Origin of the sequence: Brachybacterium phenoliresistens (assembly GCF_039530785.1) — a bacterium.
Classification (GTDB): domain Bacteria; phylum Actinomycetota; class Actinomycetes; order Actinomycetales; family Dermabacteraceae; genus Brachybacterium; species Brachybacterium phenoliresistens.
Genome location: NZ_BAAAOW010000007.1, coordinates 168,943 through 224,676, shown reverse-complemented (window position 1 = coordinate 224,676; position 55,734 = coordinate 168,943). Strand labels below are relative to the sequence as shown.

Annotated in this window: 51 protein-coding genes (2 of these 51 cut by a window edge); 26 read left to right on the top strand and 25 right to left on the bottom strand. The window is 72.6% G+C overall.

The genetic code is table 11. The annotated features are described in order from the left end of the window. Positions 1-231 carry the beginning of an ABC transporter ATP-binding protein gene (locus ABD234_RS14980; protein WP_344357837.1) on the bottom strand. It extends 1,767 nt beyond the left edge of the window, so 231 of the gene's 1,998 nt are visible here — the first part of the coding sequence; it begins with the start codon at positions 229-231; its stop codon lies off the left edge, out of view. Continuing rightward, on the bottom strand, positions 228-1,988 hold the full coding sequence (locus ABD234_RS14975; protein ID WP_344357835.1) for an ABC transporter ATP-binding protein: 1,761 nt from the start codon (positions 1,986-1,988) through the stop codon (positions 228-230). The genes ABD234_RS14980 and ABD234_RS14975 overlap by 4 nt, the downstream gene beginning before the upstream one ends. Positions 1,989-2,316: 328 nt before the next feature. Between ABD234_RS14975 and ABD234_RS14970 the strand changes: the two genes are divergently transcribed. Further along, positions 2,317-4,326 carry a beta-galactosidase gene (locus tag ABD234_RS14970; RefSeq protein ID WP_038374642.1) on the top strand — a complete coding sequence of 670 codons (2,010 nt, stop codon included), beginning with the start codon at positions 2,317-2,319 and terminating at the stop codon, positions 4,324-4,326. Between the two features lie 30 nt (positions 4,327-4,356). Here ABD234_RS14970 and ABD234_RS14965 read toward each other — a convergent pair whose 3' ends face one another. From ABD234_RS14965 to ABD234_RS14955, 3 genes are read right to left on the bottom strand one after another with little or no spacing between them, the layout of a single operon-like run. Continuing rightward, positions 4,357-5,079 (bottom strand): hypothetical protein, encoded by a 723-nt coding sequence (locus ABD234_RS14965; protein WP_344357833.1) that lies wholly within the window; start codon positions 5,077-5,079, stop codon positions 4,357-4,359. Next, on the bottom strand, positions 5,076-5,573 hold the full coding sequence (locus ABD234_RS14960; RefSeq protein ID WP_038374645.1) for a hypothetical protein: 498 nt from the start codon (positions 5,571-5,573) through the stop codon (positions 5,076-5,078). The genes ABD234_RS14965 and ABD234_RS14960 overlap by 4 nt, the downstream gene beginning before the upstream one ends. A 48-nt stretch (positions 5,574-5,621) precedes the next feature. Continuing rightward, a complete protein-coding gene (locus ABD234_RS14955) occupies positions 5,622-6,470 on the bottom strand; it encodes a WXG100 family type VII secretion target (RefSeq protein ID WP_038374646.1) in 849 nt (282 codons plus the stop codon). Positions 6,471-6,590: 120 nt separating this feature from the next. On the opposite strand from ABD234_RS14955, the gene ABD234_RS14950 reads away from it, so the two are divergent. Next, positions 6,591-6,983, top strand: a complete 393-nt coding sequence (locus tag ABD234_RS14950; RefSeq protein WP_038374647.1) for a hypothetical protein — start codon at positions 6,591-6,593, stop codon at positions 6,981-6,983. Positions 6,984-7,053: 70 nt separating this feature from the next. Next, entirely contained in the window at positions 7,054-8,982 is a 1,929-nt protein-coding gene (locus ABD234_RS14945) for a glycoside hydrolase family 35 protein (protein WP_344357829.1), read from the top strand. Between the two features lie 81 nt (positions 8,983-9,063). Here ABD234_RS14945 and ABD234_RS14940 read toward each other — a convergent pair whose 3' ends face one another. From ABD234_RS14940 to ABD234_RS14925, 4 genes are all read right to left on the bottom strand, one after another. Continuing rightward, positions 9,064-11,160, bottom strand: a complete 2,097-nt coding sequence (locus ABD234_RS14940) for a S9 family peptidase (protein WP_344357826.1) — start codon at positions 11,158-11,160, stop codon at positions 9,064-9,066. Positions 11,161-11,280: 120 nt separating this feature from the next. Beyond that, positions 11,281-12,927 carry a type 2 periplasmic-binding domain-containing protein gene (locus ABD234_RS14935; RefSeq protein WP_344357823.1) on the bottom strand — a complete coding sequence of 549 codons (1,647 nt, stop codon included), beginning with the start codon at positions 12,925-12,927 and terminating at the stop codon, positions 11,281-11,283. 73 nt (positions 12,928-13,000) lie between these two features. Next, positions 13,001-13,861: a carbohydrate ABC transporter permease gene (locus tag ABD234_RS14930; protein ID WP_156954207.1), complete on the bottom strand. Its 861-nt coding sequence runs from the start codon at positions 13,859-13,861 to the stop codon at positions 13,001-13,003. 77 nt (positions 13,862-13,938) lie between these two features. Further along, a complete protein-coding gene (locus tag ABD234_RS14925; protein WP_425546795.1) occupies positions 13,939-15,045 on the bottom strand; it encodes an ABC transporter permease in 1,107 nt (368 codons plus the stop codon). A gap of 203 nt (positions 15,046-15,248) precedes the next feature. Here ABD234_RS14925 and ABD234_RS14920 point away from each other — a divergent pair, with 203 nt between their 5' ends. Continuing rightward, complete coding sequence (locus ABD234_RS14920) at positions 15,249-16,421, top strand: Gfo/Idh/MocA family protein (protein WP_344357820.1); 1,173 nt, start codon at positions 15,249-15,251, stop codon at positions 16,419-16,421. 64 nt (positions 16,422-16,485) lie between these two features. Here ABD234_RS14920 and ABD234_RS14915 read toward each other — a convergent pair whose 3' ends face one another. Genes ABD234_RS14915 through ABD234_RS14900 form a run of 4 tightly spaced genes read right to left on the bottom strand, consistent with a single transcriptional unit; the run spans position 16,486 to position 20,223 of the window. Next, positions 16,486-17,322, bottom strand: coding sequence for a class II fructose-bisphosphate aldolase (locus tag ABD234_RS14915; protein ID WP_344357818.1), 837 nt, complete (start codon positions 17,320-17,322; stop codon positions 16,486-16,488). Further along, positions 17,319-18,272 (bottom strand): 1-phosphofructokinase family hexose kinase, encoded by a 954-nt coding sequence (locus tag ABD234_RS14910; RefSeq protein ID WP_344357816.1) that lies wholly within the window; start codon positions 18,270-18,272, stop codon positions 17,319-17,321. Before ABD234_RS14910 ends, ABD234_RS14915 begins: the two co-directional genes overlap by 4 nt. Continuing rightward, positions 18,269-19,318, bottom strand: coding sequence for an ROK family protein (locus ABD234_RS14905; protein ID WP_344357813.1), 1,050 nt, complete (start codon positions 19,316-19,318; stop codon positions 18,269-18,271). Before ABD234_RS14905 ends, ABD234_RS14910 begins: the two co-directional genes overlap by 4 nt. Continuing rightward, complete coding sequence (locus ABD234_RS14900; protein ID WP_344357810.1) at positions 19,315-20,223, bottom strand: SIS domain-containing protein; 909 nt, start codon at positions 20,221-20,223, stop codon at positions 19,315-19,317. The genes ABD234_RS14905 and ABD234_RS14900 overlap by 4 nt, the downstream gene beginning before the upstream one ends. Positions 20,224-20,416: 193 nt before the next feature. On the opposite strand from ABD234_RS14900, the gene ABD234_RS14895 reads away from it, so the two are divergent. Both ABD234_RS14895 and ABD234_RS14890 read left to right on the top strand, forming a co-directional pair. Beyond that, entirely contained in the window at positions 20,417-21,316 is a 900-nt protein-coding gene (locus ABD234_RS14895; RefSeq protein ID WP_344357807.1) for a DeoR/GlpR family DNA-binding transcription regulator, read from the top strand. Beyond that, a complete protein-coding gene (locus ABD234_RS14890) occupies positions 21,313-22,515 on the top strand; it encodes a LacI family DNA-binding transcriptional regulator (RefSeq protein WP_344357804.1) in 1,203 nt (400 codons plus the stop codon). The genes ABD234_RS14895 and ABD234_RS14890 overlap by 4 nt, the downstream gene beginning before the upstream one ends. 49 nt (positions 22,516-22,564) lie before the next feature. Here the strand turns inward: ABD234_RS14890 and ABD234_RS14885 are convergent, their stop codons facing one another. From ABD234_RS14885 to rpmB, 7 genes are all read right to left on the bottom strand, one after another. Beyond that, positions 22,565-23,539, bottom strand: a complete 975-nt coding sequence (locus ABD234_RS14885; RefSeq protein WP_344357802.1) for a Gfo/Idh/MocA family protein — start codon at positions 23,537-23,539, stop codon at positions 22,565-22,567. After that, complete coding sequence (locus ABD234_RS14880; protein ID WP_344357799.1) at positions 23,533-24,522, bottom strand: Gfo/Idh/MocA family protein; 990 nt, start codon at positions 24,520-24,522, stop codon at positions 23,533-23,535. The genes ABD234_RS14885 and ABD234_RS14880 overlap by 7 nt, the downstream gene beginning before the upstream one ends. Before the next feature lie 309 nt (positions 24,523-24,831). Beyond that, positions 24,832-24,957: a type B 50S ribosomal protein L36 gene (gene ykgO, locus ABD234_RS14875; protein WP_344357796.1), complete on the bottom strand. Its 126-nt coding sequence runs from the start codon at positions 24,955-24,957 to the stop codon at positions 24,832-24,834. Then, a complete protein-coding gene (locus tag ABD234_RS14870) occupies positions 24,954-25,277 on the bottom strand; it encodes a type B 50S ribosomal protein L31 (RefSeq protein WP_038374544.1) in 324 nt (107 codons plus the stop codon). Before ABD234_RS14870 ends, ykgO begins: the two co-directional genes overlap by 4 nt. A gap of 9 nt (positions 25,278-25,286) precedes the next feature. After that, on the bottom strand, positions 25,287-25,592 hold the full coding sequence (gene rpsN, locus ABD234_RS14865) for a 30S ribosomal protein S14 (protein ID WP_344357793.1): 306 nt from the start codon (positions 25,590-25,592) through the stop codon (positions 25,287-25,289). Continuing rightward, positions 25,592-25,759, bottom strand: a complete 168-nt coding sequence (gene rpmG, locus ABD234_RS14860) for a 50S ribosomal protein L33 (RefSeq protein ID WP_038374542.1) — start codon at positions 25,757-25,759, stop codon at positions 25,592-25,594. Before rpmG ends, rpsN begins: the two co-directional genes overlap by 1 nt. Positions 25,760-25,781: 22 nt before the next feature. After that, complete coding sequence (gene rpmB, locus ABD234_RS14855) at positions 25,782-26,018, bottom strand: 50S ribosomal protein L28 (RefSeq protein ID WP_038374540.1); 237 nt, start codon at positions 26,016-26,018, stop codon at positions 25,782-25,784. 58 nt (positions 26,019-26,076) lie between these two features. Here rpmB and ABD234_RS14850 point away from each other — a divergent pair, with 58 nt between their 5' ends. The 3 genes from ABD234_RS14850 to ABD234_RS14840 all read left to right on the top strand — a co-directional run bounded on the left by ABD234_RS14850 (position 26,077) and on the right by ABD234_RS14840 (position 28,869). Next, positions 26,077-27,243, top strand: coding sequence for a GTP-binding protein (locus ABD234_RS14850; protein WP_344357780.1), 1,167 nt, complete (start codon positions 26,077-26,079; stop codon positions 27,241-27,243). A 231-nt stretch (positions 27,244-27,474) separates the two neighbouring features. After that, positions 27,475-28,143: a hypothetical protein gene (locus tag ABD234_RS14845; protein WP_344357777.1), complete on the top strand. Its 669-nt coding sequence runs from the start codon at positions 27,475-27,477 to the stop codon at positions 28,141-28,143. A 108-nt stretch (positions 28,144-28,251) separates the two neighbouring features. Further along, positions 28,252-28,869 (top strand): hypothetical protein, encoded by a 618-nt coding sequence (locus ABD234_RS14840; RefSeq protein WP_344357774.1) that lies wholly within the window; start codon positions 28,252-28,254, stop codon positions 28,867-28,869. Positions 28,870-28,938: 69 nt separating this feature from the next. Here ABD234_RS14840 and ABD234_RS14835 read toward each other — a convergent pair whose 3' ends face one another. Continuing rightward, on the bottom strand, positions 28,939-31,479 hold the full coding sequence (locus ABD234_RS14835; RefSeq protein ID WP_344357771.1) for a glycosyl hydrolase: 2,541 nt from the start codon (positions 31,477-31,479) through the stop codon (positions 28,939-28,941). Between the two features lie 220 nt (positions 31,480-31,699). Beyond that, on the bottom strand, positions 31,700-33,223 hold the full coding sequence (locus ABD234_RS14830) for an L-lactate MFS transporter (RefSeq protein ID WP_038374537.1): 1,524 nt from the start codon (positions 33,221-33,223) through the stop codon (positions 31,700-31,702). 239 nt (positions 33,224-33,462) lie between these two features. Here ABD234_RS14830 and ABD234_RS14825 point away from each other — a divergent pair, with 239 nt between their 5' ends. Further along, positions 33,463-34,632, top strand: coding sequence for a low temperature requirement protein A (locus ABD234_RS14825; RefSeq protein WP_344357766.1), 1,170 nt, complete (start codon positions 33,463-33,465; stop codon positions 34,630-34,632). 20 nt (positions 34,633-34,652) lie between these two features. Here the strand turns inward: ABD234_RS14825 and ABD234_RS14820 are convergent, their stop codons facing one another. Then, positions 34,653-35,321, bottom strand: a complete 669-nt coding sequence (locus ABD234_RS14820) for a GntR family transcriptional regulator (protein ID WP_344357763.1) — start codon at positions 35,319-35,321, stop codon at positions 34,653-34,655. A 76-nt stretch (positions 35,322-35,397) separates the two neighbouring features. Further along, positions 35,398-36,243: a hydroxypyruvate isomerase family protein gene (locus ABD234_RS14815; RefSeq protein ID WP_344357760.1), complete on the bottom strand. Its 846-nt coding sequence runs from the start codon at positions 36,241-36,243 to the stop codon at positions 35,398-35,400. Positions 36,244-36,311: 68 nt separating this feature from the next. Between ABD234_RS14815 and ABD234_RS14810 the strand changes: the two genes are divergently transcribed. The 11 genes from ABD234_RS14810 to ABD234_RS14760 all read left to right on the top strand — a co-directional run bounded on the left by ABD234_RS14810 (position 36,312) and on the right by ABD234_RS14760 (position 49,488). After that, positions 36,312-38,471, top strand: coding sequence for a family 10 glycosylhydrolase (locus ABD234_RS14810; protein WP_344357757.1), 2,160 nt, complete (start codon positions 36,312-36,314; stop codon positions 38,469-38,471). After that, positions 38,468-39,334, top strand: a complete 867-nt coding sequence (locus tag ABD234_RS14805) for an NAD(P)-dependent oxidoreductase (protein WP_344357754.1) — start codon at positions 38,468-38,470, stop codon at positions 39,332-39,334. Before ABD234_RS14810 ends, ABD234_RS14805 begins: the two co-directional genes overlap by 4 nt. Further along, positions 39,331-41,382: an alpha-amylase family protein gene (locus tag ABD234_RS14800; protein ID WP_344357751.1), complete on the top strand. Its 2,052-nt coding sequence runs from the start codon at positions 39,331-39,333 to the stop codon at positions 41,380-41,382. Before ABD234_RS14805 ends, ABD234_RS14800 begins: the two co-directional genes overlap by 4 nt. A gap of 125 nt (positions 41,383-41,507) precedes the next feature. Further along, complete coding sequence (locus tag ABD234_RS14795) at positions 41,508-42,782, top strand: ABC transporter substrate-binding protein (protein ID WP_344357748.1); 1,275 nt, start codon at positions 41,508-41,510, stop codon at positions 42,780-42,782. Between the two features lie 17 nt (positions 42,783-42,799). Beyond that, positions 42,800-43,729, top strand: a complete 930-nt coding sequence (locus ABD234_RS14790; RefSeq protein ID WP_344357860.1) for a carbohydrate ABC transporter permease — start codon at positions 42,800-42,802, stop codon at positions 43,727-43,729. A 1-nt stretch (position 43,730) separates the two neighbouring features. Then, positions 43,731-44,639 carry a carbohydrate ABC transporter permease gene (locus ABD234_RS14785; protein ID WP_344357745.1) on the top strand — a complete coding sequence of 303 codons (909 nt, stop codon included), beginning with the start codon at positions 43,731-43,733 and terminating at the stop codon, positions 44,637-44,639. A 35-nt stretch (positions 44,640-44,674) separates the two neighbouring features. Further along, on the top strand, positions 44,675-45,586 hold the full coding sequence (locus ABD234_RS14780; protein WP_344357742.1) for a D-2-hydroxyacid dehydrogenase: 912 nt from the start codon (positions 44,675-44,677) through the stop codon (positions 45,584-45,586). Between the two features lie 114 nt (positions 45,587-45,700). After that, the gene (locus tag ABD234_RS14775; RefSeq protein ID WP_344357739.1) at positions 45,701-47,365 is read left to right on the top strand and encodes a PTS transporter subunit EIIC; all 1,665 of its coding nucleotides are present in this window, start codon (positions 45,701-45,703) and stop codon (positions 47,363-47,365) included. A 20-nt stretch (positions 47,366-47,385) separates the two neighbouring features. Further along, positions 47,386-47,886, top strand: a complete 501-nt coding sequence (locus tag ABD234_RS14770) for a PTS sugar transporter subunit IIA (protein ID WP_344357736.1) — start codon at positions 47,386-47,388, stop codon at positions 47,884-47,886. Next, complete coding sequence (locus ABD234_RS14765) at positions 47,883-48,749, top strand: PRD domain-containing protein (protein ID WP_038374534.1); 867 nt, start codon at positions 47,883-47,885, stop codon at positions 48,747-48,749. The genes ABD234_RS14770 and ABD234_RS14765 overlap by 4 nt, the downstream gene beginning before the upstream one ends. 52 nt (positions 48,750-48,801) lie before the next feature. After that, positions 48,802-49,488: an N-acetylmannosamine-6-phosphate 2-epimerase gene (locus ABD234_RS14760; RefSeq protein ID WP_344357733.1), complete on the top strand. Its 687-nt coding sequence runs from the start codon at positions 48,802-48,804 to the stop codon at positions 49,486-49,488. A gap of 26 nt (positions 49,489-49,514) precedes the next feature. Here the strand turns inward: ABD234_RS14760 and ABD234_RS14755 are convergent, their stop codons facing one another. After that, positions 49,515-50,153 carry a DUF1345 domain-containing protein gene (locus ABD234_RS14755; protein ID WP_344357730.1) on the bottom strand — a complete coding sequence of 213 codons (639 nt, stop codon included), beginning with the start codon at positions 50,151-50,153 and terminating at the stop codon, positions 49,515-49,517. A 68-nt stretch (positions 50,154-50,221) separates the two neighbouring features. Here ABD234_RS14755 and ABD234_RS14750 point away from each other — a divergent pair, with 68 nt between their 5' ends. The 5 genes from ABD234_RS14750 to ABD234_RS14730 form a co-directional block, all read left to right on the top strand. Beyond that, the gene (locus ABD234_RS14750) at positions 50,222-51,316 is read left to right on the top strand and encodes a LacI family DNA-binding transcriptional regulator (protein WP_344357727.1); all 1,095 of its coding nucleotides are present in this window, start codon (positions 50,222-50,224) and stop codon (positions 51,314-51,316) included. A gap of 136 nt (positions 51,317-51,452) precedes the next feature. After that, positions 51,453-52,841 carry an extracellular solute-binding protein gene (locus tag ABD234_RS14745; RefSeq protein WP_344357724.1) on the top strand — a complete coding sequence of 463 codons (1,389 nt, stop codon included), beginning with the start codon at positions 51,453-51,455 and terminating at the stop codon, positions 52,839-52,841. Further along, positions 52,838-53,785, top strand: coding sequence for a carbohydrate ABC transporter permease (locus tag ABD234_RS14740; RefSeq protein ID WP_038374530.1), 948 nt, complete (start codon positions 52,838-52,840; stop codon positions 53,783-53,785). Before ABD234_RS14745 ends, ABD234_RS14740 begins: the two co-directional genes overlap by 4 nt. Positions 53,786-53,834: 49 nt before the next feature. Beyond that, positions 53,835-54,656, top strand: a complete 822-nt coding sequence (locus tag ABD234_RS14735; protein ID WP_344357721.1) for a carbohydrate ABC transporter permease — start codon at positions 53,835-53,837, stop codon at positions 54,654-54,656. 121 nt (positions 54,657-54,777) lie between these two features. After that, a protein-coding gene (locus tag ABD234_RS14730; RefSeq protein WP_344357719.1) for a glycoside hydrolase family 32 protein crosses the window boundary here: on the top strand, positions 54,778-55,734 show its 5' portion. It continues 420 nt past the right edge of the window; 957 of the gene's 1,377 nt are visible here — the first part of the coding sequence; the start codon lies at positions 54,778-54,780; its stop codon lies beyond the right edge, outside the window.

The following is a 55,734-nucleotide window of genomic DNA, read 5'->3' as shown; positions in this document are numbered from 1 at the left end:
CCACACGGTCAGCGCAGTGGAGATGATCCCGAAGGCGAGCACGACGCCCAGGCCCAGCTTGTGGTCGGCGAAGGTCCCGGCCAGGCGCATGGCCGAGGGCCAGAACGCCTTCGCCTTCCGCGGCGCGGACTCTCCCCATTCGCTGCTCATGGAGTCCTGCATCTGCAGGATCTCCTCCTCGCTGAGCTCCGCGGCGGCCGTGCTCGCCCCGTCCTTCTCGGTGGTGGTCATGCCGGGTCCTCCACGGTGATCTGGGAGTCGACGATCTCCCGGTAGGTCGGGCTGGTCGCCAGCAGCTCCTCGTGCGTGCCGCGGCCGACGATGCGGCCCTGCTCGAGCACGAGGATCTGATCGGCCGAGGTGATGGTCGAGATGCGCTGGGCGACGATGATCGTCGTGGCGCCCTGCGTGTGCTCGGCCAGGCCCGCGCGCACGGCGGCGTCGGTGGCGACGTCCAGGGCGGAGAACGAGTCGTCGAAGACGAACACCCGCGGCCGGGCGACGAGGGTGCGGGCGATGCACAGGCGCTGCCGCTGCCCGCCGGAGACGTTCGTGCCGCCCTGGGAGATCGCGGACTCCAGGCCGGTGCGGGCGGAGTCGCCCTCGCCGGTGGTGCGGCCCTCGACGAACTCGGTGGCCTGGGCGACGTCCAGCGCCTGTCGGAGCCGGTCGTCATCGGCCGTGGGATCGCCGAAGCGCAGGTTCTCGGCGATGGTGCCGGAGAACAGGTACGGCCGCTGCGGCACCAGCCCCACGGTCCGGGAGATCGTGGACCGGGCGAGCTCGGTGACGGGGACGCCGTCCAGCAGCACCTGGCCGGCGGTGGCGTCGTGCAGGCGCGGGATCAGGCTGATCAGGGAGGTCTTGCCGGATCCGGTGGAGCCGATGATCGCGGTGGTGCGGCCGGCCTCGGCGGTGAAGGAGACGCCGTCGAGCACCGGGGCCTCGGCGCCCGGGTAGGAGAAGGTGACGTCCCGGAACTCCACGGCGGCGCCGCCCGAGTCGGCGAGCGCGGCCGGTCGCGCGGGCTCGGCCAGGGTGGGCACGGTCCGCAGGACCTCGCCGATGCGCCGGGCGCTGATGATCGCGCGGGGGAACATCATGAACATGAAGGTGCCCATCATGACCGCCATGAGGATCTGCAGCAGGTACTGCATGAACGCGGTGAGGGAGCCGACCTCCACCAGGCCCTCGTCCACGCGGTGCCCGCCGAACCAGAGCACCGCCGCGGTGGCCAGGTGCAGGACGATCGTGATGGCGGGGCCCATGATCACGAACAGCCGGCCGATCCGCACCGAGGTGTCCGTGAGGACCGCGTTGGCGTCGGTGAAGCGCTGCTCCTCGTGACGCTCGCGCACGAAGGCCCGCACCACGCGGATGCCCATGATCTGCTCGCGCATCACCCCGTTGATCGCGTCGATGTTGTCCTGCATCCGCTGGAACAGCGGCATCAGCTCCCGGATCAGGACCCCGACGATGAGGACGAGCACCGGCACCGAGACCCACACCAGCCAGGACAGCCCCGGGTCCTCGCGGATCGCCATGACGATGCCGCCGATCGACATGATCGGCACCATGACCATGATGTTCAGGGCCATCAGCACGAGCATCTGGACCTGCTGGACGTCGTTGGTGGCGCGGGTGATGAGGGTGGGCGCGCCGAACCGGCCCAGCTCCTCGGTGGAGAAGCGGTCCACCCGGCTGTAGACGGAGCGGCGCACGTCGCGGCCGATGCCCATCGCGACGCGCGCGCCGAACCACACCGCGGCGATCGCGGTGATGACCTGCACGATCGCGACGACCAGCATGATGCCGCCCACCCGCCAGATGTATCCGGTGTCGCCGGTGGCCACGCCGCGGTCGATGATGTCGGCGTTGAGGCTGGGCAGGTACAGGGTCGCCAGCACGGTGGCGAGCTGCAGCACGAGCACGGCGGCCACGTGCGCGCGATACGGGCGCGCGTGGTCTCGGATGACGGTCCAGAGCATGAAGGTCCTCAGGCAGAGCGGATGCGGCGGCGGCAGGGGCGGTCGGACGACGCCCCCATGCTTCCTGCGCGGGCGGACAGCTCCTGTCCGCCGACCCCCGGAACCGATGGCCCGCGCCCGGCCATCCTCGCGCGTCCGCGGCGGCGCCGCATCGGCCATCGGTAGGGGATCCCGGCACGGGGACGCCGGCGGCCTCGCCGATCAGGGCCGGGCGGCAGGCACCGCAGGAGCGGTCCCCCCGCCGGGCGCGCAGCCCCGCCGCAGGCGCCACCCCCTAGACTTGAGCATGCGTTTTCCGCGTACCGCGCCACGATCCGATGGAGGAACGATGACTGCTTCCCGACCCTGGCCCGTCGGCGTGACGGGGCTCGCCTACGGCGGCGACTACAACCCCGAGCAGTGGCCGCAGGACGTCCGCGTCGAGGACGTCGAGCTCATGCGCGAGGCCGGGGTGAACCTGGTCAGCGTCGCGATCTTCGCCTGGGCCACGCTGGAGCCGCGCGAGGGCGAGTACGACTGGGGCTGGCTGGACGAGACCATGGATCGCCTGGCCGATGCCGGGATCAAGGTCGCCCTGGCCACCGCGACCGCCTCCCCGCCGCCGTGGCTGACCCGCTCCCACCCGGAGATCCTGCCGGTCACCGAGGACGGCACGGTGCTGGGCCAGGGCGGGCGGCAGTCCTACGCCGTCTCCTCGCCGGTGTTCCGGGAGTACGCGCTGCGGATGACCCGGGCGATCGCCGAGCGCTACGCCGAGCATCCCGCGCTCGCCCTGTGGCACGTGGACAACGAGCTGGGCTGCCACGTCCCGCACGACTTCTCCGACAACGCCGCAGAGGCCTTCCGCGCCTGGCTGCAGCGCCGCTACCGCAGCATCGAGACGCTGAACGAGGCGTGGGGCACCGCCTTCTGGTCCCAGCGCTACGACTCCTTCGAGGAGATCCTCCCGCCGCGCGCCGCCCCCACCTACGCCAACCCCACCCAGCAGCTGGACTTCGCGCGCTTCTCGAGCGACGAGCTGCTCACCCACTACCGGGCGCTGCGGGACGTGCTGCGCGAGGTCACCCCGCACATCCCCACCACCACCAACCTCATGTGCTCGAGCGCGACGAAGTGGATGGACTACTTCTCCTGGTCCGATGACCTCGACCTCGTCGCCAACGACCACTACCTCATCTCCGCCGATCCGCGCGGCCACATCGAGCTCGCCCTCGCCGCGGACCTCACCCGCGGCGTCGCCGGCGGGGACCCGTGGGTGCTCATGGAGCACTCGACATCGGCCGTGAACTGGCAGCCGCGCAACCGCGCCAAGGCGCCGGGGGAGATGCTGCGCAACTCCCTGTCCCACGTGGCGCGCGGCGCCGACGGCATCATGTTCTTCCAGTGGCGCCAGTCCCGCGCCGGGGCCGAGAAGTTCCATTCGGCGATGTACCCGCACGCCGGCCGCGACTCCGACGTGTGGCGCGGCACCGTCACCCTGGGCCGGGCGCTCGAGGCGCTCGCCCCGGTGCGCGGCAGCCGCGTGCTCTCCCGCGCGGCGATCGTCGTGGACTACCCCTCCTGGTGGGCCGCCGAGCTGGACTCCCACCCGACGAACGCCCTCAGCTACCCCGGGGAGCTGCTGCGCTGGTACACCGCCCTGTGGGACCTGGGCATCAGCGTGGACCTGGTGCCCGTCACCGCCGATCTGGCGGGCTACGACCTCGTGATCGCCCCGACGCTGTACGCCGTGCGCGATGCGGACGCCGCCCGCCTGGCCGCGGCGGCGGAGGGCGGGGCGCAGGTCGTGGTGACCTTCTTCTCCGGCATCGTCGACGAGAACGACCATGTGCGCCTGGGCGGGTACCCGGGCGCCTTCCGCGACCTGCTGGGCGTGCGCACCGAGGAGTTCCATCCGCTGCTCGAGGACGAGGTCCACCACCTCGACGACGGCGCGAGCGCGGACCTGTGGAGCGAGAAGACCCATCTCGAGGGCGCGCAGGCGGTGCGGACCTGGGCCGACGGCCCCCTGCACGGCTGGCCCGCGATCACCCGGCGCGCGACGGGGGAGGGCGCGGCCTGGTACGTCGCGGCGCGTCCCTCCGCGGCGGGCCTCGAGGCGCTGGTCGGGGAGATCGCGGCCGCGGCCGGCATCGAGCCGACGGTCAGCGGGCTGCACCGCGACGTCGAGGCGCTGCGCCGCTTCGCCGAGGACGGCACCACCTACCTGTTCGTGCTCAACCACTCCGACCGCGACCAGGTGGTGCAGGTCAGCGGCCGGGAGCTGCTGCGCGGCACCGAGGCCGACGGCGCCTTCACCGTCCACGCCGGCGCCGCGGCGGTGTTCCAGGAGAGCTGAGCCCCGGGGCCGGCGGCGGCCGGCACCGGGTCAGCGCGGTGGGGCGACCTCGCCCTGCTCGGGGAGCACGTGCATCATCGATTCCCAGGCCCGGAGAGACGTGACCGGCAGCAGGCGGGCCTCGCCCTCGGTCTCCTCGACGAGCAGGTGATCGTCGCCGCGGCGCAGGTGCACAGCGTGGTCGCGGGCCTGCTCTCCGGAGGGCGTCGTCCAGGCGGCATGCACCTCGACCACCTGCCAGGAATCATCGGCCGCCGGGGGGAGCGCCGCATCCAGCCGCGGGCGCACCGCGTCCCATGCGGTCCGGCGCGTGGCGCCGTCCGGGTCGGTCAGAGCCAGCAGGTCCGCGGCGGCGACGGGGATCGGCGCGGCATCGGCCGGGGGAGGCGTGCCGGGCCGGAACCGGACCAGCCGCGTGATGCCCCCGGGAAGGGAGACCAGCGGGAACGCGGCGAGCTCCGCCGTGCCCTCGCGCAGCGGGCTGATCCGGGCGCCCACGGCGTTGACGCCCAGGCTGAGGTGATGGTCGTGCCGCGCCCCGGGGCCGGAGACCGTGACCTCGACGGTGAACATCGGGGAGAGGAGGGCCGTGCGCAGAGGAGCCATCGCGGCATCCTCCCCGGTCTGCGGGACGTGCTCGGCGAGGATCTCCGCGATCGAGGCGCCGTCCTCCTGCGCGAGGGCGTCGCGGAGGCGGTGGATCGCCGTGTCCTCGCCGCGGAAGGCGGCGGTCGCCGGGTCGTAGGAGATCATCGGTCGGCTCCGTTCTGCGCGGTGATCCGGGCTGTGGAGAAGATGCGATCGGCCAGCTGCGAGGCCTCGCGGTCGCGGAAGGGCAGGGAGGTCAGCGCGATGGTCACCAGGACGTCCCCGTGCAGCGCGAAGACCTGGCGCACGATCACGCTGATCTCCTGCTCGGTGGACTGCACCAGGGCGCGCAGGTGCCCCTCGCGTCCGTCGAGGACCACCGGGCGGTCGTCGACGAGGTGGAGGTCCGGGACGGCGGCGTGCAGCTGCACCAGGGAGGAGGCGCGCACCGCCTCCAGATGGGCGGGGAGGCCCTCGGGCAGGCGCTCGATGCCCACCACCAGGGTGTCCGCGAAGGGGCCCGCTTCGGCGGGAGGCATCGCTGCGACGAAAGCGGCGGTCTCCTGGCCGGTGTGTCGGTCCCAGCTCTCGGGGACGTCGATCTCGAGGGTGATCCCCGGGACCGCGGGGGCCGTGATGATCTCGCGCGTGGTGCTCATGTCGTCTCCTCGGCGTCAGGGTCGGTGGTGCGGATGCGGTCCATGGCGCTATCCGAGGAAGAAGTCGGCGATCGCGTTGCCGGCGCTGGAGCCGGCCAGGCCGCCGATGATCCCGCCGACCGCTCCGCCGATCACGGTGCCCACGCCCGGACAGATCATCGTGCCGATGGCCGCGCCGCCGGCCGCACCTCCCCAGGCGCCGAGCCCGCCGCCGGCGGCGTTGGCACCGCCGTCGATGACGGCCCGGGTGACGCGCTCGCCCGTGCTGAGGCTGGGATCGGAGGCGTCCTGCTCCCAGCGGTCCCATCCGGCGAAGCCGCCGGTGACCACGGCGCCGACGGGCCCGAGCACGCGCGAGAGGCGGGAGGCGGAGCCAGCCGCGCCCCGGAACGCGTTCATGAGGTCGTCGCCGCCGGCGGTGAACAGGGTCGCCAGGGTCCTCGGGTTCATCACGTACTTCGTGAAGCCCGTGAGCGCCCCGCCCAGCCCATCCAGGATCCCGGACAGGCCCAGGCCCAGCCAGTCCTCCCCGTCGTTGGGGCCGGGCAGGAAGTCCCGCCAGGACAGGCCGTCGTCGTCGAAGCGGAAGATGTCCCGCAGCCGTTCCCCGAGGGCGTCCCAGCCATCGGCCGCAGAGGCGATGTCCTGGTCCTGCGCCTGATCGGCGATGTCGCGGGCGAGGTCCATCAGCCGCGAGATCGCCTGGTCGATCGGGCCGCTGCGCAGCGCCCGCCATTGCTCGAGGAAGGCGTCGTGGTCGGGGCCGACCCAGGCGGCGCCGATGCCCTCGACGCGCGTCGACAGGTCGTCCATGCTCGCGGCCAGCGTCTCCCGGCGCGAGGCGAGGAGGGATGCGAAGTCCTCGCCCTGCGCGGTGTCCATGCCGTAGAAGGTCATCGATGCTCTCCCTGTGTCGTCTCGCGCTCCAGTGTGTCGGGCATCGGACGATCGCGCGACGGGGAGAACTCCCCATGCTCCGGCCGGGGCCCTGCCCGGCGGATCTGCCAGGATGGAGGCATGTCCCAACGCGCCCTCCTCGCCGTGGTCTTCGCCCTCGTCGGCATCGTCCTCCTGGGCATCGCCCTGTGGCTGCGGTCCGGGTCCCCGGCGCCGCTGCGGTTCTGGATGAGCCCCTTCCACGAGGATTGGATGGCAGAGCGGCTCGTGCTGCTGGGCCTGCCGACCGCGGGCGGCCTGCTGCTGTGCTGCGCCGCGATCGCGGCGCCGCTGGAGACGCCTCTGCTGCGGCTGCTGGGCGTGGCGCTGCTGCTCGTCCTCGCGGTGCCGATGCTGTACTTCCTCGCCGCCTTCCTGCCGCTGCCGGCGTTCCTATACCCGCGATGGGCCCGCCAGGTGCAGGCGGGGCGCGCCCAGGCGATGCGCGCGTTCGGAGGGCAGCGCGGCCGATGACCGCTCCTGCTCGGGAGAGGTCCGATGAGCCCTCTGTCCTCGGCGCAGCCCGTGCTGGATAATGCTTTCCATGCCCTCAACGCTCATCCCCACGCCCGACGGCCTCCTCCGCGACGGCGCGCCGCATCTGATCGTCTCCGGTGCCGTGCACTACTTCCGGATCCACCCCGAGCAGTGGCGGGACCGGCTGCGGCGCCTGGTGGCGATGGGCTGCGACACCGTGGAGACCTACGTCGCCTGGAACCTCCACCAGCCGGCGCCGGGCACCACCACCTTCGAGGGCATCGCGGACCTGGGCCGCTTCCTGGACATCGCCGCGGAGGAGGGGCTGGACGCGATCGTGCGCCCCGGCCCGTACATCTGCGCCGAATGGGAGAACGGCGGCTTCCCCGGCTGGGTGACCGGTGCGCCCAGCGGCCGCGCCGCCGGGTCGCTGCGGCTGCGCACCCGCGACCCGGAGTATCTCGCCCACGTGGACGCCTGGTTCGATGCGCTGATCCCCGTGATCGCGCCGCGCCAGGCCACCCGCGGCGGCAACGTCGTCATGGTCCAGGTCGAGAACGAGTACGGCAGCTACGGCGACGACCTCGCCTATCTCGAGCACCTGCGCGACGGGCTGCGCGCCCGCGGCATCGAGGAGCTGCTGGTGACCTCCGACGGCCCCGCCCGCATGTGGCTGACCGGCGGCACCGTCGACGGGGCCCTGGCCACGGTGAACTTCGGCTCCCGCGCCGCCGAGGTCCTCGAGATGGCCGCCGAGGAGCTGCCCGAGCAGCCCCAGATGTGCATGGAGTTCTGGAACGGCTGGTTCGACCACTGGGGCGAGCAGCACCACACCCGCCCCGCAGCCGATGCCGCCGCCGAGCTCGCCACCATGCTCGAGGCCGGGATGAGCGTGAACTTCTACATGGCCCACGGCGGCACGAACTTCGGCCTCACCGCGGGCGCCAACCAGGACGGGCCCCTCGAACCGACCACCACCAGCTACGACTACGACGCCCCGATCGCGGAGGACGGCACCCTCACCGAGAAGTTCCATGCCTTCCGCGAGGTCATCGCCCGCTTCCGGGAGCTGCCGCCCCTTGCGGAGCAGCTGGAGCAGCTGGGCATCGCGGCGGAGCCGGCGCATCTCGCACCGGCCGAGGTACCGATCCGCTCCGTGGTCGCCGTGCGGGAGACCGAGCGCTTCACCCGGCCGGCGCCGGTGTGCATCGCGCCGCCGACCTTCGAGGAGATCGGCCTCGAGCGCGGGCTGCTGCGGCTGTCCCGCGAGATCGAGATGGTCCGCACCACCGGCGCGGACGGCGCCCCCGGCGTCGCCCCGCTGCGGCTGCACGGCCTGCACGACCGCGCCTGGGTGTTCGTCGACGGGATCCCGGCGGGCATCGCCGACGACCGCGTGGACCCCGCGGTCGTGGACCTCGTACCGCTCGCGGAACGGATCCTGCGCGGGGAGCCCTACCGCACGGTGCGCGTGGACGTCCTGGTGGAGAACCTGGGCCGCAGCAACTTCGGGCCCCACCTGGGCGATCGCAAGGGGATCGTGGGCGGCATCTGGCAGGGCGTGCGATTCCACGACGACTGGGAGGCCGATCCGTGGCCCCTCGAGGAGATGGGCGCCGAGCTCGCGGCGATCGCCGCCGGCGGCCCCGCCCTCTCGGCCGATGCGCTCGCGGCGGACGCGGCCGCGACCGCCACCGCCGATGCGGCCACGACAGCCACCGCGGACGCGCTGCCGGTGCTGGTCAGCGCGAGCTTCACGGCCGATGCCCCGGCGGACACCTTCCTGGACGTCTCCGCCGCCGGGCACGGCGTCGCCTATGTCAACGGCTTCTGCGTGGGCCGCTACTGGGGCATCGGCCCGCAGCAGGCGCTCTACGTGCCGGCGCCGCTGGTCCGCGAGGGCGAGAACGAGGTGCTGCTGCTCGAGCTCGAGCGCGTTCCCGCGCGCCTGGCCCTGTCCGAGACCCCGATCTGGTCCACCCCGGGCGCCGACTGACCCGGCCGAGCGCCGGGCCGTTGCGGGCCCGGCTTCGCGAGGACGGGCCGCCGCGGTGGCGCCGGCCCGTCCCGCGGCGGCTCAGCCCAGGGTCGCCGGGCGCTGCGGGGCGATGCCGCGCACGTGCTCGTCGAGGAAAGCGAGGAAGGTCGCGTACCAGACCTCGGCGTTGCCGCGTCCCTGGATCCAGTGGCCCTCGTCGGGGAAGTACAGGTAGCGGTGACGGGTGCGGCCGTGCTCGTCGCGGGGCGTGGCCGAGAAGGCCAGCAGGTCGTACCAGAGCGCATGGCCCTGCGCGATCGGCACCCGGTAGTCCTTGTCGCCGTGGATGACCAGCATCGGCACCACGATGTCCGCGACCGACGCCTTGGGGTTGAAGCGCGGGTTCTGCGGTCGCATGGGCCGGTCCCAGCCGGAGTTGTCGGTGGTGTGCCCCATCGTCTCGGTGTCCCACAGGGAGGCATGGGTGACGATGCAGCGGAAGCGGTCCCCGGTGTGCCCGGCCACCCAGTTGGCCATGTAGCCGCCGTAGCTGCCGCCGGCGAAGGCGGTGGCGGACTCGTCGATGTCCGGGCGGGCGATCGCCGCGTCGGTCAGCGCCATGATGTCGGTGAACGGCGCCCCGCCCAGCTCGTGCTGACCGCGCTCGATCATCGCCTGCCCGTACCCGGTGGAGATCGCCGGGTCCGGCAGCAGCACCGCGTAGCCCGCGTCGACGAACGGCCCCGGGTTCCACCGGTAGGTCCAGGCGTTCCAGGAGCCCCACGGGCCGCCGTGCGCGAAGACGACCAAGGGATGCGGACCCTCGCCGCCGGGCAGGTGCAGCCAGGCGCGCAGATCGGTGCCGTCCTCCGCGCGGGCGGACACCTCGGTGAGGTCGCCGGTCCGCAGGATCTCGTCGGCCGGGTTCGGCAGGGCCGTGAGGCTGCCGGAGGCCGGGTCCACGGCCACGGGGTGCGGGGCGACGGCCACGCCCGATGCCGCGGCGACCACTCGACCGGCGGCGACCTGCACGGCGGAGAAGGAGAGCTCCTGGCCGGGCCCGCCGGCGAGGCGCCGCGGCGCGGGGTCCTCGAGGCCGCCGATCCACAGCGCCCCGCGGCCCTCGTCGTCGCTCGAGGCCACGAGCGTGGCCTCGTCCAGCCAGACGGGATCGACCCATCGGTCCAGCTGCGGCCACAGCTCGGAGGCCTCGGCCTCCTGCAGCGGCGTGTTCCCGGCGAGGGCCCGGTCGAGGTCGAGCACGAAGGGGCGGCTGTCCGCGGCGGCGGACTCGGTCCACGTCTGCTCCCGGCCGATGATCACGCGCCCGCCGTCCGGGCTGAACGCCCCGGCGGACCAGCTCTCCTCGGCCGTCGCCTCGCGCAGCAGCCGGGGCGGCGTCTGCCCGGTGAGGTCGAGGAGGTAGAGCCGGGAGACGCCCAGCAGTTCGCCGACGCTGTCGCGCATGGTGACGAGGGCCCGGCGGCCGGCGCGATCCGCGCTCCAGTCGGTGAGCTCGCCCGGAGGCATCTCCAGGTGGCGGAAGCGCAGCACCTGCGGGGAGGTCTCCTCGTCCGGCTCATCGGCCCCGGTGCCCTCAGACCTCTCCTCATCGGCCGCCCCGGGGCGAGGGAGGGCCGGGGCGGAGAACAGGTCCTCCGGCAGCTCGGCGACGGCGAGCACCTCGCGCGCCGGCCCCAGGTCGTGGTCCCAGTACCGGGTGGGGAAGCCGTCGTGGAGGACGGCGGTCACCTTCGCGTCGCTGCGCTCGGCGGTGAGCTCCGCGTGCTCGGCCTCGTCGCGCGCCTGCGAGTGCACCGACAGCTGGGCGATCAGGACGCCGTCGCCGGCCTGCAGCCCGCCGAAGCCACCGGGGCGGGAGGCCAGCTCGCGGGCCTCGCCGCGCACGGGCAGCGCCCACAGCCGGGCGTCCTCGGCCTCGGAGCCGTCCTCGCCGGGGCGCTTCGCGGTGAACAGGGTGGTGCCGTCCTCGAGCGGGGCGACGGAGCCGACCGAGGCGCTGCCCCGGGTGAGGGTCACCCGCTCCTGGCCGATCAGCTCGACGAGCTCGGTGCGGTACGCCGTGCCCTTCGCATCGGGCCGGGAGACGCGGGCCAGGATCCGCCCTCCCGGGGTGGTGTGCAGGCCGGCGAGCCGCGCGGCATCCAGCAGGGTGGTGATGCTCTGTGAGGTCATGATGTCGATCCTGCCAGGTGGGAGGGGATTCCGGGGCGGGGGCTCGGGGGCGGCGGGCGCACGGCGGCCCCGGCCCTCCGGACGCGCAGGGCGTCGTCGCGAGGGCCGGGGCCGGGCCCGTCAGCGGTTCGGGGCGGTGGCGGGGACGTCCGCCGGCAGCACCGCGGCGTACTCCTCGAGGATCTGCTTGCCGCCGCGCTCCTCCCAGTCCTTGACCGCGGCGGTGAAGTCGTCGAGGGTCTTGCGGCCCTGGATGACGTCGTTGCGCACGTCGTTGACGCGGGTGTTCAGCTCGGTGCCCTTCGAGGAGGCGGTGTCGGAGTACAGGCCCGTGATGGGGCGCGGCTGCGAGCTGGCCAGCAGCTCCTTCTCCTTCTCGTAGATGTACTCCGAGTCGCCCGGGATCGAGTTGTAGATGACGCCCTCGCCCGCGGTCATGATCTCCAGCGCCCCGCGCAGGCCCGGGACGTCCCTCTGCCCGCTCTCGGTGAGGACGTAGTTGCCGTCGGTGACGGTGTAGTCCTCGCCCTCGGTGCCCCAGTTCTTGTGCATGAACTCGACGGTGCCGAAGGGGGCCGAGAGCCAGTTGACCAGGTCCAGCAGCTCGCGGATCCGGCCCTCGTCCTCGGTCTTGGTGAAGGGGGTGAAGCCGACGGTGCCGTAGCCCATGTTGTGGTGGGGCGTGCGGCCCTCGACCGCGGGGAAGGGGATGAGGATGTCCGAGAGCAGGTCCGGGTTGATGGTGCGCGCCTTGGTGGCGGCGCGCGGGCCCACCTCGACCATCGCGCCGATGGTGCCGTTGGCGAAGTACTGCGCGCCCTCGGCGAGGTTCAGGTCGGGGTAGAACACGCCCGCCTCGAAGACCTTCTGCGCGTATTCGAGGGTCTCGAGGTACTCCTCGGTCTGGAAGTTCGCGGTGAGGGTCCGGTCCTCGTTGATGCGGTACCCGTTGGGCACGCCGAACCACTGGCTGAACATGTGGAAGGCATTGGGCAGGAACGGCTCCAGCGCCCACCGCTTCCCGGGGATGAGCACCTCGATGCACTTGTCGAGGAACTCCTGGGCGCTGGCGGACTGGAATCCGCCCACGGCCTCCCACACGGTGGGGTTGCCGAGATAGACCTGGCCGAAGGGCGTCGAGGGGATCGGCGCTCCCCAGATCCGCCCGTTGACCACCGCGGTGCGCCACGATCCGGGGGTGAGGGCGGCGAGGTTCGGGTATTCGAGGACGGCGTCGCCGGAGAGGTACTCCGTGAGGTCCGTGAACTGCGATTCGAGCATCGGCCCGATGTTGGGGATGCCCTGGTTCGGCGGGACCCACATGAGGTCGGGGAGATCGCCGGAGGCCAGCAGCGTCGCGAACTTCTCGGGGTAGGCGTCGATGACGATGTCCAGCGCCAGGGTGCCGCCGAGGGCGGTGTTCAGGCGCTGCCAGAACCCGTTGTCGGCCATCGGCGGCGAGGGCGTGGCGAAGGTCTGGGTGAGCGCGGTGATCTCGCCGGAGGTGATCGGCGGCTTCTGCGTGGTCTGCAGCAGCTCGGCCGGGGCCTGCAGGTACACGTTGTGCAGGCCCTGCTCGTTGCCGGGGAGGTCGGGGGTCAGGCCCTCGATCGGCTGGTAGGTGGGCAGGGTCAGCTCGGCCGATGCCTCGGCGCCGCCCCCGCCGGAGCTGCCGCCGGAGCCGCCGCCGCAGGCGGTGGCGCCCAGGGCGAGGGCGGAGGCCATGCCGGCGCCGAGGACGTGGCGGCGGTTCGGGGTGAAGGTCATGGGGTGCCTTTCGACGAAGGGGGGAATGCGGGATGGGGGGAAAGACGATCAGCTGTGCTGGTTCGGCTGATCGTCAGCCTTTGATCGCCCCGGTGATGACGCCCTTGGAGAAGTACTTCTGGAGGAACGGGTAGACCAGGACGATGGGGGCCAGGGCCACCACGACGACGGCCATCTTGATGGACTGCGGCGGCGGGGCCTGGGAGACGCCGAGGGAATCGGCGGTCAGGGAGGTGCCCTGGATGACGTAGCTGCGCAGGATCAGCTGGATCGGCCACAGGGTCTGGTCGCTGATGTAGAGCATCGCGGTGAAGAACGAGTTCCAGAACCCGACCGCGTAGAACAGGCCGATCACCGCGATCACCGCCTTGGACAGCGGCAGCACGATCCGCACCAGGATGGAGATGTCGCCCGCTCCGTCGATGCGCGCCGATTCCAGCAGCTCGCGCGGGATGCCCATGAAGAACGAGCGCATGACGATGAAGTTGAACGCCGCGAACAGCCCCGGCAGGATCAGCGACCACACCGTGTTGAGCAGGTGCAGCTGCTTGATCATGAGGTACATGGGGATCAGGCCCGGGCTGAAGAACATCGTCACGATGATCGCCATGAGCATGAACCGCCCGCCGATCACGGGCCGGCTCAGCGCGTAGGCCATGCAGATCGTCACCGCGAGCGCCAGCACGGTCCCGACGACCGTGACGAAGACGCTCACCCCGAGCGCCCGGAAGACGAGGGGGCTGGCGAAGATGGTCCGGTACGCCTCGAGGGTCGGGTCGGTGGGGAACAGGACGTAGCCGCCGGCCTCGCGCAGCTGCTCCTCGGAAGCGAAGGAGGTGGACACGACGATCAGCATCGGCACGATGATCGAGATCGAGACCAGGCCGATCACCAGGATCTTCATGCCGGTCAGCGGCAGCGACGGGCGCTCCATCCAGGCGGCGCGCTCGGAGCGGCCGAAGGCCCAGCCCCACAGGCGCTCGTGGACGGAGGTCGCGGAGGTGCGCGGGCTCATGAGGGCCTCCCTCGGTAGATGCCGTCCTCGCCCAGGAGGTGGGCGATCTTGTTCGCGGCGAGGATGAGGACGGTGCCGACGACGCCCTTTGCCAGGCCCGCGGCGGCGCCCATCGACCAGGACCCGCCGATCACGCCGGTGTAATAGGCGTAGGTGTCCAGCACCTCGGCCGCATCGGCCCCGACCGCATCGCGCTGGAGGATGAACTGCTCGAAGCCGACGGTGAGGATCGAGCCGAGGTTGAGGATCAGCAGCAGCACGATCACGGGCCGCATGCCCGGCAGGGTGATGTGCCAGATCCGGCGGAACCTCCCGGCGCCGTCGGCCGCGGCCGATTCGTACAGCGCCGGGTCGATCGCGGCGAGCGCGGCGAGGAAGATGATCATTCCCCAGCCCGCGTCCTTCCAGGCGACCTCGAGCACCACCAGCAGCGGGAAGGTGTCGGGGTTGGTCATGAAGCCGATCGCCTCGCCGCCGGAGCGCACGATCATCTGGTTGATGAACCCGGCCCCGCCGAGGACCTGGTGGAACAGGGCGATCACGAGCACCCACGACAGGAAGTGGGGCAGGTAGACGATCGACTGGAACGCCCGGCGCAGCCGCGGGGTCATCATCGAGTCCACGATCAGCGCGAGCAGGATCGGCAGCGGGAAGAACAGCAGCAGCTGCAGTCCCGCGAGGACCAGGGTGTTGCGCAGCGCGAGGCCGAAGCGGTCGTCGTCCACGAGGTCCGTGAAGTTCTGCAGGCCCACGAAGGGCGCCTCCCAGACCGTGAGGTAGGGCTGATAGTCCTGGAAGGCGATGACGTTGCCGAGGATCGGCACGTAGAAGAACAGCAGCAGGCACAGCGCGCCGGGGACCATCAGCAGCAGCATCTGCCAGTCGCGGCGCAGACGGGTGCGCAGGCTCGCCCGGGGGCGGCGGGGCAGGGCGGCCGATGCTCCCGCCGCCCCGGTGCCGCCGGCGGCTCCGGTGCCGCGGGCGGCACCACGGCCGGGAGCCGCGGCGGCCTGGCGTGCCGCGGCGCCGCCGGCGGCCGGCGCGGGGCCGTCGGGGGCCGGGCCGGCCGGGCCGGGAGGCGCGGGATCGCGCTCGGTGGACATCGTCACGGGTGTCTTCCTCTCGATCCGGGCCCGTCCGCCTTGACAGGGTGAAGCCGAGAGTAAATGCTTTCACAGTGTCCGTGCAACGGCTCACACGCCGATGGACCCCTCGACGTTCCCCGGCCGGACCCGGCACAGTGGCCTGACCGGCAGGTTCGTCTCCTCCAACTGCTTCTCGACTCCTTCCAGATCGGTGGTTCCCCATGACAGACCTCAGGATCGGCGTGATCGGCTTCGGCGCCCGCGGCCCCGTGGCCCGGCACGCGCATCGGCCCGGGGAGGGCTCGCGCGTCACCGTCGTCGCCGAGCCCACCGAGCGGGGGCGGGCCGATGCCCGCCGGATCCTCGGCGAGGACGTGGCGCTGGTGACCTCGGTCCAGGAGCTCGTCGCGGAGCACGAGGTCGACGCCGTCATGATCCTCACCCCGGACTTCGCGCACGCCGAGGTCGCGCTGGTGACCCTCGGCGCCGGGATCGCGACCTTCTCCGAGAAGCCGATGGCGATCCGCATCGAGGACACCGACGCGATGCTGGCCCTGGCCATGGAGAAGCGGGCGCGGCTGTTCGTGGGCCACAACATGCGCCACATGCCCGTGATCCGGCAGATGAAGGAGATCGTGGACTCCGGGCGCATCGGGCGGGTCCGGGCGATCTGGTGCCGCCACTTCGTGGGCGCCGGCGGCGACTTCTACTTCAAGGACTGGCACGCGGACCGGTCCAAGGCGACCAGCCTGCTGCTGCAGAAGGGTGCCCACGACATCGACGTCATCCACTGGCTCGCCGGCGGCTACACCCGCCGCGTGTCCGGCATCGGGGACCTCGCCGTCTACGGCGACGTGACCGACCGCCGCGACAACTCCGACCGCCGCATGGGCGACTGGTACGACGAGGACGTCTTCCCGCCCACCGCCCAGAAGGAGCTGAACCCCGTCATCGACGTCGAGGACATCTCCATGCTGTCCATGACGCTGGACAACGGGGTGCTCGCCTCCTACGAGCAGTGCCACTTCACCCCCGACTACTGGCGCAACTACACCGTGATCGGCGACGCCGGCCGGATCGAGAACATGGGCGACGGCGGCGGCGACCAGATCCACATCTGGACCTCCCGCCGCTCCGGCCCCGGCCACCCCGACGCGGTGGAGGTCATCTCCCGCGGCGACGGCGGGCACGGCGGCGCGGACCCGAACCTCGTCGCGGAGTTCCTGCGCTTCGTGCGCGAGGGCGGGGCGACCGACGTCTCCGTCATCGCCGCGCGCGAGGCCGTCGCCACCGGCTGCGCGGGCGCCGAGTCGATCCGCAGCGGCGGGATCCCCGTCGACATCCCCGAGGTCCCCGCCGAGGTGCGCGCGTACTTCGACTCCGGCCAGGCCTGAGCCGCCCCCCGGGCCCCTGAGGAGGGGGACGGGAGCTCGAGCCTCCCGCCCCCCCCGGGGCCGGTCAGGCGGCGGCGAAGACGCGCTGGAGGCGCTGCGCCTCGACGCGGCCGGCCTCGCGCCCGGGACCGAACCAGCGGCGGGTGTCCACCGGCGCCCCGTCGGCCACGAGGATCTCCCGCACCGAGCGGGTGAGCACCTGGTTCAGGTGGGTGGAGACGTTGATCTTCGTCATCCCCGCGCGGATCGCCGCCTGGATGCCGGCGTCGCTCACCCCGGAGGAGCCGTGCAGCACCAGCGGCACCGGCACCGCGGCCGCGATCCGGGCGATGAGGTCCGTGTCCAGCTCGGCATCGCGCGTGGTCATCGCATGGGAGGAGCCGACGGCGACGGCGAGCAGGTCCACGCCGGTGTCCGCGGCGAAGCGGGACGCCTCGGCGGGGTCGGTGCGCACGTGCGGGGCGTGGACGCCGTCCTTCCCGCCGACCTCCCCGAGCTCCGCCTCGACGCTCGCGCCGCAGGCGTGCGCGGCGCGGACCACCGCCGCGGTGCGGGCGCGGTTCTCGGCATCGGGCAGGCGGGACCCGTCGTACATCACGGAGGTGAACCCCAGGCGCAGCGCCTCGTCGACGAGGTCGCGGTCATCGGCGTGATCGAGGTGCACGGCGACGTCGACCGCGCAGGTCCGCGCGATCTCGAGGGTGCCCAGGGCGATCGGCGCGAGGGAGCCGTGGTAGCGGGCCGCGTTCTGGCTGATCTGCATCACCACCGGGATGCCGGTCTCCTCGGCCGCGGCGGCGAAGGACTCCGCGTTCTCGAGGTGGATCACGTTGAAGGCGGCCAGTCCGCGGCCGGCGCGGCGGGCGGCCTGGGCGAGCGGGGCCAGCGGCGAGAGGGTCATCGGGTCTCCAGGGGTGCGGGGGTCGCGGGACGGACGGTGCCGGGGCGGGTCTCGGCGAGGATCCGCCGGCGCAGTTCGAGGTCGATGGCGCCGGCGACGGGACAGGGGAGGGTGGCGGCGCTGGTGGCGACCGCATCGGCGAGGGCCTCGGCGGTCAGGGGCCTGCCGCCGGCCAGATGGCGGGCCAGGGCCGCGACCGCCGCGTCGCCGGCACCGGTGGGGTTGCCCGGCAGGCGCCGCGGCGGGCGGGCCGTGAGCACGGCGCCCTCGGCCCGCACCGCGACCATGCCCTCGGGGCCCTGGGAGCAGGCCACCGCCCGGGCTCCGCGGGCGACCAGGCGATGGCAGGCGTCCGGGACGGATGCCGCGCCCGTGGCCTCGAGGGCCTCCGCGCGGTTGGGGGAGAGGAGGTCCGCTCCCGCGTCTGCGGCCGCCAGCAGCGCCGGGCCGGAGACGTCCACCAGCACGGGCACCTGCGCGGCGCGGGCGTCGGCCACGAGGTCCCCGACATCGGCCCCGGTCATGCCCGGCGGCAGCGATCCGCCGATGGTGAGGGCGCGGGCGCGGGGGAGCAGGGCGCGCACGGCCGCGCGCAGCCGCGCCGTCTCCGCGGCGGTGACGCGGGGGCCGGGCTCGTTCACGCCCGTCGCCCCGGAGGCGTCGAGGATCGTCACGGTGCGGCGGGTCTCGCCGCCGATGGCGGTGAACGCCTGGCGGATCCGCGGATGCTCGGCGCCCAGGCGGGCGGCGAGGTCCTGGCCGCTGCCCGCGCCGAGGGGGCCGAGCACGGTGACCTCCTCGTCGAGCTGGTCGAGCACCCGCGCGGTGTTCAGGCCCTTCCCGCCGGGCGTTAGGCGGGCGGCGAGGGCGCGGTGCTCGGCGCCGGGGCGGAGCGCGCCGACGGTGTGCGTGATGTCGAGGGCGGGGTTCGGGGTCAGGCAGAGGATCATGCGCCCGCCGCTCCCGCCCCGGTCCCGACCGGCCAGGCCGAGCCCCGGTCCGATGCCGATGCCGATGCCGATGCCGACGAGGATGAGGCCGCCGCCGCGGCGACGGGGTCGGGCCCGTCGCCGTGCTGGGCCAGCAGCCCGGCGCCGAGGCATCCGGCCCACATCCCCAGCCGCGCCGGCACCACGGGCGGGGCCGGGATGGCGCCGAGCCGCGGCGCGATGGCGCCGCGCAGCGGGGCCAGGACGGTCTCCCCGCCCTCGGCGAGGCCGCCGCCGATGACGATCGGCAGCGGGCCGATGCCCGAGACGATGGTCGCCAGCGCCTGGGCGAGGGTGTCCAGCGCCCCGGCCAGCACCTCCTCGGCGGTGCGCTCCCCGGCGCGGGCCCGGGCGACGACCTCCCGGGCGTCGGGCCCGGCCCCGGCCGCGATCCCGGCGGCCTCCGCGTAGCGGCGGCCGATGGCGGAGGCCGAGGCGACCTCCTCGAGGCGCATGTGCCGCCCGGTGACCGGTTCGAGCACCCGCAGCTGGCCGATCTCCCCGGCGTAGCGGTCGCCCAGGAGGTGGCCCTCGTGGACGACCGCCGCCGCGACGCCGGTGCCCAGGGGGACGAAGACGAGGTCCGCCGGGGCGCCGCCGGGGGACGCGGCGAGCGGGCGTCCCGCGCCCCAGCTCGCCTCGGCGAGGGCGCCCGCCCGCACGTCATGTCCGACGCGGACGGGGCCGGGCAGGGCTGCGCGCAGCAGCTCCCGGATCGGCACCTGCTCCCAGCCCAGGTTGATGGCGAGCTCGACCGTTCCGGCGGCCTCGTTGATCACGCCGGGGACGGCGACGCCCACCGGCGTCGTCGGCGCGAGGCCCGCCCGGGCGCCGAGGATCCCGGCGTGCTGCGCGATCCGGGCGACGACCTCGTCCGGGGTGGCCGGGGTCGGCAGCGAGAGGTGCGGTCCGAGCTCTCCGGTGGGGCCGACGACCCCGATCTTGATGCGGGTGCCGCCGACGTCGACGCCGAGGACGGTGCCTTCGGCGGGGGCCGCGGGGGTCATGGCGCCGGCTCGAGGTGCACGGCGCGGGTCAGGGAGCGGGGCCGGTCGGGATCCAGGCCCCGCGCCTCGGCGCGGCGCACGGCGGCCAGGTGCACCGCGGCGAGCTGGGCGAGGGGGTCGATGCCGGGGGCCAGGAAGGTCGCGCCGGTGGCCTCGGTCTGCTCCTGGAGCCCGGCCGGCGCGGTCCCGAAGCTCACCGTCAGCCGGCCGGGCTGGGCGATGGCGATCGGGCCGTGGCGGTACTCCATGGCGTAGTAGGACTCGGTCCAGGACTGCGAGGACTCCCGCAGCTTCAGCGCGGCCTCGTCGGCGAGGTGCTTGCTCCACCCGGTGCCCAGGAACGTCAGCTGCTCGGCCTCGATCCAGTGCGGCGCGGGCTCCTGGGCCAGCGCCGCCTCGGCGTCGGTGATCGCGGGGGCGAGGTCCTCGCCGAGGGAGCCGCGCAGCAGGGCCAGGGCGGTGGTGGCGAAGCGCGTCTGGACGATCGAGGTCTCGTCGGCGAAGTCCAGGACGATCTCCGCCCCGGCATGGGCGGCGGCAGGCCCCTCGCCGACGGCGGTGATCAGCACCGAGGGGGTGTCCCGGTGGGCGGCGAGGAGGTCGATGATCTCGCTGGTCGTGCCGGAGCGGGAGATCGCCACGATGCGGTCGTAGTCGCGCACGGAGGAGACCTCGGTGGCGGTGGCGGCGTCGGTCCAGCCGTGGCCGGCGGCCTCGCGGAGGTCGGCGTACGCCGCGGCGATGAACCACGAGGTGCCGCAGCCGACGGCGAGCACGCGCTCCCCGGGCCCGGGCAGCTGCCCGGAGACGCGGGGGAGCAGGTCCAGGGCCGCCCGCCAGCATGCGGGCTGGGTGCGCAGCTCCTGCTCGGTCGCGGTGATGGCGGTGGGGGCGGGTGCGGTCATGAAGGCTCCTCGACGGTCGGTCCACAGCGGCGTGGTGATTGCTCATGATCGTAACGCCATCTTGTGCGCAGTTGCAATCAATCTGCGCCGCGATGCGAGACCTTCCGGAGGCGTCGGGAGTCGATGAGTAGGCTTCAGGAGAACGCCATCCCGCCGCGACGACGCGCCTGCCCGCCCGAGACCTCGAGGAGCCATGGACCAGCACGCTTCTCCCGACCGCGCCGCGCGCGGCATGCACCGCAGCCGGCGCGAGCGGCTGGACGACGAGCTGAACCTGATCATGGAGCGCGGGCACATCGCGGTCGAGGAGCTCACCGAGGAGCTCGGCGTCTCCCCGGCCACCGTGCGGCGCGACCTCGACCACCTCGCCGGCCAGCAGCTGGTGATCCGCACCCGCGGCGGGGCCTCCGCCCACTCCTCCGCCGCCGCGCTGCCCCTGCGCTATCGCGCCTCCCGCCATGCCCGCGCCAAGGAGGCGATCGCCCGCACCGCCGCGGGCCTGGCCCGTCCCGGCAGCGTGGTGGGTCTGAACGGCGGCACCACCACCACGACCCTCGCCCACGAGCTCTCCGCCCGTGCCGAGTTCGTCGAGTCCGAGCAGCAGACGGTGCTGGTCACCAACGCCGTGAACATCGCGCAGGAGCTCGCCGTGCGCAGCCATCTGCAGATGGTGGTCACCGGCGGGGTCGTGCGCGAGCAGTCCTTCGAGCTGGTCGGCAGCTGGGCCGAGCAGCTGCTCGCCCAGATCCGCATCGACACCCTGTTCCTCGGGGTCAACGCGATCAGCGCGGCCGACGGCGCCCGCACCCACAACGAGGCCGAGGCCTCCATCAACGCGCGGCTCGTCGAGCGCGCCCACCGCGTGGTCGTCATCGCCGACTCGAGCAAGGTCCTCGCGCACGCCTTCGCGCTCATCTGCCCCATCGGCCGGGTCGACGCGCTGGTCACCGACGCGGGCATCGACCCCGAGGAGCTCGCCGCCCTGCGCGCGGCCGGGGTCGAGGTGCATCTGGCCGATGCCGCCGACGAGGGCGAGGCGGACGGCGCCGCCGATGCCGCCGGTGCCGCCGACGAGTCCGAGGGCGCGCGATGAGCCCGTCCGGATCCGGCGAGGGCGCATCGGCCCCGGCCGTCGCTGCGGGGCCGGACGGCACGGAGCCCGACTCCCCGGAGCCCGGCGCCGCGGGGTCCGACCGCACCGAGCCTGTCGCCGCGGAGTCCGAGGCCGCAGAACCCGACGGCACGGAGCCCGACGCCGCGGGAGCATCGGCCCCGTCGCCGGCCGGCCCGGCGACCCTCGCCGATGTGGCGCGGCGCGCCGGCGTCTCCGTGGCGACCGCCAGCTTCGTGCTCTCGGGCCGCTCCGGGGGCAAGCCCTCCGGATCCCCCGAGACCCAGTCGCGGGTGCGGGCCGCCGCGGAGGAGCTGGGCTACGTCCCCAACCGCAACGCGCGGGCCATGCGCACCGGGCGCAGCGACTCGATCGTCCTCGCGCTGGGCAGCGTCGAGGACCCCTGGGGCATCTCGCTCGCGCAGGAGGTCTGCGCCCGGGCGCTCCCCGGCGGGCAGTCGACCCTGATCCTGGCCGACGAGCGCTGGTACGAGTTCCTCTCCGGGGCGAGCCACGACTGCTCGTTCATCACCAGCGTGGACCACACGCCCGATGCCGCCGACCAGGTGCGCCAGCTCGCCCGCGGCGGCGGCGGGATCGTCGCCTTCAGCGAGCGGGTCGCGCCGGAGGGCTTCGACGTGGTCCGCTCCACCGCCCTGCCCGCGGTGGCCGATGCGTACCGGCGCCTGCGCGGGCGCCACGAGCGCGTCGCCTTCCTGTCCCTGCCGGGGCCGGCGCTGAGCCGGCGCCCCTACGGGCCCTCGCGGCTGTGGGCGTACCGCGACGCGGCGGCCGCCGCCGGCGACCCGGTGGAGCATCTGCTGCGCGTGCCCGGGGACGGCTCCCGGCGGGAGGCGCTGCGCGAGTGCATCGACTGGCTGCAGGGGCCGCAGCGGCCCGAGGCCGTCATCTGCTCGACCGGCTACCTGGCGCTGGCGCTGCAGGCCGCCGCCTGGCAGGTCGGGCTGCGCGTGCCGGAGGACCTCGAGATCATCTCCATCGGCGACGTGCCCGAGGAGTCGCAGTTCCTGGAGCCGGTGAGCTACTACGGGGTGCGCGACGTCTTCTCCCGCATGGCGGAGATCATCGTGCACCGCGCGCAGGTGCGCCGGGACGAGCCCGGGGCCCTGCACGAGTTCGCCTGGGAGTTCTTCCCCGGCGAGACCACCCTGCCCGACTGAGGGCCGCGCCCGCGCCCGCGATCTCCGGCCGCGGGGCGTGCGCGGCCGCTCAGACGTCGGCGAGGGCGACGGCCTCCCCGGTGGCCACGGAGCGCTGGGCGGCGGCGACGATCCGCACGGTGCGCAGCCCCGCCTCGCCCGAGGGCTCCTGGGTCCGGCCGGTGCGCACCGCGTCGAGGAAGGCCTCCAGCAGCAGGGCGTCGAGGTCCGCGCCGTAGGGCAGCCACTGGCCGGGCCCCCCGACGTGGTCGGCGAAGGCGTCCACGGTCAGCTGGCCGCCGGTGCCCAGCGCCTGCAGGGTCAGCCCGCCCCAGGTGGGGCCGTCGTCGGGCATCGACCACGAGCAGTCGATGGTGGCGATCACGCCCGAGGGGTAGGTGAGGGTGACGAAGCCGCCGGTCTCGGCGCCCTCGCCGGCGCGGGAGGCCGAGAGGATCCGGTTGGCGACCGCGCGCACGTCGGTCGGCTCGCCGAAGGCGGCGTCGAGGATCTGGGCCACGTGCACCGTGTGGTCGACCAGGCAGCCGCCGCCGGAGAGGGACACGTCGGTGAACCAGTCCCGGCCCTCGGGCAGCTTCCCGTTGTTGGTGCCGGTCAGGCCGACGATCTCGCCGAGGGCGCCGTCCCGGACGGCGCTGCGCAGCGTCTCGACGGCGGGGGAGAAGTGCACCGGGAAGGCGGTCATGAGCACGACGCCCGCCTCGCGGCAGGCGGCGACCATCTCCTCCGCATCGGCCACCGTGGTCGCCAGCGGCTTCTCGCACAGCACGGCGACGCCGCGGCGGGCGGCCTCGAGCACGAGCTCCTTGTGGTCGGCGTTCGCGGAGGTCACGATCACGGCGTCGGGCCCGCCGTCGAAGGCGTCCCAGGCCTCCTGGTAGCTGCCGACGACGCGCTCGGCCGGGACGTCGCCGAAGCCGTCCGGGTCCGCGACGACGAGGTCGACGTCCCCGCGCGCGGCGAGGATCCCCGCATAGGCGGCGGCGTGGGTGTGGGCGCAGGAGAGGAGGGCGATCTTCAGCACGGGATGCTCCGTCCGGTGGCGAGGGACTCGAGGGCGGCGAGGGAGACCTCCACGGCGACCAGGCCGTCGCGGGCGCTGACGCGAGGGGCGCGGCCTGTGCGGATCGCGGCGGCGGCGTCGAGGATCTCCTCGGCGTAGGGGCTGCGCATGCCGGAGATGTCCGGCAGCAGCGAGCCGCCGGCCTCGGCGCCGCCGCGGGCGACGGCGTCCCAGGTCACGGCGGAGTCCTGGGCCGAGTCGTATTCGAGACGGCCGGCGTCCCCCGCGAGGGAGAAGGCGTAGCGGAAGGCGGTCCCGGCCGGGCCCCAGAACCCGCGGCAGTGGGAGATCGCCCCGCCGGTGTGCGTGAGGACCACGTGGGCGGTGCGCACCTCGGGCTGCGAGGCGGCGACGTGCTCGCGGGCGTGGACGGAGGCGACGGGCCCGGCGACCCAGATGGCCTGGTCGATGTCGTGGATCATCTGGTCCATGACGATGCCGCCGGAGGCCTCCTGGTCCGCGAACCAGGGCATGCGCGGGAACTGGCCGGTGCGCTCGTAGCGCAGCACGGCGGGCGTGCCGATGCGCCCGGCGTCGATCCCCGCCTTCGCCGCCGCGTACTGCGGGAAGTACCGCACGACGTGCGCGGGGAAGAGCAGCCTCCCGGCGCGCTCGGCGTGCTCGACGACCGCGCGGGCGTCCTCGAGGCTGCGGGTCAGGGGCTTCTCGCAGATCACGTGGCAGCCGGCGTCCAGCGCCCGGTGCACGATCTCGGCATGCACCGGCGTGGGGGTGCAGACGTCGACCACATCGACCGCGGCGAGCAGGGAGTCGAGATCGGGGTGGACGGTGGCGCCGAAGGCCGCCGCGAAGGCCTCGGCGCCGTCGAGGCTGTGGGCGTGCAGGCTCGCGCCGGCCTCGACCCAGCCGGGGCCGTGGGCGCCCGCGATGCCTCCGGTGCCGACGATGCCGACGGCCAGGGGGCCGCCAGGGGGAGTGGTCATGGGCGACCTCTTTCCTCGGGAGCGGGCGCCGTCCCGGCGGTCGTGCCGCCGTCGCGCCCGGTTTTCGAAACCGCTTTTCATAACTCTAGCCGCGCCGCGGCGCGTGTCAACGGGCGGTGCGGGATCGACTCCACGGGGTGCGGGATCGGCGCGGCCGATGGCGGGATCCTCGGGGGTCCGGGCCCGGACGCAGATCGGCGGCGGCGGTCGCAGGGCGTGAGCCCTCCGTCCGCCGCCGCCTCGGTCCGACCCCATGTGGACCGCTGTGGGGGAGCATCGGCCGCGCGTCCCGGGGCGCGCGGCCGGGGTTCAGCCCTTCTGGCGTCCCTTGAACCGCGGGTTCTGCTTGTTGATGACGTAGATGCGGCCCCGGCGCCGCACGACCTGCGCGCCGGGCTTGTTCACGAGCGATCGCAGCGAGGCGCGGACCTTCATCGCCGGCCTCCTGCGCTCGTCCCGGCCGATGCGGCCGGGGCCGGGGCGTCGGCGGCGCCGGACCCTTCGGCCGCGGAGCGGCTGCCGTAGCGGCGGCGGAAGCGCTCCACGCGCCCCGCGGTGTCCAGGACCTTCGCCGTGCCCGTGTAGAACGGGTGCGAGGCGGAGGAGACCTCGACGTCGATGACCGGGTACTCCCGGCCGTCCTCCCAGGTCACCGTCTTCTCCGAGGTCCGGGTGGACCGCGTGAGGAAGGCGGAGCCGGCGCTCGCGTCACGGAAGACGACGGGCCGGTACTCGGGGTGGATCCCCTGCTTCATGTGTTCTCCTCACCAGCTGGATTTCGTGATGCCGGGCAGCTCGCCGCGATGGGCGGCCTGCCGGAAGCGGACGCGGGAGAGCCCGAACGTCCGCAGGTAGCCGCGGGGGCGGCCGTCGACCGCGTCGCGGTTGCGCAGCCGCGTCGGGCTGGCGTCGCGGGGCAGACGCTGCAGGGCCCGCTGGGCCAGGACCTTCTCGGCCATGGTGGTGGCCGGGTCCTTGATGGTGCGCTTGAGGGCGCGGCGCTGCTCGTCGTGGCGGGCCACGATCTCGCGGCGGCGGGCATCGGCCGCGATCTTGGAGGTCTTGGCCATCAGCGCTCCTCGCGGAACTCGACGACCTCGCGCAGGCGCGGGTCGAACTTGCGCATGACCAGGCGATCGGGCGAGTTCCGCCGGTTCTTGGTGGTCATGTAGGTGTAGCCGGTGCCGGCGGTGGAGCGCATCTTGATGATGGTGCGCACCTCGCTCTTCTTGGCCATGGGGCGGGTTCCTCGTTCCTTCTCAGATCTTCTCGCCGCGGGCGCGGATCTGCGCCACGACGGACTCGATGCCGCGCTTGTCGATGACCTTCAGGCCGCGGGCCGAGACGTCCAGGCGCACGGTGCGCCCCAGGGACGGGACGTAGAAGCGCTTGCGCTGGATGTTCGGGTCGAAGCGGCGCGAGGTGCGGCGGTGGGAGTGGGAGACGTTCTTCCCGAAGCTCGGCTCGGCTCCGGTGACTTGACAGCGTGACGACATGGAGAGCGATACTAGCAACTGAGAACCATTATCGTCAAGAGGAAGGGCGAGGACACCGATGGCCTCCGACCACCGTTCGCGCCAGCCGGGAGACCGGCACGGCCACCAGTTCCAGCAGGCGCCCCACGCACGGTGGCGCGGCCACCGCAGCACGCCGGTCGCGATCGTCACGGCGATCGACCCGATCCTGCGCGACGCGCTGACCGGTGGCGCCCTGCTGGACCGGCCCGGGGCGGTGGCCCTGCGCTACGAGGTCGACCACGAGACCGCGGCGCTGCACCGCCTGGTGCTGGACGCCGGCGGCGTGATCGAGGACGAGCGGGTGGACCTCGAGCACCCCTGCGTCTCCTGCGCCATGCGCGAGGACGCCGTCGCGGTGCTGGGGCGCCTCGCCGCGGACCCGCGCATCGACGCGATCCTGCTGGCCCCGCCCATCAGCGCCGACCCCTCCGTGGTGGCCGGCACCCTCGTGCCCTTCCAGGGCCGATGGCACCTCTCGGCCGCCGCCGCGGTGCTCGAGGCCCAGCACGTGATCGACGACCTGCTGGGCGACATGACCCTCGCCGAGCGGGGCCTGCAGTGGGCCGCGGAGGACGAGCGCAGCGTGGGCGAGGCGCTCGCCGCGCAGATCGAGTACTCCGACCTCGTGATCGTCGAGGGCGGGGAGGGAGCGGAGGGCGGCGCCGGCCTCGAGCTCGTCGAGCATCTCCGCTCTCCCGAGCAGCTGCTGCTGACCTCGATGCACGTGCTCGAGCCGCGCCTGCTGCTGGGCGGCGCCCTCGACCACACCGGGGCGCTGCGCCGCCGCGACGTGCGGCACGTCCAGGCCTACGGCGGCCCCACCGAGCACGGCACGTGGACCCTCGACCTCGCCTCCGACCGGCCCTTCCACCCCGAGCGGTTCCTCGAGGACATCGAGCTGCTCGGCGCCGGGCGCATGCGCGGCCGCGGACGCTTCTGGGTGCCCGACCGCCCCGGCACCATCTGCCAGTGGGACGGCGCGGGAGGCCAGGTCTCGATCGGCTCGGTCCACGAGTCCGGCCGCGAGCTGCCGACGACGCGCCTGGTCATCACCGGCATCGACCCCGAGGACCTGCCGCGGGTGCGCGACGCCTTCGCCCGCTGCCTGCTCACGCAGGAGGAATGGGCGGCCGGGCTGGCGCCCTGGCTGGGCGCCGAGGACCGCCTGTCCCCGTGGCTCGGGGAGCGCGACGCCCGCGTGTGACCGCGCCCCGCGCCGCCCGCCGCCGACCGGGCGCCGCGTCCCTCCGGGCCCTGCCGCACGCCGCGCCCCTCCGGGGCCCGGCCGGGCGTCGCGGCGCGCCGGCGGGCCGGGCGGGCCCTCCGGCGCAGCGGTCCGGGTATCCCTGCGCGGCCGGGGCGCGATGCGATACCGTCGATCCCGCTGGGACGCAGGGAAAGGACGGCGCCGCATCGGCGCGGCGCAGGTGATCGCATGACGCAGACCCCCACGGGCGCAGCCCCGAACCGCACCTGGATCTGGATCGTCTCGGGGTGCTGCGTGCTGCTGCTGATCGCCGCCCTCGTCCTCGGCATCGGCGGGATCCTCCTCTACCGTGCGAGCCAGTCCGGCGGCGGCGAGCCCACCATGACGACCGGGACCGGCGGGAGCGAGCCGAGGTCCCCGGAGGAGAGCCCCGCCGAGGAGTCGAGCGCCGCGGACCCGAGCGCCGAGGAGACCTCCGCCGCGCCGCCCGTGGGCGGAGCCGTCGAGCTCCCGACCGAGCAGGGCACCCTCACGATGACCTTCGGCGCGGTGGACTGGGACGCGACCTCCGAGGTCGCCGAGGCCAACTCCCACAACGAGCCGGCCGCCGAGGGGCACGTCTTCATCACCGTCCCGGTCACCGTGAGCTACGCGGGCAGCGGAGCGGTCGACCCGTTCTTCGCCGCCAGCATCGTCTTCGTCGGCGCGGACGGCCTCGAATATGCTCTGGCCGATCCGGTCGTCGAGAAGGACTTCGTGCTCCTGGGCGAGGTCCCCGACGGCGGGACCGCCGAGGGCACCCTGGTGTTCGAGGTCCCCACCGCAGCGACCGGCGCCGGCGAGATCCAGGTCTCCACCCACGAGACCGAGCAGCCGCAGGTGGCCCCGGTCCTCTGAGCCGGCGACCGCGCCCCGCTCTCGCCGGAGCCCGGGCCGTCCCCGCATCCCGCCCCCGCCCGAACGACGGAAGGAAAGCGCCGCACCGACGCGGCGCGAGGTCCCCCCATGGCATACGCACCCCCCGGCCCGCCCCCCGGCCCGCCCGCCGGGCCGCCCGTCGGCCCCGCCCCGAAGAACCGCACGTGGATCTGGATCGTCGGCGGGTGCTGCGTGCTCGCCCTGATGCTGGGCATCATCGGCGGCGTCGCCGGCCTGGTCATCTACAGCGGGAGCCGCACCTCGGGCGGCGAGGCGACCACGAGCCAGGAGCCCGAGCCCGGCGGCTCCGTCGAGGTCCCCACCGAGAACGGCACGGCGACGGTGACCATCGGCGAGATCGACTGGGACGCCAACGAGGAGGTGGCTGCGGCCAGCGGCGCGAACGACGCACCCCCCGAGGGCCACGTCTACGTGATCGTGCCCGTGACGATGACCTACGCCGGCTCGGGCGAGTTCACCGGCTGGTTCGACATCACCGTCACCTTCGTGGGGGCGGACGGCCAGGAGTACTCCTCCGACAGCGCCCTGGTGGACGACGACCTCTATCTCCAGCCGTCGATCACGGACGGCGGCACCACCTCGGGCAACCTCGTGTTCCTGGTCGCCGTGGAGGCGACCGAGGGCGGCGAGTTCCACGTGAGCACCTGGGAGACGGACGAGCCCCGGAGCATCCCGGCGGCCTGAGGTCCGGGCGGCATCGGCCGCCCCGGCGGCCTGCGCGGACGGTCGGACCGTCCGCACAGGCCGCGTCGGTCATCCGCGCAGGTGCAGATCCGTGCGCCGCAGCCAGCGCGCGAGCTCCTCGCGCCGCACCGCGACCCTCGGGCCGAAGCGCCCCTCGGCCTCGATGATGCCGACCTCCGTGACCCACGCGATCGCCTCGGCCTCCGGGGCCGACGGGGACACGTCCGGGCTGGCGGGAGGGGCCTGCGGGGACGGGGAGCCCGCGAGGGACCACAGCGCCTGCGCGAGCGACGCGCGAGATGCGACGCCGCCGACTGCGGACGCTGCGGCGCCCGGCGCATAGGCCGCGAGGACCTCGGCGAGCTCCGCGCCGGTGACGGCGCGACGCGGGTGGAAGCGGTGACCGCAGTCGGCGAGGTCCAGGACGCTCTCGCGCAGCCAGGCGATGGCCTCGGCATCCCGATGGCCGGGCGGGACGTCCACCGCGTCCGGGAGCGCCGGGACCGCGCGCAGCCCGTCGACGGTGATCGCCCCGGAGGTCGCGCCGTGATCGGCGGCATTGCAGAAGATGCTGAACTGCGTGACCGCGGCGAGCGTCGCCGCGTCCAGGCGGCGCTCGGCGTGGGCGGTATCCCACGGGGCGGGGCGCCAGTCGGCGAAGGGCAGCCGCGCCAGGAAGGGGTCCTCGCCGGCGAGCGAGGGGTACGCCTCGAAGGCGACGCCGTCGGCGACCAGCTGCAGGACCAGGAGGTTCGCGGAGGCGTCGGGAGCGATCCACGCCTCCAGGGCCGCGAAGGAGGACCAGTCGCCCTCCACCGTGCGGGAGATGCCGGTGTAGGTCTGGGACTCGAAGGAGTAGGACATCCGCAGCGCGACGTCCCCCTCGCCGACGACCCCGCCCTCGTCGGCGCGCACCAGCGCGAGAGTGTTCGCGCCGCGCTGCGACCAGCTGCGCCCCAGCGCGGTGAGGTCGCCGTAGCCCTCGAAGTCGTCGACGACGCCCGGCGCGAGCTCCGGCTCGGGGCCGAGGACGACGGCGGAGGCGACCGCGGCGAGCTCCGTGCCGCCTTCGAGCACGTGCAGGGTGAGCGGGCGCGTGGAGTTGTCCAGCAGGGCATCGGGCACGTCCCAGCTGCCGCTCCACCACAGCGACCCGTCCTTCGGGGCCGCGAGGTCGAGGGTGGTCTCGCCGTCGGGAGTGGGAACGGTCAGCCGCACCGCATCCGCCGCGTGCCCGGTCACGGAGGCCAGCAGCTCGATCGGACCGGTGGGGACGCGGGAGCCGTCGGCCGGCCGGGCCAGGTGCGCGGCCGCTGCCGGGAGAGCCGTCGTGGCGACGTCGTGCACCCCGGTGAGATCGTCGGCGAAGCGCGTGACCGGGTCGGCGTGGAAGGCCACGAAGTCCGGCAGCAGCTCGCCGTCCACCGGGGTGTACGGCGTGGAGTCGCCGCCGTAGTTCGCCCAGGTCATCATGTAGGCCGTGCGCGCGGCCGCGGGATCGGCGGTGACCGCCCCGAGGATGTCCGTGAACCAGGTCGTGCTCGCGTTCTGGCCATCGGGGCGGACGCCGCCGCTGATCCCGTACTCGGTCAGGGCGCTGATCTTCCCGCGCTCCTGGGCGATCGTGCCGAGCATGGCGAGGTCCCTGGTCAGGCCGCCCCGGTACGCGGCCGATGCTCCGGAGTCGTCGTAGGTGTCGATGCCGATCACGTCCACGAAGGCATCGCCGGGATAGGTCCGCAGATAGCGCTCGGCATCGCCCGCGTAGCCGCCGCCGGGGGAGAAGGCGTACAGCAGGTTGTGCACCCCGCGCACATCGCGCAGGTGCTCGACGGTGAAGCGGAACAGCTCCGCGTACTCGCCGGCGGTGGCGGAGGCCGCGCCCCACCAGAACCAGGAGCCGTCGTTCTCGTGCCAGGGGCGGAAGATGATCGGGATCGGCTCGCCCTCGGCGTCGACCGCCTCGGTGAACGCGATGACCAGGCGGTCCAGGGCCGCCACGAGGTCCGCGTGGTGCGAGCCGCCGGGCAGCACGGCACGCAGCGCGTCGCCCGAGGTGTCGTAGAAGTCGTCGCCGGTGACGAGGTTCTCCAGGTGCCAGGACATGGTTGGGATCGCCCCGACGTCATGGGCCTGGTGGAACCTCGTCGCGAGCACGCTCGCCCTGGCCTCGCGATCGGCCGTGCTCATGCCGGCGACCTCGAGGGTGTCGAAGCCGATCACGGCCGGGTGGTCACCGGTCACCGCGGCGACGTCCGAGGAGGTTCCGTCCGGGTCCGCGAAGGTCTCCCCGCTGGAGAGGTCCTCCTGGTGGCCGAACAGGACTCCCTGCGCGTCGATGTCGCGCAGGGCGGCGAAGAGCGAGCGGGTCCTGGCGGTGGCTCCGGGATCGGCGAGCGCGACCTCCGATGCCGCAGGCGCGGGGTCGGCGGGGGCGGGGCCGGCGGGAGCGGGGGAGGCGGCGGCGCGGCCAGCGCTGATCGGCGCCAGGGTGCACGCGGCCGAGGCGGCGCCCAGCAGGGCGAAGCTGCGGCGGGAGAGCGGGACGGTCTGGGCGGCGTCGGCGGCGCGGCGCTGCGGTGCGGGGCGTGCCGAGGACTGCGAGTTCATCATCGAACCTCCGAGATCGATCACCAGCGGGCCGAGTGCCCGCGGTGCGGTCGGGGAGTAACTTAACTCATGAAATTAAGTAAGTGAAGGGCGTCTCTTGGCGCCGTCAGCTGCTCGCCGGGGAGAGGCAGGTGGCCGAGGGATCGGTGACGACGAACAGTCAGTCCCGCTTCCCTCTGCGGTGCCCAGATGGACGCGGGACTGACTGTTCGCGCGTGCGTCAGCCGAGGAACAGCCCGGCCGCGCGGACGGCGGTCTGGAACAGGCCGTAGCCGAGGGCGATGACGACGGCCACGGCGAGGACCACGGCGGCGCCGACCTCGGCGGGGGAGCTGGTCTCCCGCTCGGGAGCGCCGTCCACGCCGGCGCGGGAGGCGGCGGCGCTCTCGCGATCGGCCTGGGCCTTCTGTGCGACGACGGCCTCGTCCTCGATGTGGGAGGGGTGCACCGCCCGGATCAGCAGGTTCGCGACGAAGCCGACCACGAGGATCGCCATCATCACCCACATGGCCAGGCGGTACAGGTCCATGCCGGAGTGGCCGGCGGCGGCCTGCGACTCGACGATGCTGTTGACGATCAGCGGCCCGGCGATGCCCGCGGCGGACCATGCCGTGAGCAGCCGACCGTGGATCGCCCCGACCTGGTACACGCCGAAGAGGTCCTTGAGGTAGGCGGGGACGGTCGCGAAGCCGCCGCCGTAGAAGCTGATGATGATCAGCGCGGAGATCACGAACAGCGCCAGGGAGTGCGAGCCGACGGTCGCCAGGACCAGGTACAGGACGGCGCCGACGGACAGGTACATGGCGTAGTTGACCTTGCGGCCCAGGTAGTCCGAGGTCGTGGACCAGATGAAGCGGCCGGCCATGTTGGCGATCGACAGCAGGCCCACGAAGCCGGCGGCGGCCGCGGCGGCGACCCCGAAGCCGTCGGAGATCATCGGCGAGGCGTTCTCGAGGATGCCGATGCCGGCGGTCACGTTGGTGAACAGCACGATCCACAGCAGCCAGAACTGCGGGGTGCGGATCGCCTGCTTCGCCGAGACGTTCCCGGCGGTCTGGGCGGCGTGCTGGGTGGCCTGCTCGGGGCTCCACCCGGAGGGGTGCCAGTCCGGGTGGGGCAGGCGGACCACGAAGGCGCCGCAGGCGATGGCGACGAAGTAGCAGGCGGCGAGGGTGAGGAAGGTCGGGGTGAGGCCGGCGACGAGGTTCTGCGGGTCGGGGCCTCCGCCGAAGGCGGCCATCAGGCGGTTCGAGGCGGGGCTGGCGATGAGGGCTCCGCCGCCGAATCCCATGATCGCCAGGCCCGTCGCGAGGCCGGGCCGGTCGGGGAACCACTTCATGAGCGTGGACACCGGGGCGATGTACCCGATGCCCAGGCCGATCCCGCCGATCACCCCGTAGCCGAGGTAGACCAGCCACAGCTGGCCGGTGGAGATGCCGAGGGCGGAGACCAGGAACCCCGCGACCCAGAGCGCGCCCGAGGCGACCATCGCCATCCGCGGCCCGACCCGCTCGACCCAGGTGCCGGCGACCGCGGAGGAGATGCCGAGCATGGCGATGGCGAGGGAGAAGATCCAGCCGACGGCGACCTCGCCCACCTCGAACCGGGACTGGAACGGCGTCTTGAAGACGCTGAAGGCGTACACCTGGCCGATGCACAGATGGATGGCCAGCGCCGCAGGCGGGATGAGCCAGCGCTGGAACCTCACCGGGGCGATGATGGCGTTGCGGTCGAGCACGGACATGGGGACTCCGATCTCTGGGGCGCGGGAGAGGAATGCGCGCCGGATTGCGACCCTAGGATCTGCGGCGCGGCGGAGCAAACATCCGAGCGATGACGCGCGGGTGCGGCCTCGTCAGGCCGGTAGTGGACGGCCTCGTCGGGGCGGCGGCGGAGTGCTCGCTGCGGGGCAGCTGCGCGGCAGGGATCATCGGCCGCGTGTAGCGCCGATACAGGCGCGTTTTCTCGGGCTACAGTGGGCGCATGTCCCGCGCCTCCTCGCTCCGTCTTCGACCGATGCTCCCCCGTGACCCGCACGAGAGCGGTCGCACCGCCTCCACGCTGGAGCTGTTCTTCGACCTCGTCTTCGTGATCGCCGTGTCGATCACGGCCGTGCAGCTGCACCACTCCCTGTCCGAGGGCCACGTCGGCGCCGGGATCCTCAGCTACGCCATGGTGTTCTTCGCGATCTGGTGGGCGTGGATGAACTTCACCTGGTTCGCGACGTCCTTCGACACCGACGACTGGCTGTACCGGGTGCTGACCATCGTGCAGATGGGCGGGGTGCTCGTGCTCGCCGCCGGGGTCGTGCCGGCCTTCCAGGACCACGACTTCCGCCTGGCGATCCTCGCCTACATCGTCATGCGCCTCGCGCTGGTCGCGCAGTGGCTGCGGGCCTCACGGCACACGCCGCTGCGGCGCACCGCGCTCACCTACGCCGGGGGCGTGGTCGTCGTCCAGGGCCTGTGGGTGCTGTTCCTGCTGGTCCCGGCCCAGCTCGCGATCCCGGCCTTCATCGTGTTCGCGCTGTGCGAGCTGGCCGTGCCCGTCCTCGCCGAACGCTCCGCGACCACCCCGTGGAACCCGCACCACATCACCGAGCGCTACGGCCTGTTCGCCCTGATCCTGCTCGGCGAGAGCCTGCTGGCCTCGGCGAACGCCGTCATCGAGGCGGTCGGCGAGGGCGAGCACATCGGCGAGCTGGTCGCCATCTCGGTGCTCGCGCTGATCGTCACCGCGGCTCTGTGGTGGATCTACTTCTGGGCGCCGCACCACACCGCGATCACCGACCTGCGCGGCTCGATCACCTACGGCTATGGCCACATCGTGGTCTTCGCGGCCGCGGGCGCGCTCTCCGCCGGCATCGAGGCGGAGATCGACTACATCCTCGGCCACAGCCACCTCTCCGCCCTGGGGGCGTCCTTCGCCTACACGGTCCCGATCGCCGTGTTCGTCCTGGGCATCTGGGTGCTCGCCATCCGACGGCACGGCGACGCCTGGGTGAACACCTGCGTGCCGCTGGGCGCCGTGCTCGTGCTCATCGACCCGTTGCTGCCCGTGCCCTTCGCGCTGACCACGATCATCATGGTCGGCGTGGTGGCGGTGCTGGTGTGGCGGCGGCCGGTGGGGGTGGAGGCGGCGCACGCGGGCTGAGCGCGGGGTCCGTCCCGTGCTCAGCCCCCGGCGAGCTGAGCCAGCACTCTTTCCCGGGCCCGCCCGAGGTGGTCGGCGAGGGCGTCGCGGGCGGCGTCCGCGTCACCGGCGCGGATGGCGTCCATGATCGCGTCGTGCTCGCTGACCACGGTGGTCGGGGAGGTTCGGCGGTGGGCGGCGTACTGCCCCATGGTCAGATGGATCTCCCCGGCGATCACCTCGTACATCCGGGCGATCCGGTCGCTGCGGACTCCGCGCACCAGCGCCCAATGGAAGTCGATGTCGCACTGGACCTGATCGCGGAAGTCCTCTCGTTCGGCGGCCTGGCGCATCGAGGTCTGCGCCCGGGCGATCTCGTCAGTGAGGTTCTGCTCGGACGCCAGGTGCGCCGCCGCGGCGGATTCGAACGTCTCGCGACTGAAGAAGAGATCCTCGATCTCGGCGGCGTCCAGGACGGGGACCGAGGCGGAGCGGTGCGCGGTGCGCCGTAGCAGTCCCAGTCCGGTGAGGCGCTCGAGGCACGCTTTCGCGGTGGGGCGCGCCACGCCGTACTCGCCGGCCACGCGCTGCTCGGTGACCTTCTCGCCGGGGGCGATGTCCCCGTTGATGATGCGCTCGCGCAGCGAGGCGAACAGGGCCTCGGTCAATGACGCGGGTCCGAGCTTGAACTGGCTCGATGCTGCCGACACGGCGACTCCCTCCATCCATGCCGCCGAGGCGACAGTTCGTGCGGGCAACATGTCGAACATGTAGCCCGGGCTTACATCATGCCAGCGGTCCTGCGGCTTCCGGGGCCCGCAGCCATGTCAGGGTGCTCCGCGTCTCGCGGGTGGGCTTGTACTCCGCGGCGACGGTGCCGGAATAGCCTCGGGCACGCAGGGCCGCCCCGATGCCGGCGAAGTCCACCGTCCCGGAACCGGGCTCCCCGCGGTCAGGGGCGTCGGCCAGCTGCACGTGGCCGATGCGCGCCGCATCGGTGTCGATGAGCGCGATCATGTCGACGTCGTTCCTGGCCAGGTGGAATGTATCCAGCAGCAGGGCCACATGGGGCGTGTCGATCTCGTCCATCAGGGCCAGGGCATCGGCGGCGGTCTCCAGCGGATACGCGCCGTTGAGGCCGCGAGCCAGCGGCTCGACGAGGATCGTGCCGGGGCCGCCTTCGAGATCCTCCATCACTGCAGCGGCGTGGCGATAGGACCGTACGGCGGTGCGACGCGACTCCGTCCCCTGGCCCCCGGGCGTCGCGCCATGGAGCAGGTTGAAGGTCCGGCATCCGGTGCGTTCGGCGAGCCGCCGCAGTGCCGACAGCGAGGCGAGCAGCTCGTCGGCGCGCCGTGGGTCTGCGGCGATGCCGCGTTCGCCGGCTGCCATGTCGCCGGCGTAGACGTTCATCCCGGTCAAGGCGAGACCGGAGTCCTCGATGAGCCCGGCCAGCTCGTCGAGCTGCCCGGGAGAGGGGGCGGGGGTGGCGAAGGGCCACCAGCTCTCGACGCTGCGGAAGCCCGCGTCCGCGGCGGCGGCGAAGCGTTCGCGGTACGGGAGCTCGGGGAAGAGCAGCGAGACGTTCGCCCCCACCGGATAGCCGTGCCATGTCAGTCCCAAGGTGTCCATGGCGCCCATCTTGCCACGGAGCGCTATACATGTCAGCATGTTAGACAATCGAGCATCGGAGGAGATCAGTGACGATCGACGAAGCCCTGACGGGGGCGACCATGGCGACGCGCAGTCCTGAGTGGTATCTCGGGGCGACCCGATGGACGCAGCTGACCTTCACCGAGGACGATCCAGCCGTGCTGGACGTCGACTTCTGGGTCGACGTCATGCAACGCACCCGGTCGAACGCCCTCTGCCTGAGCGCCGGCGGGTACATGGCCTTCTATCCCACGCAGATCCCGCACCATCACCGCAGCGCGCAGCTGGGAGACCGGGACCCTTTCGGCGAGCTGGTCGAGGCGGCGCGAGGGCTGGGTATGCACGTCATGGCACGGGTAGACCCCCACGCCATCCATAGCGATGCCGCCGAAGCACACCCCGAGTGGCTCGACCACGGCATGGACGGGAAGCCTGTGGAGCACGAGTCGATGCCGGGACTGTGGTGGACCGATCCGATGAGCGCATCCCACTGGGAGTTCACCACGCAGATCGCCCAGGAGATCGTCCGCGAGTACGACGTGGATGCGGTCTTCGCGAACCGCTGGGAGGGCCGCCGGCGCGTCAGCTACAACCCCGGCACCCGCGCCGCCTTCCTCGCCGAGACCGGCAAGGACCTCCCCGACGAGACCGACCCGGGCGACCCCTCCTGGCCGGCCTTCGCCGCCTGGCGTCGACGTCGGCTCAGCGAGCTGGTCGTCCACTGGGACGACGCCGTGCGCGCGATCCGCCCGCACGTGCGCTTCATCCCCAATCGGGGTGCGGCCCTCACACGGGACCTGGATCGGGACCTCGTCGAGGACCGGTATCCGATGTTCTTCGTGGACAAACAAGGACGCTCGGGACTCGAGCCGTCCTGGACGCCGGGTCGCGTGGGCAAGCGGGCGCGGGGCCTCTACCCCGACCGGCCGGTCGCACTCATCACCTCGGTGGGGCCCGAGGACGGCGAGCTGCGGTGGAAGGATTCGGTGGCCGATCCGCACGAGACTCGCGCGCTGGTCGTCGACGGATTCGCGCAAGGGGCGCGGCCCTGGTTCACCAAGTTCAAGGGGGAGTGCTTCGACACCCGCTGGGTCGCCCCGATGGCCGAGGCCTTCCAGCTCCACGAGCGTGTCGAGTCTGCTACGGGCCACCTGCGGCACACCGCCGAGGTCGTCCTGCTGGACATCCCCGACCGCTCCCCAGGGCACGCCTTCGGTCACGGCCATGGCGCCGATTCCCAGGAGGACGGCGTCTACCAGGCGCTGGTCGAGGCCCGGATCCCCTTCGAGTACATCGCGGAGGAGGCGCTGACCTCCGACCGTCTGCAGGGCGTTCGCGTGGTGGTGCTGCCCTCCGGCGCGGCATTGGACCCGGCCACGATCTCCACCCTCGAGCACCATGTCGCGGGCGGCGGCGGTCTCGTCACCGCCCACGACGCGAGCCTGACGGTCGATGAGGCCGGAGCGCCGTCGCTCGCCCTCGGCCCGCTGCTCGGGGTCCGTCCGCGCGGCGGGATCCGCGGGCCGCTGAAGAACAAGTACATGACCCTCGAGCCCGGGCATCCACTCACCGCCGGGTACGACGGGGCGCAGCGCATCGTCGGCGGAGCGCACGTCCTGGACCTCGATGTCGACCCCGATGCCCAGGTTGCCTTCCGCTTCGTCCCCGACTACCCGGATCTGCCGATGGAGGAGGTCTATCCCCGTCCCGGGGAGGCCCTTCCCGCCGTGGTCACCCGCGAGCACGACGGCGGCGGCCGCACGGTGGCGATCGCCTTCGACATCGGCGAGGTCTACTGGCGGGCGTTGCAATCCGACCACGGCCGGCTCATCGCCGGTGCCGTTCTCTGGGCCCTGGGTGATCACACGCCCCGGGTCCGGGTCGCCGGCCCCGGGATGGTGGACCTCGCCGTGCGCGAGGCCGAGCACGAGATCGCCGTGAACATCGTGAACCTCACCGATCCCATGGCGATGCGCGGTCAGCGCCACGAATCGCTGCCCCTGCACGGTCAGGAGGTCATCCTGCACATTCCCGCAGGGCAGCGGGCGGCCCGCGCCGAGCTCCTCGTCGCCGGCACCTCCGCCGATCTCCAGGTGCGCGGCAGGCACCTGCACATCCCTATCGACCGCATCGACGACCTCGAGGTCGTCCACGTGACCTGGGCGCCGCAGAGCGCCGACACCGCGACCTCCGGAGGCGACGCATGAGGATCGGATTCATCGGACTGGGCGTCATGGGCGCCCCCATGGCGCAGAACCTGCTGAAGGCCGGGCATGGCCTGAGCATCCACCGCGCCACGGACCGCACGCGGCACCTCGTGGATGCCGGGGCCGTGCCCGCGGAGAGCGCGGCAGTCGCGGCCTCCGGCGCGGAGGCGGTCGTGCTCATGCTCCCGGACACTCCCGACGTCGAGTCCGTCCTCCTGGGTGAGGACGGGGTCCTCTCAGGGCTGGAGGACGGCGCCCTCGTGATCGACATGAGTTCGATCTCGCCCGTGCGCACCGAGCAGCTCGCCGCAGCGGTCCGCGAGGCCGGAGGGCACTACGTGGACGCTCCCGTCTCCGGCGGGGAGGTCGGCGCCCGTGACGGCGCCCTGACGATCTTCGTCGGCGGAGCGGACGCCGACGTCGCCCGGGCGATGCCGCTGCTGGAGATCCTCGGTGCCCGCATCACCCACATGGGCCCGGTCGGCTCCGGGCAGGCCACCAAGGTGGTCAATCAGGTCATCGTCGGCCTCACCATCGAGGCGGTCGCCGAGGGTCTTGCCCTTGCAGAGGCTTCCGGCCTCGACGGGGAGCGCGTGCGCGCCGCGCTCGACGGCGGCTTCGCGAGCTCCCGGATCCTCGAGCTGCACGGACGGCGCATGTCCGAGCGCTCCTTCGACCCCGGCTTCCGTCTGCGCCTGCATCGCAAGGACCTCCGGCTGGCCCAGGACGCCGCTGCTCACCGAGGCGTCGCCCTGCCGGGCACCGACGCGGTCGCCGCGCAGATGGACGCCGCGCTCGCTCGGCACTGGGAGGAGCTCGACCACTCCGCGCTGTTCCGCCTGCTCGTCGAGGAGACCCGATGACTGCGGCCGATCCGCTCGGCAGAGCCGAGCCCTGGTGGGAGGGGACCTTCCGCACCGTCCAGACCAACCTGCGCGAGATCGACGCCGGTCTGGACGTCGACGCCGTGCTCGACGCGATCGAGGAGTTCGGGGCGGACACCTGGCTGCTGAGCGTCGGCGGGATCATCGCCAACCATCCCAGCCGCCTGGCCTCCCAGACCATCAACCCGTACCTCTCCGAGCGTCCCTCGGGGGATCTGGTGGGCGATGCCATCCGCGCCGCCCGGGCCCGGGGAATCCGCGTGCTGGCTCGCATGGACTTCTCCAAGATCGATGCCGCCCGCGCCGAACGTCACCCCGAGTGGTGCTTCGTCTCTCCGGGTGGCGCGCCGCAGATCTACAACGGGTATCGCAGCACCTGCCCGAGCGGTGACTACTACCAGCGCGAGATGTTCGCGGCCGTGGCCGAGGTGCTCGAGAACTACCCGGTCTCCGGGTTCTTCCTCAACTGGATGTCCTTCAACGAGCATGACTATTCGCGGCGCTACTGGGGCGTGTGCCACTGCGAGGCCTGCCGGCGCGGATTCGCCCGATTCGCCCCGGGGACGGACCTTCCCGACGGCCCGGACGACGCCGGTTCCGTGCTCTGGCGGCAATACACCGAACAGGTTCTCGCCGACCTTCATCGGCGGCTGCGCGAGCATGTGCACCGGCTCGCTCCGCATGCCGCCCTCATTCAGGGCGACAGCGCGGACATCACCTTCCACGAGGCCAACAACGCCGTGGGTCGCGAGCTCTGGCACCAGTCGACGGCCGACGCCGTGGACGCCGCACGCTCCGCAGACCCTGCCCGGCCGGTGTTCGTCAATGCGGTCGCCTTCGTCGACATGCCTTATCGCTGGGCGGGAGAGGATCCGCGCCATCTGGAGCAGTACGCGGTGCAGGCGGTCGCCCACGGCGCCCAGCCCTCCACCTACATCATGGGCACTCCGGAGCACAGCCCCTTCCCGGGGCTCGAGGCCAGCGCGCGCATCACGCGCCATCATCGGGACCATCAGCAGGAATACCGCGGGCTCGTGCCCAGCGCGCGTACGGCGCTCGTGCGCCCCGACGCGTCCGCGCACCGTGCGGAGTTCCAGGGGTGGCACAGCGCCCTGTCCGAGGGGCACATCCCCTTCGTCGCCCTGCGGCTGGGATCGCTCGGGACGGTCTCCCGGGATCGTCTCGACCTGGTGATCGTTCCTGATGTCGGGCCGCTGGACGACAGCGCCGCGCACGCCCTGCTGCAGTTCGCCGCCTCCGGCGGAACCGTCGTGACGAGCGGGAGCTCAGCCTGGACCCCGCTGGGGAACCAGCTCGACCCGGACGGCGCGCGGATCGTGTCGCGGGCCGTGCTGGATACCGAGGAGGCGGTGCGCTCCCTGCACATCGACATCGGCGGGGCGCCGGGCGACGTCGGGCTGTCGCCGGTCGCTGCGCCCGCCCCGCTGCACGTCCCGGTGCTCGGTGGGTATCGCGCGGTCGTGGCCGCCTCGGACGAGGTCTCGACCGGCTGGCCCGTGCTGGGGCGGGCGCTCTACGGCCCGCCGGAGAAGTGCTCCGGGAACGAGCCCTCGGGCCACGCCGGCCGCCTGTCCTGGCGTTCCGGTGCGACGGGGCGGGTGGTCGTGCTGCCCTGGAGGCCCGGTGCGGCGCTGCGCGAGCTGGGCCTCTCGGCCATCGGCCGTGCCCTGGCTGGACTGGTCCGGGCCGAGGGAGGGGAACAGCTGCGGGTGGCGACGGGTCTGCCGTCCCACGTCCGCATCGTGCCCGGTCGTTCCGCGCGCGGAACGATGATCCACCTTCTCAATCGCAGTGGAGAGCGCCCCCAGCGGTTCGTCGACCCTGTGCCCGTGCTCCCGGCAGAGCTGGAGGTTCCCTGTGCTCGCGCACCCCGCACGGTGCGCGCCCTGGTCGCGGGGGAGGAGCTCGCGTGGACCCGGGTCGACGGCGCGGTGCGGGTGCGGACTCCCCGGTTCGAGGTCTTCGAGGCCATCGTGCTCTCCGACGCCGAAGCCACGAACGAATAACAACCAGGCATGTACTCTTGACAGACAATCTTACCTTCGCAAGGCTTGACCCCAGGAGCTATGAGGCTCCTGGACCTTCCAACGACGGGAGTACAGCGATGCGTCACCTGAGCCGACGGAGTCTCATGATGGGGGCGGGAGCGGTCGCCGGAGCCGGCGCCCTGGCCGCCTGCGGCGGAGTGGCCGGAGGCGGTGCGTCCAACAGCGCCCTCCGCTACGCCTTCTGGGGCAACAACGTCAGGCAGACCAACTATCAGAAGGCCTTCGACCTGATGGCGGAGCAGAACGAGGAGCTCGCACTCACCGTCGAGTTCGCCGAGTACTCCGCGTTCCAGGAGCGCATGACGACCCAGATGGCCGCCGGGAACGTGGCGGACATCTTCTGGATCCCCTCCGCCCAGGTCATGACCTACTACGCCAACGGCCTCTACCGCCCCCTGGATCAGGTGGAGAGCCTGGATCTCAGCGACTACTCCGAGTCGGACCTGCAGGACTTCCTGCTGGACGGCGGCCACAACACGATGCCGTTCGGCATCTTCGTGCCCGTCATCCGCTACAACGCCACCTTCGTCCAGGAGGACGGCGTGGACTGGCCCGACTCGTGGGACTGGGACGGCTTCGCCGAGTTCGCCAAGGAGTACTCCGCCGAACATCAGGATCGCTGGGCAGTCGCCTACGCGGCCGACGCCGACCTTCCCTTCGAGGGCTGGCTGCGCCAGCACGGCGAGCAGCTGTGGAGCGAGGACGGTCGGATCGGGTACACCCAGGAGGGCCTGGAGAGCTGGTTCGCCTGGTGGGAGGACCTCCGCGGCGCCGGCGCGACGCCCTCCATCGGCGAGCAGGACGGCGTCGGGGCGAGCTGGGAGGACGTGGGCGACCGCTGCCTGGCCTGGTTCAGCAACTCCAACCACATCGTCGACGATGCGACGATGTTCCCCGAGCACGAGTTCGCGCTCTCGCATCTGCCGGTGGACCCCTCGGCTCCCGCCGGTCACCAGTTCCTGTACTTCCCGCGCCAGGCCATCTACTCAGGTTCCAGCGACGAGAATGCCGAGCGCGCCGGCGAGGTCTTCAACTTCACCACCGGCGACGTCGAGATGCTCAAGATCGTCGGCCTCACCATGGGCGCCCCGGTGAATCCGCGGGTAGCGCAGGAGTACGCCGAGTTCGCGAGCCCGACCGAGACCGCCATGCTCGAGATCGTCACCGAGGACCGGGAGGCGGACCGGAGCCCGCGATTCGAGGCCCCACCGGGCTCGAGCACCTGGCGCACGGTGATGACGCGCGTCCTCGAGGAGATCACCCTCGGCAGTTCGAGCATCCCCGACGCCGCCGCCTCGATGATCGCGGAGATCGAGCAGGGCATCGACCGAGCCGCGAGCGGTGAGGAGTCCTCGTGACGGCCACTCTCCGCCCGGTGGACGCCCCCAGCGGGTCGCCGCCTCCGGAAGCCCGGACCCGAAGGAGCCGAGGCCGGCGCAGCCAGGAGCTCGCGGCGCACCTGTTCATGTCCCCCTGGCTGATCGGCCTGGCTCTGGTGACCGCAGCGCCGATGCTCGCCTCCCTGTACCTGTCCTTCACGGACTACAACATCATGTCCTCGCCGCGGTTCGTGGGCCTGGACAACTTCGTGCGGATGGCCGGGGACGCGCGCTTCTGGTCGTCGGCCCGGGTCACCTCCCTCTACGTGCTCGTCTCGGTGCCGCTGCAGCTGGCATTCGCGCTTCTTCTGGCTCTCGTGCTGGACCGCGGGCTGCGGGGCCTGTCGATCTACCGCAGCGCCTACTATCTGCCGTCGCTGCTGGGCTCGAGCGTCGCTGTCGCCGTGCTCTGGAAGCAGATCTTCGGACAGGAGGGCCTGGTCAACCAGGCGCTGGACCTCGTCGGGATCCAGGGCGGGAACTGGTTGCAGAACCCGGACAGCGCCCTGTGGACGCTGATCATCCTCAACGTCTGGACCTTCGGATCACCGATGGTGATCTTCCTGGCCGGGCTGCGCCAGATCCCCGAGGAGCTGTACGAGGCCGCACGGGTCGACGGCGCTTCGCAGCTGCGGATGTTCCGCCACATCACGATCCCGCTGCTCACGCCGATCGTCTTCTTCAACCTGATCCTGCAGACCATCGGATCGTTCCAGGCGTTCACCCAGGCGCACGTCGTCAGCGGAGGGACCGGCGGCCCCGTCGATTCGACGCTGTTCTACACGCTGTACATCTATCAGCAGGCGTTCGTGAACTTCGACATGGGGTACGCCTCCGCCCTCGCCTGGGTGCTGCTGCTGGCCATCGCGGTGATCACCGCCGTGCACTTCACCCTGTCCCGGTACTGGGTCTTCTACGGAGATTGATATGTCGACTTCCACGCTCGACGCCGAGCCGTCCCTCGACGCGCAATCCGCCCGCGGCCCCGCTCCGCGGTCCATCCGACGGTCCCGCCGCCGCGGGGCGATCCTGCACCACGGCATCCTCATCCTGTTCGGCCTCTTCATGCTCTACCCGCTCATCTGGATGGCGGTCAGCGCGTTCAAGCCCTCTCACCTGGTGCTCACCGACCCCTCGATCATCCCCACCGAGCTCACGCTCGAGAACTTCGTCGACGGCTGGGTCGTGGGAGGTTTTCCGTTCTGGGTGTTCTTCGGCAATTCGGTGGTCATCGCCCTCAGCTCGATCCTGGGCAACCTCCTCTCCTGCTCGCTCACCGCTTACGCGCTGGCGCGGCTGCAGTTCCGGGCCCGGAACGTCTACTTCGCGATCGTGCTCGTCACGGTGATGCTGCCGATGCACGCCGTGGTCATCCCGCAGTACATCGTGTTCTCGAACCTGGGCCTGGTGAACACGTTCATCCCGTTGATCCTCCCCAAGTTCCTGGCCACGGACGCCTTCTTCATCTTCCTCATGGTGCAGTTCATCCGCGGGATCCCGCGCCAGCTGGACGAGGCCGCATCCATCGACGGGGCCGGGCCGTTCCGGGTGTTCCGGAGCATCATCCTGCCCCTCATGGTCCCGGCACTCATCACGACCACGATCTTCACCTTCATCTGGACCTGGAACGACTTCTTCGGCCAGCTGATCTATCTCACCGACTCCTCTGTGTTCACCGTGCCCATCGCGCTGAACGCGCTTGTCGACTCGGAGTCCAATCAGGGCACCGGGACGCTCATGGCCATGTCCCTGCTCTCGCTGATCCCGCTTCTGCTGTTCTTCGCCTTCGCGCAGAAGCACCTCATCCGCGGGATCGCGACGACGGGCCTCAAGTGAGCGGCGGTGGCTCGGCGCCGGGCCTCATCGGTGTGATGCGCGGTGCCCGGGCGGATCTCGCGGCGATCCGCGAGATCGCCGGGGCCGCCCGCGTGCTCGACCTCGAGGACGCCGACCCCGTTCCGGAGCTCGCCGCGCTCCTGGGTGCGGAGCCCTTCGATGACTTCTCTGCGCTTCCTCACCTGCGGTGGGTGCACAGCGCCGCCGCCGGCGTGGACGGATGGCTGGCCTCCGGCCGCCTGCCGGAGCAGGTCACGCTGACGTCCGCCGTGGGCAACGGTGCGATCCCCCTGGCCGAGCACGCATTGATGCTGATGCTCATGCTCAGCCGGGACGCCCCGCGCTGGGCCCGGGCGCAGAGCCGGCGCAGCTGGGAGCGCCGTGCCCACGGTGAGCTCGCCGGGGCACGGCTGGGAATCCTCGGCTACGGCAACAGCGGCAGGGATCTTGCGGCCAAGGCCCTCGCGTGTCGCATGGAGGTGAGGGCCCTTCGCCGGCGAGAGGGCGCCGTGCGAGACGGCGGTGTCCGCCTGCTCCGTGGGCCCGATGGCCTGCGCGAGCTGCTCACGACCAGTGACTATCTCGTGGTGACCGCCCCGCGCACCGCCGAGACCGCCGGGATGATCGGCGCCGCACAGATCGCGCAGCTGCCGCCCGGCGCCGCGATCATCGTCGTCTCCCGCGGCGGGATCGTCGACGAGGATGCGCTGCTCGCGGCCCTGCGATCCGGGCATCTCTCCGGCGCCGGCCTCGACGCGCACGCGGTGGAGCCGCTGCCGCAGGACAGCCCGCTATGGGATGCGCCCGGAACGATCATCACCCCGCACAACGCCGCGACCACTGCGGGCACCGCCCGGCGCGGCCGGCAGATCATGCTCGAGAACCTGGAGCGGTGGGTGCGCGGGCAGGAGCTGCGGAACGTCGTGGATCGGACAGCGGGGTACTGAACCCGGCGGCCGCCGTTGACGCCGGCGGCGGCGCGGGCATACAGTTCCCTCCGTTCGCAGGATTGTGACTCCCTCGAGGCAAGACCTGGCGCTGCACCTCCGCCTGGAGTCCCCATGTCCTCCGCCGTCACCGGCGACGCGCGCCCCGACACCGATCGTCCTGCATCGGCCCCGTCGTGGAAGACGCGCCTCTCCTCCCCGTTCAAGAACCTGCAGAAGGTCGGCAAGGCCTTCATGCTGCCGATCGCGATCCTCCCCGCCGCCGGGCTGCTGCTCGGCGTCGGCGGGGCGCTGTCGAACCCGACGACCGTCGCCACCTACCCGGTGCTCGACAACGCCCTGGTCCAGGGCCTGTTCACCGTCATGGCCGATGCCGGGACGGTCGTGTTCACCAACCTCGCCCTGCTGCTGAGCATCGGCCTGTGCATCGGCCTGGCGAAGCGGGACAAGGGCACCGCGGCGCTCGCCGGCATCGTCGGCTACCTCGTGATGGTCGGGACCACCGCCTCCATGCTGAAGCTGTTCGACCCCGAGGGCGAGGCGATCGACACCGGCATCGTCGGCGCGCTGGTCATCGGCGCGATCGCGGTGACGCTGCACAACCGCTACCACGACATCCAGCTGCCGCAGGTGCTGGGGTTCTTCGGCGGCTCCCGCTTCGTGCCGATCGTCGTGTCCCTGGCGGCGATCCCCGTCGGCGCGGCCTTCTTCCTCATCTGGCCGCCCATCCAGCATGCGCTGGTCGGCGCGGGGGAGTCCATCGCGACCCTCGGTCCGGTCGGCACGTTCCTGTACGGGTTCCTGCTGCGCCTGTCCGGGGCGGTGGGCCTGCACCACATGATCTACCCGCTGTTCTGGTACACGCCGCTGGGCGGGACCGAGACCGTCGCCGGCGCGAGCGTCGCCGGGGCGCAGAACATCTTCTTCGCCCAGCTGGCCGACCCCGGCCACCAGGGCCTGTACACCGAGGGCACCAAGTACTTCGCGGGCCGGTTCGACACGATGATGTTCGGCCTGCCCGGCGCGTGCCTGGCGATGTACCACTGCATCCCGGCGGAGCGCCGGAAGAAGTTCGCGGGCCTGTTCGTGGGCGTCGCGGCGACCAGCTTCATCACCGGCATCACCGAGCCCGTCGAGTTCATGTTCCTGTTCGTGGCGCCGCTGCTGTATGTGCTGCACGCCTTCTTCGACGGGCTGTCGTTCCTCGTCGCGGACCTGCTGGACATCCGGATCGGCAACACCTTCTCCGGCGGGGCCATCGACTTCACGCTCTTCGGGATCCTGCAGGGCAACGCGCAGACGCACTGGCTGTACGTCATCCCGGTCGGGATCCTCTGGTTCTTCCTGTACTACGTGTCCTTCCGCGTCCTCATCACCCGCTTCAACATCAAGACACCCGGCCGCGACGCCGCGGCGGTCGAGGAGGAGGCCGTCCCGGCCGAGGTCCCGTCGGCCGGCGACGCGCCGGCGGGCGCCGCTGCCGCCGCCTCGGCGGGCGCGGGCCGCACCGCGAGGGCGGGCCGCCGCGAGGAGCTCGAGGAGACCAGCACGCAGATCATCGCCGCGCTCGGCGGCGCGGAGAACCTCGAGGACGTCGACGCCTGCATCACCCGCCTGCGGGTCTCCGTGCTCGATCCGGGACGCGTCGACAAGGCCCGGCTGAAGCAGCTCGGCGCGGTCGACGTGTTCGAGGTCGCCGGCGGCGTCCAGGCCGTCTACGGCGGGAAGGCCGTCCTCTACAAGGGCATCATCAACGAGATGATCGGGCACGACGACTGATCGTCGGGAAGGGAACGGGAATGTTCGGATTCGGCAGGAAGAAGAGCGGCGCCGCCGCCCCCGCGGCCGATGCCGCGCGCATCGACAGCCCTGCCCGCGGGAGGATCCTCCCGCTGGCGGAGGTGCCCGACCCCGTGTTCTCCGGCGGCCTGGTGGGCCCCGGCTTCGCGGTGGACCTGGATGAGGGAGAGGTGCGCGCCCCCGTCGCGGGCACCGTGGTGATGATCCCCGAGACCCTGCACGCGGTGGGGATCCGCGCCGCCGGCGGCGCCGAGGTCCTCGTGCACGTGGGCGTGGACTCCGTGACGCTGAAGGGCGAGGGCTTCACCGCCCGCTGCGCCGTCGGGGACCGCGTCGAGGCCGGCCAGGTCCTGATCGAGCTGGACCTCGGGCTGCTGCGGGAGCGGATCCCCTCGACCATCACCCCCGTCGTCGTCAGCAACGCCGACGGATACGAGGTCGAGGGGCCGATGCTCGAGGCGCCGGGCGGCCGCGGCGTGCTGCTGGTCCGGCCGCGATGATCCCGCCGCAGCGCCTGGTCGTCCAGCGCGTCCACAACAACAACGTCGTCCTCGCGCTGGACGAGCAGGGGCGCTCCGTCGTCGTCACCGGGCCGGGCGTCGGCTTCGGGATGCGGCGCGGAGTGCTCGTGGACACCGCCAGGGCCGAGGCCGTGTACGTCCCCGCGGACGCCTCCCGGGCGACCGCGGCCGCGGGGACCCTCGCGGAGATCCCGCGGGAGGAGGTCCTCGCCGCCCGGCGCATCGTCGAGGAGGCGCAGGCCCTCACGGGGCTGGCCCGCCCCGAGATCCTGCTGCTGCCGGTGGCCGATCACCTGCACCACGCGATCGACCGCGCCCGCCGGGGCACGGTGATCGACCTGCCGCTGGTGTGGGAGGTCCGCCAGCTCTACCCGCGCGAGCTCGCCGCCGGCCGCCGGGCGCTGGAGATGATCCGCGACGGCCTCGGCGTGCAGCTCCCCGCCGACGAGGCCGCCGCCTTCGCCCTGCACTTCGTCTCGGCCGGGTTCACCGGGGCGGTCCTGGACCGCACCGTGACGATGACCCAGTCGCTCACCGAGATCTTCGACCTGCTCGACGGGCGGCTGGACGGCCCCCTGGATCGCGACGGCGAGGCCGCCGCCCGCTTCGTCACCCACCTGCGCTACCTGTTCGTGCGCCTGGCCGAGGGGCGGCGCGTCCACGACGTGCCGCCGCTCATGCAGGGAGCCCTGGAGACCTCCGTCCCGGCGACCATGGCCCTGGCCCGGGAGGTCGCCGCGCTGCTGCAGGACACCTGGGGCCACGACGTCAGCGAGGACGAGACGACCTACATCGCCCTGCACATCCACCGGCTGGTGGCCGATGCCGGGCTCACGCTCTGACCCCCGCACCCCGAGCCGGCTCCCGGTCGCGCCGATCCCCGGAAGGACACCCATGCATCCGCTCCTGACCGCCCTCGAGGGCACCCTCATCGTCTCCTGCCAGGCCTACCCGGGGGAGCCGATGCGCGATCCCCGCACCATGGCGAAGGTCGCCGCGGCCGTCGCGTCCGGCGGGGCGAGCGCCGTGCGCGCCCAGGGCCTCGGGGACATCCGCGCCGTGGCGGCCGCCGTCGACGTGCCCGTGATCGGGATCTGGAAGGACGGCGCCGAGGGCGTCTTCATCACCCCCACCCTCGAGCACTGCCGGGCGGTCATCGCCGCCGGGGCGGACATCCTCGCCCTCGACGGCACCCGGCGGCCCCGCCCCGACGGCCTGAGCTTCGCCCAGACCGTCGCGGCGCTGCGGGAGGACGGCTTCACCGGCCCGATCATGGCCGACTGCGACAGCGTGCCCGCGGCGCTCGCCGCCGCGGAGGCCGGGGCCGACATCATCGGCACCACCCTGGCCGGCTACACGGGGGAGCGGGCACGGACCGACGGCCCCGACCTCGCGCTGCTGGGCGAGCTCGCGGGCCGGCTGCCGGACAGCGCCGTGCTCGTCGCCGAAGGGCGCGTGCACACCCCGGCGCAGGCGGCCGCCGCCCGGGAGGCCGGGGCGTTCGCCGTCGTCGTCGGCACCGCGATCACGCACCCGACCACGATCACGGGATGGTTCCGGGAGGCCGTGGCGGGCACCTGACCGGCGGGACCCGGCCGCCAAGGCCGTCAGCCCGCGAACACCCCGACCACGAGGTTGATGGCCGTGGCCACGACCGCCGCGCCGAACACGTAGGACAGCAGGCTGTGGCGCAGGACCACGGAGCGGATGTCCGTGCGGGAGACGGCGGTGTCGGTCACCCCGTAGGTCATGCCCACGGCGAAGCTGAAGTAGAAGAAGTCCTGGTAGCAGGGCTTCTCGGGCGAGTTGAAGTCGATCCCTCCGGGGGTGGGACCCGAGAAGTACAGGGCGGCGTACCGCGCGGTGTACATGAGGTGCAGAGCCGCCCAGGTGAGGAACACGCCCGTGAGCGCGAGGGCCGCCGCGAGCGGGCCGGCGTGCTCGCCGCCCAGCACCAGCAGCAGCGCGATCCCGGCCAGCCCGGCGAGGGACGCGCCGGCCACCACGACCTCCTCGGTCAGCGGCGGCAGGGCCTCGCGGCGGGCATCGGCCCGGGTGGTGGCGGCGTCCATCGGCCACAGCACTGCGGTCCCGGTGACCAGGAACAGCAGCGCCGCCGCGTTGATCCCCGCGAGGACGCCCAGCGCCGCGTTCGCGAGCAGCGCCGTGAGGATCGCGGCGGCGAGGCCGCCGGCCACGGCGCAGGCCAGCCGGCCCGTCGGCCGGTGCAGGAACGCTCTGATCACGCCCCGAGCGTAGTGCAGGGCCCCCGGCGGCTCGGGAGCGGCGCGGGCCCTCGCATATCCTGGGCCGCATGGCCCCTCCTGCGCGTCGCCCCACGTCAGCTGATGTCGCGGCGCGCGCGGGGGTCTCCCGGGCCACCGTCTCGATGGTGCTGAACAACCGCGTGGAGGGCACGGTCGCGCCGGCCACCCGCGAGAAGGTGCTGCGGGCGGCCGAGGAGCTGGGCTACGCCCGCTCGGCGATCGCCCTCTCCCTGAAGCAGCAGCGCACCCGCACCATCGGCCTGATCACGGACGAGATCGCGACCTCGCCCTGGGCCGGCCGCATGGTCCGCGCCGCATCGATGGCGGCAGCCCGGGCGGACTACATGGTCATCACCGTCGACCTCTCGCTGCGCGACGCCTCGGTCGAGGGAGCCCTGCGCACGCTCGCGGAGCGCCAGGTCGACGGCCTGCTCTACGCGACGATGGGGCGCCGGGTGGTTCCCGCGCCCGCCGCGCGTCCGGGCCTGCCCATGGTCCTGCTCAACTGCGAGACGGCCGACGGCCCGGACGGCGCGGAGTCGGCGGCCGCGGGATCCTCGAGCGTGGATCCGCAGCTCGTCGAGCCGCCGTCCTTCGTGCCGGACGACTACGAGGGCGCGCGGAGGGCGGCGCGGCGCCTGGCCGAGGTGGGGCACGAGCGGATCGTGATGCTGAGCGGCGGCGACAGCTCCGTGGCCTGCCTCGAGCGCGAGGCCGGGTTCCGCGACGAGCTGGAGGAGCGGGGGCTCGAGCCGGAGGTGGTCGACGCCGGCTGGCAGATGGACGACGGATACCGCTGGCTCACCCTCCTCCTGCGTGAGGAGGCGCCGCCGACGGCGGTCTTCTGCATCCGCGACCGGGTGGCGGCGGGAGTCCTGCATGCCGCATCGGCCGCCGGGCTGCAGGTCCCGCGCGATCTCTCCGTGATCGGCTTCGACGACGAGGACTATTTCGCCGAGACCCTCACACCGCCGCTGACGACGATCGGCCTGCCGCATGTGGAGATGGGGGAGCAGGCCATGGCGCGGCTGCTGGCGCTGATCGACGCTCCCGAGGCCCCGGGGGCCGGCGCCGCACCGGCCCCGGTCCGCATCCCCTGCCCGCTCGTCGAGCGCGAGACCGTGGGCCGTCCCCACGACTGACCTGCGGGCCGCGACCGGGCCTTGACACGTGTAGAAGCTGCGATCCATACTCATGCCCACAGCTTTTACACGTGTATAAGCCATCGGCTGCAGGACGGCAGCGCCCGATGGCCCGGACTCGACGCAGAGGACCCCCATGAGCACATCGACAGACGTGACCCGCCGCGCTCTCCTCGCCGGTGCGGGCATCGCCGGCATCGCCGGCACGGTCGCCGCCTGGCCGCGGCTGACCGGCGCGGACATCCCCGGGCGCGGAGAGGACGCCCTGAACATCCTCATCATGGGCAACTCCACCGACGCCGCCGGCCGGCAGCAGATCGCCGACGGCTTCATGGAGGAGCACCCCGACATCCCCGTGCGGATCCAGGCCATCCAGGCCGCCGACTGGGCGGACTTCTTCGCCAAGGTCCTCACGATGGTCGCCGCCGGCACCGAGCCGGACATCGTCTACACCGCGACCGAGGGCGCGCAGCTGTTCGCCGAGCGCCTCGCCCTGCCGCTGGACGAGTACGTCCTGCGCGACGCCGAGCAGATGCGGGACTACTTCGAGGACGTCCACCCCAGCCTCATCGAGGCGTTCCTGTACAAGGGGAGCCTGTACCAGCTGCCGCTGGACTTCAACGCCGCCAACATGTACCTCAACCTCGACGTGATCGAGCGCAACGGACTCGAGATGCCCGGCGAGGACTGGAGCCGCGACGACTTCACCGAGCTGCTGCGCGGCATGCAGGGCGACGCCACCCCGTACTTCTGGACCAACCGCCTGTTCGGCGGCATCGTCCCCTGGCTGTACGTCAACGACACCTCCTTCCTCGTCGAGGAGAGAGCCCCCGGCGGCGAGGAGCTCTGGTCCACGTTCTATCCCGGGGAGACCTCCCGCTCCGGCGGCTACCTGTGGCAGCGGTCCAACGCCCTGGACCCCCGCGTCCACGAGTCCTTCGAGTACGTGCGCTCCCTCATCGAGGAGGGCCTGGCCGTGCGCCCCGAGGAGGGCGGCGGCAACGCGCTGGTGGGGCTGTTCGCCTCCGGGCGCATCGGCTCCACCCCCGCCGGCGGCTACTGGGTCCAGGGCCTCGCCGAGGGCGGCATGCGCCCCGACCAGTTCGACGTGCAGTTCTTCCCGCGCTGGCGCACGCAGCGCCACCAGTTCGGTGCCGCCGGCTACGCGGTCATGCGCACCACGAAGAAGGCGGACCAGGCCTGGGAGTGGATCAAGTTCTCCTCCTCGAAGGCGGCCATGGAGCTGGCGTTCCCCACCCCGGCGACCACCCCCACCCGGCGCTCGATGGTGAACGACAACTTCTACACCGGCACGGGCCCCGAGCACTGGAGCCGCTTCTACGAGACCCTCGACCGCTTCCCGACCTCCGGTCCCATCCCCGCGCCGCCGCAGCAGGCCGCCGTGGAGACCGCCCTGATCCGCAACGTCTCGACCGCGCTCAGCGGAGGCCCCGACGGGGTCGCCCGCGCCCTGGAGAACCTCGACGAGGACCTGCGCGCCGTCTTCGAGGAGGAGATCGCATGACCACCGCCACCCGCCCCGCCCCGAGCCCGGCCGCTCGCCCCGCCGCCCGCTCGCCCCGCCCGGATCCGGGCCACCGCAGCGCCATCGTCCTGCGCTGGGTGTTCCTGGCCCCGACCATGCTGGGCATCGGCCTGTTCGTGGTCCTGCCGATCCTCGCCTCGCTGGTCCTGGCGTTCTTCCGCTGGGACATCATCACCGCGCCGGAGTTCGTGGGGCTGCGCAACTTCCTGGACATCGCGGCAGATGAGACGGTGCGCATCTCCTTCCTGAACACGACCGTGTTCGTGATCGTGGCCGTCTCGGCGCAGCTGGCGGTCGCCATGCTGCTGGCGGTGCTGGTGCAGTCGCGCATGCCCTCCTGGCTGCGGGTGTTCCTGCGCTCGACGTTCTTCTTCCCGCTGGTGCTCTCCGCGGCGAGCGTGTCGATCCTCATGCGCTACCTGTTCAACGAGTCCTACGGCGTCATCAACTGGCTGCTGTCGCTGGTCTCGATCCCGGCGGTGCCGTGGCTGACCTCCCCGCAGTGGGCGATGGTCGTGGTGATCGCCGTATACGTGTGGCAGAACTTCGGCTTCTCGTTCCTGCTGTTCATCGGCGGCCTCGCGGCGATCCCGCGGGACGTGTACGAGGCCAGCTCGATCGACGGCGCCACCGGCTGGAGGCAGTTCCGCAACATCACGCTGCCGCTGGTCAGCCCGACCATCCTGGTCGCCTCGGTGATGGCGATCATCTCCGCCCTGCAGGTCTTCGACCAGCCCTACGTCCTCACCCGCGGCGGCCCCGGCGATGCCACCCGCACCGTGGTGATGGTCATCTACGAGAGCGCGTTCCGCGAGCTCGAGTTCGGCCGGGCCAGCGCGATCGGCCTGGTTCTCATGGTGCTGATCATGCTCGTCACCGCCGCCCAGTTCCGGCTGGCCAAGTCCTTCGTCTTCTACCAGTGACCGCGTCCTCACCGCCGAGCACGCCGCTGACCCCGACCAGGAGCTCCCGATGAACCGTCGCCTCCCCGCCCTCGCGAAATACGCCGCCCTCGCCGTCGCCGCCGTCCTCACCCTGGGGCCGGTGTGGTGGACCTTCACCACCTCGCTGCGGCCCGCCTCCGAATCCTTCAGCCTCCCGCCGAGCTTCTTCCCCCTGGACCCCGACTTCTCCAGCTACGCCGCCGTCTTCGCGCAGCTGGACATGCCCCTGCTGGTGCTGAACACGGCGCTGGTCACCGGCGTCATCGCCGTGGGGCAGATGCTCACCGCCGCCATGGCCGGCTACGTGTTCGCCCGCATGTCCTTCCGCGGCAAGGGGCTGCTGTTCGCCCTGGTGCTGTCCACGATGATGGTGCCGGTGCAGGTCACCATCGTGCCGGTGTTCATGATCATCCGCGGCCTGGGCGTCAGCGACACCCTGCTCGCCCTGATCCTGCCGGCGATCCCCACCGCCTTCGGCACCTTCCTCATGCGCCAGTACTTCCTGGGGCTGCCGCTGGAGCTGGGGGAGGCCGCCGCCATCGACGGCGCGAGCCCCTGGCGCACCTTCTTCGCGATCTACGCGCCGCTGGCCCTGCCGGGCATGGCGATCGTGGGGGTGCTGGCCTTCAACTTCCACTGGAACGAGTTCTTCCGCCCGCTGATCTTCATGATCTCCGAGGAGAACTACACCCTGCCGCTGGGCCTGGTCACGCTGCAGGGCAACCTCGGCACCGGCTCGATCAGCGTGGTGCTCGCCGGGGTCATCCTGTCGATGATCCCCGCCGTGGTCGTGTTCCTGTTCGGGCAGCGTCCCCTTCGTGAGGGCCTCACGGCGGGATCATCGAAGTGACCGGACCCGCCGGGCCCCGTCCGGCCCGGCGGGCGCTCGCGCCCGCCCTTCCCGACGCGTCCGTCCCGCCCGCCCGATCCGTCCCGCCTGATCGCCGCCCGCCCCGACCGATGGAGACCCCGTGACCCCGCACCCCGCCCCCGCCCTGCCGGAGCCCGGCCGGCCCGCGAGCGACCCGCACTTCCCGAGCCTGCACCGCGTGCACCCCCGCGGCTGGATCAACGACCCCAACGGGATCCACTGCCACGACGGCCGCTGGCACGTGTACTTCCAGCACAACCCCCGCTCCACGGTCCACGAGCAGATCGAGTGGGGGCACATGTCCTCGCACGACCTCGTCACCTGGCGGGAGGAGCCGGCCGGCCCCCGGCCCCGGCCCGGGGAGGCGGACCGCGGCGGCTGCTGGAGCGGCGTGGGCCTGGTCGTGGACGGCGTGCCCACGCTCGTGTACTCCGGGGTGGACGGCGTCGACGACCAGCTCTCCCGCGTGATCCTCCAGCGCGGCGACGCACAGGAGACCCGCTGGACGCCGGTGCCCGGGACCGTCGCGGACGTCCCCGAGGAGCCGGGCCTGTTCGGGCTGCGCGACCCCTTCCTCCTCGAGCTCGACGGCCGGCGCTTCGCCGTCCAGGGCGCCGGCCTCGCCCGGCCCGACGGCACGCACGTGCCCGCGATCCTCGGCTGGGACGCCACCGACCTGGAGGACTGGCGCTACCTGGGGCCCGTCCTCACCGGCGAGCACCCGGTCGCCGCCGAGCATGCCCCCGCGCAGCTGTGGGAGTGCCCGCAGCTGGTCCCGGTCGACGGGCGGTGGGTGCTGATGCTCTCCCTGTGGTCGCTCGCCGAGGGCCCCGGAGCGGGCCGCGACACCGACGCCGTGACCTTCCTGCACGGGGACCTCGCCCTGCAGGACGGGCGCCTCGCCTTCACCCCGGCCGGCGGCGGCGTCGTCGACCACGGCCCCGACTTCTACGCCCCGCAGGCCGTGCGCGACGGCGATCGGACCCTGCTGTGGGGCTGGTCGTGGGAGGGCGGGGGCCTCGACTCCGAGCAGGCCGCGGCGCAGGCCGCCGCCCAG

Bases quoted from the DNA above. Each gene is read 5' to 3' on its own strand.
- ABD234_RS14975 (WP_344357835.1), bottom strand. From the start codon at position 1,988: ATGCTCTGGACCGTCATCCGAGACCACGCGCGCCCGTATCGCGCGCAC.
- ABD234_RS14970 (WP_038374642.1), top strand. From the start codon at position 2,317: ATGACTGCTTCCCGACCCTGGCCCGTCGGCGTGACGGGGCTCGCCTAC.
- ABD234_RS14965 (WP_344357833.1), bottom strand. From the start codon at position 5,079: ATGATCTCCTACGACCCGGCGACCGCCGCCTTCCGCGGCGAGGACACG.
- ABD234_RS14960 (WP_038374645.1), bottom strand. From the start codon at position 5,573: ATGAGCACCACGCGCGAGATCATCACGGCCCCCGCGGTCCCGGGGATC.
- ABD234_RS14955 (WP_038374646.1), bottom strand. From the start codon at position 6,470: ATGACCTTCTACGGCATGGACACCGCGCAGGGCGAGGACTTCGCATCC.
- ABD234_RS14950 (WP_038374647.1), top strand. From the start codon at position 6,591: ATGTCCCAACGCGCCCTCCTCGCCGTGGTCTTCGCCCTCGTCGGCATC.
- ABD234_RS14945 (WP_344357829.1), top strand. From the start codon at position 7,054: ATGCCCTCAACGCTCATCCCCACGCCCGACGGCCTCCTCCGCGACGGC.
- ABD234_RS14940 (WP_344357826.1), bottom strand. From the start codon at position 11,160: ATGACCTCACAGAGCATCACCACCCTGCTGGATGCCGCGCGGCTCGCC.
- ABD234_RS14935 (WP_344357823.1), bottom strand. From the start codon at position 12,927: ATGACCTTCACCCCGAACCGCCGCCACGTCCTCGGCGCCGGCATGGCC.
- ABD234_RS14930 (WP_156954207.1), bottom strand. From the start codon at position 13,861: ATGGAGCGCCCGTCGCTGCCGCTGACCGGCATGAAGATCCTGGTGATC.
- ABD234_RS14925 (WP_425546795.1), bottom strand. From the start codon at position 15,045: ATGTCCACCGAGCGCGATCCCGCGCCTCCCGGCCCGGCCGGCCCGGCC.
- ABD234_RS14920 (WP_344357820.1), top strand. From the start codon at position 15,249: ATGACAGACCTCAGGATCGGCGTGATCGGCTTCGGCGCCCGCGGCCCC.
- ABD234_RS14915 (WP_344357818.1), bottom strand. From the start codon at position 17,322: ATGACCCTCTCGCCGCTGGCCCCGCTCGCCCAGGCCGCCCGCCGCGCC.
- ABD234_RS14910 (WP_344357816.1), bottom strand. From the start codon at position 18,272: ATGATCCTCTGCCTGACCCCGAACCCCGCCCTCGACATCACGCACACC.
- ABD234_RS14905 (WP_344357813.1), bottom strand. From the start codon at position 19,318: ATGACCCCCGCGGCCCCCGCCGAAGGCACCGTCCTCGGCGTCGACGTC.
- ABD234_RS14900 (WP_344357810.1), bottom strand. From the start codon at position 20,223: ATGACCGCACCCGCCCCCACCGCCATCACCGCGACCGAGCAGGAGCTG.
- ABD234_RS14895 (WP_344357807.1), top strand. From the start codon at position 20,417: ATGGACCAGCACGCTTCTCCCGACCGCGCCGCGCGCGGCATGCACCGC.
- ABD234_RS14890 (WP_344357804.1), top strand. From the start codon at position 21,313: ATGAGCCCGTCCGGATCCGGCGAGGGCGCATCGGCCCCGGCCGTCGCT.
- ABD234_RS14880 (WP_344357799.1), bottom strand. From the start codon at position 24,522: ATGACCACTCCCCCTGGCGGCCCCCTGGCCGTCGGCATCGTCGGCACC.
- ykgO (WP_344357796.1), bottom strand. From the start codon at position 24,957: ATGAAGGTCCGCGCCTCGCTGCGATCGCTCGTGAACAAGCCCGGCGCG.
- ABD234_RS14870 (WP_038374544.1), bottom strand. From the start codon at position 25,277: ATGAAGCAGGGGATCCACCCCGAGTACCGGCCCGTCGTCTTCCGTGAC.
- rpsN (WP_344357793.1), bottom strand. From the start codon at position 25,592: ATGGCCAAGACCTCCAAGATCGCGGCCGATGCCCGCCGCCGCGAGATC.
- rpmG (WP_038374542.1), bottom strand. From the start codon at position 25,759: ATGGCCAAGAAGAGCGAGGTGCGCACCATCATCAAGATGCGCTCCACC.
- rpmB (WP_038374540.1), bottom strand. From the start codon at position 26,018: ATGTCGTCACGCTGTCAAGTCACCGGAGCCGAGCCGAGCTTCGGGAAG.
- ABD234_RS14850 (WP_344357780.1), top strand. From the start codon at position 26,077: ATGGCCTCCGACCACCGTTCGCGCCAGCCGGGAGACCGGCACGGCCAC.
- ABD234_RS14845 (WP_344357777.1), top strand. From the start codon at position 27,475: ATGACGCAGACCCCCACGGGCGCAGCCCCGAACCGCACCTGGATCTGG.
- ABD234_RS14840 (WP_344357774.1), top strand. From the start codon at position 28,252: ATGGCATACGCACCCCCCGGCCCGCCCCCCGGCCCGCCCGCCGGGCCG.
- ABD234_RS14835 (WP_344357771.1), bottom strand. From the start codon at position 31,479: ATGAACTCGCAGTCCTCGGCACGCCCCGCACCGCAGCGCCGCGCCGCC.
- ABD234_RS14830 (WP_038374537.1), bottom strand. From the start codon at position 33,223: ATGTCCGTGCTCGACCGCAACGCCATCATCGCCCCGGTGAGGTTCCAG.
- ABD234_RS14825 (WP_344357766.1), top strand. From the start codon at position 33,463: ATGTCCCGCGCCTCCTCGCTCCGTCTTCGACCGATGCTCCCCCGTGAC.
- ABD234_RS14815 (WP_344357760.1), bottom strand. From the start codon at position 36,243: ATGGACACCTTGGGACTGACATGGCACGGCTATCCGGTGGGGGCGAAC.
- ABD234_RS14805 (WP_344357754.1), top strand. From the start codon at position 38,468: ATGAGGATCGGATTCATCGGACTGGGCGTCATGGGCGCCCCCATGGCG.
- ABD234_RS14800 (WP_344357751.1), top strand. From the start codon at position 39,331: ATGACTGCGGCCGATCCGCTCGGCAGAGCCGAGCCCTGGTGGGAGGGG.
- ABD234_RS14795 (WP_344357748.1), top strand. From the start codon at position 41,508: ATGATGGGGGCGGGAGCGGTCGCCGGAGCCGGCGCCCTGGCCGCCTGC.
- ABD234_RS14785 (WP_344357745.1), top strand. From the start codon at position 43,731: ATGTCGACTTCCACGCTCGACGCCGAGCCGTCCCTCGACGCGCAATCC.
- ABD234_RS14780 (WP_344357742.1), top strand. From the start codon at position 44,675: ATGCGCGGTGCCCGGGCGGATCTCGCGGCGATCCGCGAGATCGCCGGG.
- ABD234_RS14775 (WP_344357739.1), top strand. From the start codon at position 45,701: ATGTCCTCCGCCGTCACCGGCGACGCGCGCCCCGACACCGATCGTCCT.
- ABD234_RS14770 (WP_344357736.1), top strand. From the start codon at position 47,386: ATGTTCGGATTCGGCAGGAAGAAGAGCGGCGCCGCCGCCCCCGCGGCC.
- ABD234_RS14765 (WP_038374534.1), top strand. From the start codon at position 47,883: ATGATCCCGCCGCAGCGCCTGGTCGTCCAGCGCGTCCACAACAACAAC.
- ABD234_RS14760 (WP_344357733.1), top strand. From the start codon at position 48,802: ATGCATCCGCTCCTGACCGCCCTCGAGGGCACCCTCATCGTCTCCTGC.
- ABD234_RS14750 (WP_344357727.1), top strand. From the start codon at position 50,222: ATGGCCCCTCCTGCGCGTCGCCCCACGTCAGCTGATGTCGCGGCGCGC.
- ABD234_RS14745 (WP_344357724.1), top strand. From the start codon at position 51,453: ATGAGCACATCGACAGACGTGACCCGCCGCGCTCTCCTCGCCGGTGCG.
- ABD234_RS14740 (WP_038374530.1), top strand. From the start codon at position 52,838: ATGACCACCGCCACCCGCCCCGCCCCGAGCCCGGCCGCTCGCCCCGCC.
- ABD234_RS14735 (WP_344357721.1), top strand. From the start codon at position 53,835: ATGAACCGTCGCCTCCCCGCCCTCGCGAAATACGCCGCCCTCGCCGTC.